The 57,671-nt window shown below is 75.3% G+C and carries 7 protein-coding genes (1 of these 7 cut by a window edge); all 7 read left to right on the top strand.

What is annotated here, in order from left to right:
• Positions 1-10: 10 nt before the first annotated feature.
• A complete protein-coding gene (locus tag ACIQWR_RS20900) occupies positions 11-7,921 on the top strand; it encodes an SDR family NAD(P)-dependent oxidoreductase (RefSeq protein WP_404012022.1) in 7,911 nt (2,636 codons plus the stop codon).
• Positions 7,922-7,936: 15 nt separating this feature from the next.
• A complete protein-coding gene (locus ACIQWR_RS20905) occupies positions 7,937-17,209 on the top strand; it encodes an amino acid adenylation domain-containing protein (protein WP_404011519.1) in 9,273 nt (3,090 codons plus the stop codon).
• A gap of 587 nt (positions 17,210-17,796) precedes the next feature.
• The gene (locus tag ACIQWR_RS20910; protein ID WP_404011522.1) at positions 17,797-32,883 is read left to right on the top strand and encodes an SDR family NAD(P)-dependent oxidoreductase; all 15,087 of its coding nucleotides are present in this window, start codon (positions 17,797-17,799) and stop codon (positions 32,881-32,883) included.
• Positions 32,880-36,416: an amino acid adenylation domain-containing protein gene (locus ACIQWR_RS20915; protein ID WP_404011524.1), complete on the top strand. Its 3,537-nt coding sequence runs from the start codon at positions 32,880-32,882 to the stop codon at positions 36,414-36,416. The genes ACIQWR_RS20910 and ACIQWR_RS20915 overlap by 4 nt, the downstream gene beginning before the upstream one ends.
• Positions 36,417-36,472: 56 nt before the next feature.
• Positions 36,473-37,606 (top strand): OzmP, encoded by a 1,134-nt coding sequence (locus tag ACIQWR_RS20920; protein ID WP_404011527.1) that lies wholly within the window; start codon positions 36,473-36,475, stop codon positions 37,604-37,606.
• Between the two features lie 65 nt (positions 37,607-37,671).
• Positions 37,672-40,317, top strand: a complete 2,646-nt coding sequence (locus tag ACIQWR_RS20925) for a type I polyketide synthase (RefSeq protein WP_404011530.1) — start codon at positions 37,672-37,674, stop codon at positions 40,315-40,317.
• An 82-nt stretch (positions 40,318-40,399) separates the two neighbouring features.
• Positions 40,400-57,671: the 5' portion of an amino acid adenylation domain-containing protein gene (locus ACIQWR_RS20930; RefSeq protein WP_404011532.1), read on the top strand. The gene runs 728 nt beyond the window's last position; the window shows 17,272 of its 18,000 coding nt (coding positions 1-17,272); the start codon lies at positions 40,400-40,402; its stop codon lies off the right edge, out of view.

A 57,671-nucleotide genomic window follows, 5' to 3' on the forward strand; every position in this document is an offset into this window, starting at 1 on the left:
CGACCTGGGTCTGGCGTCGGCCGATCTGTTGGCGTTGGTTGCGCAGTTGGAGGATCGGCTGGGTGTTTCGTTGTCGCCGACGGTGATGTTCGAGTATCGGACGATCACCGAGTTGGCGGCCTGGCTGGAGGAGGAGCACCCGGACCGGGCGCTCTCGCCCGAGCCCAAGCCCGAGCCGGTGTCCGAGCCCGAGCCGGTGTCCGTATCCGTCCCTGTGGTCGTCGCCGATGCCGTTCGTGTGGGTGGCGGTGGTGATTTCGTGTCGGTGTTGCGGGAGTTGGTGGCAGTTCCGTTGGGGCGTGCGGCGGCTGATGTGGAGGTGGATCTGGGGTATTACGACCTGGGTCTGGCGTCGGCCGATCTGTTGGCGTTGGTTGCGCAGTTGGAGGATCGGCTGGGTGTTTCGTTGTCGCCGACGGTGATGTTCGAGTACCGGACGATCACCGAGTTGGCGGCCTGGCTGGAGGAGGAGCACCCCGACACGGTGGCGGCAGCCGAAGCCCCCGCGGTCGTCGAGGCGCTGGTCCCGCTCGACGTCGCCGCAGGCCCGCTGGCCGTCGTCACGGAGGAAGTGGCCGCGCTGCTGAGCGTGACCGCCGTCGAGGTCGACCCCGACGCCGAGCTCGCCGAGTTCGGGCTCGACTGGACCGGCCTCGCCCAGCTCGCGGGAAGGCTGACGGCGCGGTACGGCCGTACCGTCGAGCCCACCGTGTTCTCGCGGCACCGGACGGTACGGGCCGTGGCGGCCCACCTCGACTCCGCCGTCCCCGCGGCCGTCCCCGCGCCCGTGCACCCGATGCTGCACCGGTCCGTCCCGGACACCGCCGGCGCGGGCGAGGGCGCCGGCCGCGTCAGCTCGTACGAGACGCACTTCACGGGCGAGGAGCCCTACCTGAAGGACCACCAGGTGCGCGGCGTCCGCGTGCTGCCCGGCGTGGCCCACCTGGAGATGGCCCGCGCGGCCGTGGCCCGCACCCTGGGCGAAGAGCACGCCGACCGGGTGCACCTGGAAGACGTCGTGTGGGTGTCCCCCGCCATCAGCGGAACGGACGGGCTCGACCTGAGCGTGACCGTACGGGCCCTGCCCGGCGGCGCCGTCCACGCGTACGAGATCCACGCCCTCGGCGCCGACGGCGGACCCACCCTGTGCAGCACGGGCCGGGCGAGCCTGCGCGAGGCCGGCCGGAACCGGACCCTGCCCTCCCTCGCCGAGGTGCGCGCCGCCTGCACGGGCACCCCCCTCTCCGCCGCGGACGTCTACGGCCACTTCGCGGCCATGGGCCTGGAGTACGGCCCCACGCAGCGCACCCTGGTCGCGCTGGCCACGGGTACCGACCCCGCCGGACGCCGCCAGGTCCTGGCCGAACTCCGGCTGGCGCCCACGGCGGACCCGCTGCACGGCGTCCGGCTGCACCCGGCGATCGCCGACGGCGCCCTCCAGGCCACCATGGGCCTGTGGCTGACCGGCGGCCCCGCCGGCGAGGGACGGGCCGCGCTCGCGCTGCCGTTCGCCCTCCAGCAGGCGGCCACCCCCGCCGCCACCCCCGAGCGGGCCTGGGCCTGGGTCCGCCACCAGCCCGACAGCACGGCCGAGGCCGCCGACGGCTCCGTGCGGCTCGACGTCACCCTCTACGACGAGCACGGCCGGGTCTGCGCGGACCTGACCGGCCTGAGCTCGCGCCGCATCCCCGCCGAGTCCGTGACGGCGGCGGCGCCCGCCCCGGCCGCCGAGCCCGCGCGGGTCGAGGCTCCGGTTGCCGCCGAGGCCGCCTCGCCGGCGCCCGCCGCCCAGGCACCCGCCGTCACCGACATCGCGATCGTCGGCGTCAGCGGCCGCTACCCGGAGGCTCCCGACCTCGACGCCTTCTGGGACAACCTCCGCGCCGGCCGCGACAGCGTCCGCGAGGTCCCGGCGGACCGCTGGGACCACCGCCGCTACACCGAGGCGTCCGGACGGACCGCCGGCACGTGGGGCGGCTTCCTGGACGGCATCGACGAGTTCGACCCGCTGTTCTTCCAGATCTCGATGCTGGAGGCCGACTACCTCGACCCGCAGGAGCGCCTGTTCCTCCAGTGCGCCCACCACGCCCTGGAGGACGCCGGATACACCGGCCGGGGCCTGTCCGGCTCGGGCCGGGTCGGGGTCTTCGTCGGGGTGATGTACCAGGAGTACCAGCTCTTCGGCGCGCAGGCGCAGGAGCGCGGCAAGCGGACCGCCCTGTGGGGCAGCGCCTCCACCATCGCCAACCGGGTCTCCTACTTCCACGACTTCCGCGGCCCCAGCCTGGCCGTGGACACCATGTGCTCGTCCTCCCTCACCTCGCTCCACCTGGCCTGCGAGGCCATCAGGTCGGGCCAGTGCGAGGCGGCGATCGCGGGCGGCGTGAACCTCAGCCCCCACCCCAACAAGTTCATGGTGCTCGCCGAGCGCCACTTCCTCTCCAGCGACGGCCGCTGCCGCTCCTTCGGCGAGGGCGGCGACGGCTACGTGCCCGGCGAGGGCGTGGGCGCCGTCGTGCTCAAGCCGCTGGACCGGGCCGTGGCCGACGGTGACCAGATCTACGGCGTGATCAAGGGCACCGCCGTCAACCACGGCGGCCGGACCGGCGGTTACTCCGTACCGACCCCGGTGGCCCAGGGGGAGGTCATCGCCGAGGCGATCGCCGCGTCGGGTGTGGACCCGCGGGCCCTCAGCTACCTGGAGGCGCACGGCACCGGCACCTCCCTCGGCGACCCGATCGAGATCGCCGGACTCCAGAAGGCCCTTCGCCAGGCCGGCGGCGGCCCCGAGCACCTCGCCATCGGTTCGGTGAAGTCGAACATCGGGCACTGCGAGAGCGCGGCCGGCATCGCCGCGGTCACCAAGGTGTTGCTCCAGCTCAAGCACGGGGAGCTGGTGCCGAGCCTGCACTCCCGCGAGCTCAACCCGCACATCGACTTCGACCGCACCCCGCTGCACGTGCAGCAGGAGGTCGAGCCGTGGCGCCGCCCGGTCCTGGAGGTCGACGGGGAGCAGGTCACCTTCCCGCGGATCGCCGGCGTGTCCAGCTTCGGGGGCGGCGGTTCCAACGCCCACGTGGTCATCGCCGAACACCTGCCCACCACCCCCCGACCGGCACGGGCCGCGGCCGACGGCCGGCCGTCCCTGCTGGTGCTCTCGGCCATGAGCGAGGCCCAACTGGTCGAACAGGCCCGGCGGCTGAGCGCCCGCCTGGGCGAGCTGACCGACGCCGACCTGGACGACGTCGCGCGGACCCTGCAGAGCGGTCGGACCGCCCTGGACGAGCGGCTGGCCTTCGCCGCCGCGTCGAGGGCCGAGGCCGTGGCCCTGCTGGAGTCCTTCGCCGACGACCCGGGGCGCCCCGACGCGCCCTGGACGCGCGGCACCGTCCGCGCCGACCGCGACCGTGACGGCCGGGCGCTGGCCGAGGCCGTCGCGCAGTGGTCCGAGTCGGGCACCTACGAGCGGCTGCTGGGCCTGTGGGCCGACGGGGCGGCCGTGGACTGGGAGGCGGCCCACGCCTTCCTGCCGCCCGCCCGCCGGATCAGCCTCCCCGGCTACCCCTTCGCCCGGGACCTGTGCCGACTGGGCGAGGAGATCCTCGGCGTACCGCTGCACCAGCAGCAGCAGCCGCAGCAGCTCGCGCAGCAGTCCGCCGAGCGGCCGCGGCCGCCCGTGGGGACGGCGCGACCCGAGGCGGACGACACGGACGAGGTGCTGCTCCTGCGCCCGGTCTGGACCGACCGCGCCCTCGACCGTACGCCGTCCGGGACCCCGCGGGGGAACCCGGATCCCGCGGTGTTCGCGGCGCGCCACGTCGTGGTGATCGGGCGGCTCGACGCCGCCGACCGCGAGGCGTTCGAGGCCGCCCTGCCGGCGGAGACCGGGTGCCGCTTCCTGGAGCCGGTCGAGGGTTCGCCCGCCCAGCAGTACACCGACCTGGCCGGGCGCCTGTTCGGGGTCGTCCGCGAGCTGCTGGAGCGCGGGGTGCGCAGGCCCGAACTGCTCCAGGTCGTGCTCGTCGGCGACGCCGGTCAGGACGCCGACGGTGACCCGCGGGCCTGCTTCGGCGGGCTCGGCGGGCTGCTGCGGACCGCGCGGCTGGAGAACCCGCGGCTGCGCACCCAGTTCGTGGAGTGCCTCGACGGCGCGGCGCCGGCCGCGGTCGCCGCCCGGCTGATCGCCGAGGCCGTGTCCGACCCCGAGCCCGAGGTGCGCCACCGCGGCGGACGCCGGCTCGTCGCGGAGCTGGCGGAGCTCACCGGGCCCCGGGCCGCCGCCCGGCCGTGGCGCTCGGACGGGGTGTATCTGATCACCGGCGGCGCCGGCGGCCTCGGCCTGATCGTGGCCCGCGAGATCGCCGCGTCCGCCGCCGGCGCCACCGTGGTGCTCACCGGTCGTTCCCCGCTGGACGCGGACCGACGGGAGGCCCTGCGGACCCTGCGCGAGGCCGGACTGACGGTGGACTACCAGCGCGCCGACGTCGCCGACCGCGAAGCGGTGGCCCGCCTGCTCGCCCACGTCGCCGACAACCACGGCCCCCTGACGGGCATCGTGCACAGCGCCGGAGTGGTCGCGGACAACTTCGTGGTCCGCAAGAGCCCCGAGGAGCTGGAGCGCGTCCTGGCGCCCAAGGTCGCCGGACTCGTCCACCTGGACGAGTCGACCCGGGACCAGCCGCTGGAGGCGTTCCTCTGCTTCTCGTCGATCAGCGGCACCTTCGGCAACCCCGGCCAGGCCGACTACGCCGCCGCCAACGGGTTCATGGACGCCTACGCCGCCCACCGCAACCACCTGGTCGGGGCCGGCCTGCGGCGCGGGCACACCGTGTCCGTCGCCTGGCCGCTCTGGGACGAGGGGGGCATGGGGGCCGACGCCGCCGTGCGCGACCACCTGGCCGGTACGGGCCTGACCCCGCTGGACACCCCCCGCGGCCTGGCGGCCCTCCGGGTCGCCCAGGCTCCGGAGGAGAACGGCCTCGACACCGGCCGCCTGCTGGTGGTCTCGGGCCGTCGCGAGCAGCTGCCGGCCGGACTCATCGGCCGTACGGCCCCGACCGCGCCGGCGCCCGCCGCGAGCACGCCCGGTGCGACGGCTCCCGCCGAGGGCGCCCCGGCGCCCGGGACGGACGGCTCCCTGGCGGAGCGGGCGGTCGGGCACCTGCGACGACAGCTCGCCACGGCCCTGGGGCTCCGCCCGGAGCGGCTCGCCGTCGACAAGCCGCTGGAGCGGTACGGGATGGACTCCGTCCTCGCGGTGAACTTCGTCTCCGGCCTGGAGGACTCCTTCGGCCCGCTGCCCCGGACCCTGCTGTTCGAGGTGCAGACGGTCCGCGGACTCGCCCGCCACCTCCTCGGCGAGCACCCGGCGGAGCTGCGCGCGCTGCTGGGCGAGCCCCCGGCCCGGTCCGGCGCGCAGCAGCCGACCCCGGCGGCCGCCCCCGAGCCCGCACCCGCCCCGGCGCCGGTCCCGCAGCAGCAGCAGCAGCAGCCGCAGCAGCCGCACGCCGCGGAGCCCCGTACGACCGAGGCCTGCACCGAGGGCACCCGCACCGGGGCCCGTACCGCGGAGGCCGACCGTGACCTCGGCGGCGACCGTGACCGTGACCGTGACGCCATCGCGATCATCGGCATCACCGGGCGCTACCCGGACGCCCCCGACCTGGACACCTTCTGGGCCAACCTGCGCTCGGGCCGGGACTCCGTCACCGAGGTGCCGGCCGACCGTTGGGACCACGAGCAGTACTCCGGAGCCCCCGACACCCCCGGCACCAGCCGCGGCAAGTGGGGCGGCTTCCTCGACGGGATCGACCGCTTCGACCCCCTGCACTTCGGCATCTCGCCGCGCGAGGCCGCGGTGATGGACCCGCAGCAGCGGCTCTTCCTGGAGACCGTCTGGCACCTGTTCGAGCAGAGCGGAGTGACCCAGGAGGTCATCGAGCGGCGGCACGGACGCCGGGTCGGCGTGTACGTCGGATCCGCCTACCAGATGTACCGGGCCGAGGACACGGAGCCCGCGCTCGCGGCCCTGACCGCCTCGTCCTCGTACAACATGATCGCCAACCGGGTCTCGCACTTCTTCGGCCTCGAAGGCCCGAGCCTGGCCGTCGACAGCATGTGCACGTCCTCGGCGATGGCCGTCCACCTGGCCTGCGCCGACCTGCTGCGCGGGGAGAGCGAACTGGCCGTCGCGGGCGGGGTGAACCTCACGGTCCACCCGGACAAGTACGTCGCCCTGTCCGAGATGCAGTTCCTCGGCAGCCACCCGGGCAGCCGCAGTTTCCGCGACGGGGACGGCTACCTGCCCGCCGAGGGCGTCGGCGCCGTCCTGCTCAAGCCGCTGGCCGCCGCGCGGCGCGACGGGGACACGGTCCTCGCCGTCATCCGCGGCACGGCCTCCCTGCACAGCGGCCGGTCCAACGGCTTCATGACGCCGAGCCACCGCAGCATGGTGAAGGTCATGCGGCAGGCGCTGGACCGCGCCGGAGTCGCCCCCGGCTCCATCGGTTACGTGGAGGCCGCCGCCAACGGCACCACCTTCTCCGACGAGGTCGAGGTGGGCGCCCTGCGCGAGGTGTTCGCCGCGGCCGACGCCCCGGTCGCCGTGGGCACCGTCAAGTCCAACCTCGGGCACCCGGAGGCGGCTTCCGGCATCGCCCAGCTGACCAAGGTCGTCCTGCAGCTGCGCCACCGGGAGCTCGCGCCGCTGGTCGAGGCGGGGGAGCCCAACGCGAACCTGGACCTCGCCGCCGGCCCGCTCGTCCTGTGCGACGCGCTGACCGCCTGGGAGCCCCGGGGCACGGCGGGTGCGCCGGGTACGGCCTCCGGCCGCCCGGAGCCCCTGCTCGCCCTGGTCAACTCGGTCGCCGCGGGCGGCAGTCACGTGAGCCTGGTCGTCGAGGAAGCGCCGCGGCGCGCGTCCGTCGCGTCCCACGCGGGGGACGCGGGGGACGCGCGGGAGGCCGGACCGCAGCTCGTGGTGGTCTCCGCCCGTCACCCCGAGGGGCTGCGCACCGCCGCCCAGCGGCTGCACGACCACCTCGGGACCGGACCGCTGGACCTCGCCGACCTCGCCTGGACCACCCAGGTCGGGCGGGAGGCGCTGCCCGAACGGCTCGCCGTGGTCGCGGGCTCCGCGCAGGAACTCCGGGACGCCCTCGCCCACCACCTGGCCGCCGAAGCCGACGCCGAAGCCGAAGCCGACGCCGAAGCCGACGCCGAAGCCGACGCTCCCGTCGCCCCCGCCGATCTCGCCACGGTCCACCGCGGCAACGCGGACGAGGACGGCGGCCCCTTCGCCGCGGTGATCTCCGGCCCCCGCGGCGAGGCCCTCCTCGCGGGGTTGGCCGCCGACGGGGACCTGGAGCACCTCGCCCAGCTGTGGGTGCACGGCGCCACCGTCGCGTGGCCCGCACTGCACCGCGGCCCCCGCCGACTGGTGCAACTGCCCGCGACCGCCTTCGAGACGGGCCGCTACTGGGTGGGCCGCACGCCCGCCGGAGCGCCGGCACAGGCACCCGCACCCGCATCCGCACCCGCATCGGGTGCGGTACCGGCAGCGGACCAGGGTCGGGCCGACGCCGAGTCCCTGATGGCCTCCGCGTGGGCCGAGCTGCTCCAGATCGAGCCCTCCCGGCTCGGCGGTGCGAGCAACTTCTTCTCCCTCGGCGGCAATTCGCTGCTGGCGACCCGCCTGATCAACCTGATCAAGCAGCGCACCGGGGTCGAACTGCCCGTACAGGCCGTCTTCGACGCGCCGAAGCTGACCGTGATGGCCGCCGAGCTCCGCCGCCGCCTGCCGGCCGCCCGGCCCGCTGCCGCCGCCATCGGCGCCGCGGACGTGCACACGATCCTCGAAGGCCTCAGCCGCATCGAGAACATGACGGACGACGAGCTGGACGCCCTGGGCGTCGGTAACTAGGGCGAGGGGACCACGATGAGCACCACCACGCACTCCACCACGCACTCCACCACGCACTCCACCACGTACTCCACCGCACCGGACCTGCTCCGGACGATCAACTCACTGCCCGCCAAGCGCCGCCGGGCCCTCATCGCGCTCCTGCGTGAACAGGGCGTCGACCTGACCGTCCTCGGCCGGATCGACGACGTCCCGCTGCGGGCCCGTGACGACGACGGGCCCGTGCAGCTCTCGTTCGCGCAGCAGCGGCTGTGGTTCCTGGCCCAGCTGGACGGCAGCAGCGCCGCGTACAACATCCCCGTCGCGACCCGGCTGAGCGGCCCGCTGGACCGCCCCGCCCTGCGGCGCGCCCTGGCCGAGCTGGTCCGCCGCCACGAGGCGCTGCGCACCCGCTTCGCCGACCGCGACGGCGTCCCGCACCAGCTGATCGGCGACGGCTCCGACTTCGCCGTCGCCGAGGCGGACCTCGGAGACCCGGCCGAACTGGCCCGGATCTGCGCGGGTGAGGCGGCCACCGCCTTCGACCTGGAGCACGACCGGCTGATCCGGGTCCGGCTGCTGCGCGAGGCCGAGCAGGAGCACGTGCTGCTGATCACCATGCACCACGCCGTGTCCGACGGCTGGTCGGTCGGCGTCCTCATCCGCGACCTGAGCGCCCTGTACGAGGCGTTCGCCGCCGGACTGCCCTCGCCGCTCGCCCCGCTGCCCGTCCAGTACGCCGACTACGCGCACTGGCAGCGCCAGTGGTTGCAGGGCGCGGAGCGGACCCGGCAGACCGCCTACTGGAAGGAGCAGCTCGCCGGGGTCGACCCGCGGCTGACCCTGCCCGCCGACCGCGAGCGCCCCGCCGTCAAGACGTACCGGGGGGCCCGGATGGGCTTCCTGCTCCCGCCCGACCTGCTGGCGCGGCTGCGCGAGGTCGCCGCGCGCTACGACGCCACCCTCTACATGACGCTGCTGGCGGCGTACTCCGTCGTCCTGAACCGCTACACCGGTCAGAGCGACATCGCCGTCGGCACCGTGGTCGCGGGCCGCAACCGCATCGAGGTGGAGGGGCTCATCGGCTTCTTCGCCAACACGCTCGTCATGCGCGCGGACCTGTCGGACGACCCGGCCTTCCCCGAGCTGCTCGCCCAGGTCAAGCGGACCGCGCTGGCTGCCTACGACCACCAGGACGTGCCCTTCGAGGCGGTGGCCGACGCCCTCCAGCTGGAGCGCAGCCTCAGCCACTCACCGGTCTTCCAGACCATGTTGGTGCTCCAGGAGGCGCAGACCGAGCGCACGGCGCGGCTCGGTGAACTCCTCGTGTCGGCCATCGAGTTCGACCTCGGCGTCACCAAGTTCGACCTCACCCTCGACCTGCGCGAGACCCCGGACGGCCTCGCCGGGACCGTGGAGTACAACACGGACCTCTTCGACCCGGACACGATCCGCCGGTTCACCGGCCACTTCGGCGAGCTCCTCGGCTCCCTCACCGCCGACCCCGGGGCCCGGCTGTCGGGCCTGTCGCTGCTCGACGAGGCCGAGCGGGAGCAGGTCGTCCGGGGATGGAACGACACCGACCGCCCGTTCTCCGCCGACCGCTGCCTGCACGAACTCTTCGAGGCCCGCGCGGCCCGCCACCCCGGTCGGACCGCGCTCGCCGACGCCGACCGCACCTGGACCTACGCCGAGCTCAACGCCTGGGCCAACCGCATCGCCGACGCCCTGCGCCGCAGCGGAGTGGGCCCGGACACCCTGGTCGGCCTCAGCACGGAGCGGTCCGCCGAGATGGTGGCCGGGATCTACGGCATCCTCAAGGCCGGCGGCGCCTACATGCCGATCGAACCGTCCTACCCGGCGGCCCGCATCGAGGACCTCGTCGAGAGCTCCGGCGTCCGCGTGGTCCTCACCCAGCCCCATCTGGACCCGGCCCCGCTGCACGGCGCCGCCGACCTGTTCACCCTCGACCGCGACGGCGCGGTCCGCGACCGGTCCGGCCGCGCGGCCGAGGACCTGTCCGAGGAGGACCTGCCCGCCGCCGCGCTCGGCCTCGGCCCCGGCAACCTGGCGTACGTCATCCACACCTCCGGCTCCACCGGCCGCCCCAAGGGCGTGATGATCGAGCACCGGGCGGCCGTCAACCGCATCGAGTGGATGCAGCACGAGTACCGGCTCGACCAGGACGACGTCGTCCTGCAGAAGACCCCCTACAGCTTCGACGTCTCGGTGTGGGAGTTCTTCTGGCCGCTGCTCTTCGGCGCCCGGCTCGCCGTCGCCGCGCCCGGCGGCCACAAGGACCCGGCCTACCTGGTCTCCGCGGTGCGGGAGTTCGGGGTGACCACCCTGCACTTCGTGCCGTCCATGCTGCGCTCCGTCGTGGCGGAGCCCGACTGGTCCGCCTGCACCTCCGTGCGCCAGGTGTTCTGCAGCGGCGAGGCCCTGCCCCCGGAGCTGTGCGAGCGGCACTACGAGCGCCACACCGCCCCGCTGCACAACCTGTACGGGCCCACCGAGGCCGCCGTCGACGTCAGCCACTGGACCGTGCCCGCCGGGCCGGCCCCGCGCCTGGTCCCCATCGGCCGCCCCATCCAGAACATCCGCCTGTACGTCCTGAACGAGGCCCTGCGCCCCCAGGGCGTCGGCTGTGTCGGCCAGCTGTACATCGCCGGTACGGGCCTGGCCCGCGGCTACCTGCACCAGCCGGAGCTGACCCGCGAGCGGTTCGTACCCGACCCGTTCGCGACGGACCCCGACGCCCGCATGTACCTCACCGGGGACCTGGCCCGCTGGTTGCCCGACGGCACGCTGGAGTACCTCGGCCGCGCCGACGACCAGGTCAAGCTCCGCGGCTTCCGGATCGAGCTGGGCGAGATCGAACACCGGCTGACCGAGCACCCCGCGGTCCGCGCCTGCGCCGTCATCGTCCGCGAGGACCAGCCCGGCAGCCCCCGACTGGTGGCCTACCCCGTCCTCGGCGACGACGTCGCCCCGGCGGCGGACGAGGCCGCCCTGCGCGCCGAGCTCGTCCGGCACCTGGAAGCGACCCTGCCGGAGTACATGGTTCCCGGCGCCTTCGTCGTCCTCGACGACCTGCCCGTCACCGCCCACGGCAAGCTCGACCGCCGGGCCCTGCCCGTCCCCGACATCGAGGCCTTCGCGCAGCGGGAGTACACCGCCCCGGCCACCCCCACCGAGCGGCTGCTCGCCGGACTGTGGGCCGAACTCCTCGGCTTCGACGGGGACCGGATCGGCGCCGGCGACAACTTCTTCGCCCTCGGCGGCCACTCGCTCCTCATCACCGTCCTGGTGGCGCGCCTCGCCGAGCACGGCCTGCGCGCCTCCGTGCGCGCCGTCTTCGGCGCCGCCACCCTCGCTGAGCTGGCCACCGCACTGGACGCGGCCGAGCCCGCCGAGACGTACGAGGTCCCGCCGAACGCGATCCCGGCCGGCTGCGAGCGGATCACCCCGCAGCTGCTGCCGCTGGTCGAGCTCACCCAGGAGCAGATTGACGCCGTCACCGCCACCGTCCCCGGTGGCGCGGCCAACGTCCAGGACATCTACCCCCTGGTCGCCACCCAGGAGGGCATCCTCTTCCACCGCCTGCTGGACCCGGACAACGACCCGTACCTGGTCTCGACCCTCTACGTCGCCGAGGACGAGGCCGCCTGCACCGCCTTCACCCGCGCCCTGCAGGCCGTCGTCGACCGGCACGACGTCATGCGCACCGCCGTCGTCACCGACGGCCTGCCCGCACCCGTCCAGGTCGTCCACCGCTCCGCCACCCTGCCCGTACGGCGCCTGCTCCTGGACCCGGAGCAGGACGCCGAGCAACAGGCCCGCACCCTGCTGGAGCAGCCCGGCAACCTGGAGATCGACCGGGCCCCGCTGCTGCGGCTGACCGTCGCCGAGGACCCCGGATCCGCCCGCCGCTACCTGCTGCTGAGCGCCCACCACCTGATCGAGGACGCCACCTCGCTCCGGCTCACCCTGAACGAGCTCGCCCTGCACATGGCGGACCGCGCGGACCTCCTGGCCCCGCCCGCCCCGTACCGCGACTTCGTCGCCCACACCCGTGGCCGGCAGGCCGAAGCCGACGCGGAGGGCCACTTCCGCCGCATGCTCGGCGACATCACCGAACCGACCACCCCCTTCGGACTGACCGACGTGCACGGGGACACCAGCCGGGTCCGCCGGCTGCGCCGCGCCCTGCCCGACGCCCTCACCCGGGAGATCCGGACCCAGGCCCAGCGGCTGCGGATCGGTCCCGCCAGCCTGTTCCACGCGGCCTGGGCCCGCGTCGTGGCCGCCACCAGCGGACGCGACGACGTCGTCTTCGGCACCATCCTGTCCGGCCGGCTCCAGGGCGTGCCCGGGGTGGAACGGATGCTCGGCAACTTCATCAACACCCTGCCCCTGCGGACCCGGCTGGCCGAGCGCACCGTGCGCGAGCTGATCGCCGACGTCGACACCGGGTTGAAGGACCTGATCGACCACGAGCAGACCCCGCTCGGGCTGGCGCAGCGGTGCAGCGCGCTGGCGGGCGACGCACCGCTCTTCAGCGCGGTCGCGAACTTCCGCCACTTCGAGGCCGGGCACGGGGAGGCCGCCGAGGCCCTCACCGACGGCCGGGGCGTCCGCTTCCTCTCCGCCGCCGACGGCATCAACTACCCCCTCGTGGTCTCCCTGGACGACTTCGGCACCGAGCTCTCGCTGGACGTCCAGGCCGACGAGCAGGTGGCGTGCGAGGCCGTCGCGGACTACCTGGAGAGCGCACTGGCCGGCATCACCGCCGCCCTCGCCGACGGCGACGGCGCCCGGACCGCCGCGCTCGACGTACCGGTCCTGCCCACGGCCGAACTCCGCCGGCTGCTCACCGACTGGGCCGGGCCGAAGGCGCCCGTCACCGACGTCCCGCTGGGGGAGCTGGTCCAGCAGCAGGCGGCCCGCACTCCCGCCGCCCTCGCCGTCAGCGCTCCCGGCGGCGACGAGTTGACGTACGCGCAGCTGAACGAGCGGGCGAACCGCCTGGCCAGGGTCCTCATCGCCCGCGGCGTCGGACCCGGCTCCTTCGCGGGCGTGTCGCTGCCCCGTGGCAGCCTGGCGATCGTCGCCTTCCTCGCCGTCCTCAAATCCGGCGCGGCCTACCTGCCCATCGACCCCGAGTACCCGCAGGACCGGATCGACTTCATCCTCGGCGACACCCGGCCCGCCGTGGTCCTCACCGACCGGGCCACGGCCCCCGCCGTGGCTGGCGCCCCGCTCCTGGTCCTGGACGACCCGGCCACCCGGGCGCTGCTCGCCGACGCCGCGGTCGACGATCCCCGGCCGCGGGAGCGCACCGGCCCGCTGACCCCCGAGACGCCGGCCTACGTCGTCTACACCTCCGGCTCCACCGGAAGGCCCAAGGGCGTGGTCCTGCCCGCCCGGGTGCTGACCAACCTGCTCGCCTGGTCCCGGTCCGTCTTCCCGGCCGAACCGGGCTCGCGGGTGGCGCAGTTCGCCGCGGTCAGCTTCGACATGTCCGAGTACGAGCTGCTGAACGCCCTGCTGCACGGCAAGACCCTGTGCGTGCCCGCCGCGGACGTCCGGGTGGACCCCGCCGAGCTCGCGCGCTGGCTGGACCACGAGCGGATCACGGAGTTCTTCGCCCCCAACGTGGTGATCGCCGCCGTCTACGAGGCCGCCACCGCGCAGGGTCTGGAACTCACCGCCCTGCGCCACGTCCTCCAGGCCGGCGAGGCCCTCCAGCTGACCGCGCAGGTGCGGAAGTTCCACGCCGACCGGCCGTGGCTGCGGCTGCACAACCAGTACGGACCCTCCGAGACCCACGTGGCCACCGCCGCGACCCTGCCCGAGGACGTCGGAGCGTGGCCCGCCGCGGCGCCGCTGGGCCGCCCCGTGGCCAACACCCGCACCTACGTCCTGGACGACCGGCGCCGCCCGGTCCCGGTGGGCGTGGCCGCGGAGCTCTACCTCGCGGGGACCTGCCTGGCCCAGGGGTACCTGGGCCGGCCCGACCTCACCGCGGAGCGCTTCGTCGAGGACCCCTTCGGGGCCCCGGGCGAGCGCATGTACCGCACCGGAGACGTGGCCCGCTGGCTGCCGGACGGCACCCTGGAGTACCTCGGCCGCGCCGACGACCAGGTCAAGGTGCGCGGCTTCCGGATCGAACCCGGCGAGATCGTGAACGCCCTGCACGCGCACCCCGCCGTGCACAGCGCCGTCGTCGTCCCCCGCGCCTCGGGGGAGACCACCACCCTGGTCGCCTACGCCCGCCCCACCCCCCAGTGGCTCGACGGGGCCGCCCGGGAGCAGGACGCCGTCCACCTCGACCGGTGGCGGCGGACCTTCGACGAGCGCTACGCCGGCTCAGCGGCCGTCGACCCCGCGCCGCCCGCGGCCGGCGGGGCGCGGGGCGCGCTCGCCCGCGCCGTCGAGGACCTGAGGCCCAAGCGCCTGCTGGAGATCGGCTGCGGCACCGGCGACCTGCTGCGGCACTACGCCGAGGAGTGCGAGGCGGTGCACGTCGTCGACGTCAGCGCACCGGCCCTCGACGCCGTCCGTCGACTCGTGGAGCGCCGCGGCTGGACCCACGTGTCCCTCGTCCACGGTGACGCCCTGAGCGTCACCGAACCCTTGAACGGCCCGCTCGCCGGGGCCCGGTTCGACACGATCGTCCTCGACTCGGTCGTGCGGTACTTCCCGAACCGCACCTACCTGGAGGAGACGCTCGCCCGCCTGCTGCCGCTGCTGGAGGAGGGCGGCCGCATCCTGATCGGCGGCGTCCGCAACCTCGACCTGTTCCCTGCGCAGCTGTGCGCCGCCGAGCTGGCCGACTCCACCGCGGGCACCACCGCCGGGGCCCTGCGGGCCCGGGTGCAGGAACGTCGCCGGGCGGAGTCCGAACTCCTGCTGAGCCCCAGCTGGTTCGCCGCCCTCACCGAGCGGTTCCCCGAGCTCGGCGCCGTCGACCTGCTGCTGCGGCGCGGCGCGGGCGACGGGGAGGAACTCGCCCACCACTACGACGCGCTGCTCACCAAGGGCGCCACCGCCACCGCCCCGGACCCCGGCCACCCCTGGCTGGAGGCCGACGGCCCGGCCGCGCTGCGCGCGCTGCTCGCCGGCGGCGCGGGCGCGCTCCCCGAGCGGTTCGGGGTCAGCGGCCTGACTAACCCCCGGGTCGCCGACGACGTCCGCCTCCACGAGGACCTGGCCCGCTGGCCCGCCACCCGCGAGGTCCCCCTGCCGCCGCACGGCGCGGGACCGTCCGCGCGGGCCGCCGAAGGGGTGCGGGAGCTCGAAGACGTCCTGCGGTACGCCGAGTCCCTCGGCCACCGGGTGGCCGCCACCTGGTCCCAGGACCGGCCGCAGGGCCTGGACCTGGTGTTCGGCCGGGGCGAGCTGCCCCGGGTGCGGGCGCGTTCCCCCTACCGCGCCGCCCAGCAGGCGAGCTCCCCGCAGCTCGGCCTGCTCGGCCCGGCGATGGCACGGATGCTGAAGGAGCACCTCGCCGGCTCGCTGCCCGAGTACATGGTCCCCAGCGCCTTCGTGATCCTCGAAGAGCTGCCCCTGACCTCCAACGGCAAGGTGGACAAGCGGGCGCTGCCCGCACCCGGCGACGACGACGTGGCCAAGGGCGAGTACGTCGAGCCGCGCACCGACGTCGAACGGACCCTGTGCCGGATCGTCGGCGAGCTGCTCGGGGTCGGCCGCGTGGGCCTGCGGGACAGTTTCTTCGACCTGGGCGGGCACTCCCTGCTGGCCACCCGGCTCACCCTGCGCGTGAAGCAGGAGACCGGCGCCGAACTCCCGCTCAAGCTGGTCTTCACCGGTGCCACGCTGGAGCAACTGGCCGCCGCGGTCGCGCAGTCCGCCACGGACCGGGCCACCGCGGGTGCGGACGGGCCCGGACGGGCGCGGTCCGCGCCCCCGCTGGTCCCGGTGGAAGGCGCCACGGCGGTCGGCGCGCGGGCCCCACTGGCCCTGCAACAGCGGGACCTGTGGTTCCTGAACCGCCCCGGCCACCTCGCCGAGGCCCACGACAACGTGCAGCTGGCCTTCCGGATCGACGGCCCGCTCGACCGCGCTGCCTTCACGAGCGCGGTCCGGGCCCTGGTCGAACGGCACCCGATCCTGCGCACCGGCTACACGGAGCACGAGGGGGTCTGGACCCAGCAGGTCCACGCGGCGGCCGGGTTCACCGTGCCGGTGCTGACGGCCGGGGACGAGGAGGAGGCCGGGACCTGGGCCGCGGCGGAGCGGCTGCGCCCGTTCGCACCCGGCGCCGGAACCGCCCTGAGGGCGCACCTGATCGCGCTGTCGGAGCACGCGCACGTCGCCGTACTCACCCGGCCGTGGGGCGTCTTCGACGGTTGGTCGGTGAATCTGGTCCTGGCCGAGTTGATGGACTCCTACCGGCAATCGATCGGTGGCCGGGAACCGCGGCGGGTCGCCCCGGCGCTGTCGTACGCCGATTTCGCTCACTGGCAGCAGTCGGCCGTTGACGCTCCGGAGTTGGATCGGCAGCGGGAGTACTGGGCCGGGCGCCTGTCCGGACTGCCCGTCGCCACCGCCCTGCGCACCGACTACCCGCGCGGCCCGGTGAAGACGTACCAGGGCTCCTCGGTCCCGGTCCGCGTCCCGGCGGGGACGGCCGACGGGCTGCGGCGGCTGGGCCGCGAGCGCGGCGCCACGCTCTACATGAGCCTGCTGTCGGCGTACGCCGTCCTGCTGGGCGGGCGCACCGAGGAGCGCGAACTGGCCGTCGGAACGGCGGTCGCCAACCGACCCGGGCCCGAGCTGGAGCAGGTCGTCGGCTACTTCACCAACACCTTGGTGATGCGGCTGGACGTGGACCCGCAGCGCTCCTTCACCGAGCTGCTCGCCGACGCGGGGGAGGCCACCGCGGACGCCCACAACCACCTTGACCTGCCCTTTTCTGATCTGGCGCGCTCCCTGATCGCGGAGCCGGACCCGGCGCACTCCCCGTTGTTCCAGGTGATGTTCAACCTGCTGCCCGCCCCCGCCGGGCAGCCAGCCGCCGCCCAGGACGGGCCTGGGGCGGAGCCCGGCGGGCTCGCCATCCGGTACCTGCCGGCCCGGCCGGGCACCACGAAGTTCGACCTCAACCTGGTGCTCCAGGACGCCGACGGCGCCCTGGAGGGCTACCTGGAATACAGCACGGACCTGTTCGCCCGGGGGACCGCGGAGCGGTTGGCCCGGGGGTACGAGCGGCTGCTGGTCGCGATCGGGGCGTCCCCGGACACCGCCCTGGCGCGGCTGCGGGAGGCTGCCGCCCGGTCCTGACGTCCGGCACGTGAGTAGGTTTTCGGCCACCCCCGATGCGGGGGTGGCCGAAAGTCGTGGGGCGAAAGTCGGAAGGATTCGCTCCGGACAAAGCGGTCAGGGGAAGATCATTCTCTGATCGTTTTTCGTTGCACCCCGTCGATCACTCCTCTAGGCTCCAACTAGCCGAGTCCGATGTCGACTCGGTGCGGGTCCACCGACTAGGACCCGAAGCTACGGGGTGACGGAATCGGCATTCATGCCGACGGGCTTTTCGGGGGATCACAGTGAAGCTGTGCGGTATTTCGGCGGGGACAGGCCCCGACTTCTCTCTAGTGGCCTAGCCGCCAGGGACTTCTCCATAGGTGACACCATCGGCACCAGCCGGTAGGTGCTCTATGGTCATGCCTTTTGTCACGCAGGAGTTTCCTCCTGTCCATTGAGTCGGTTTCGCCCTGCCGGGCACCGGCAGAATTCAACGCCCATTGCCGACGCACATTGTCGGACCCACATGAAATGTGTGGGGATCATAGGGCCGTGCCGGAATTCATCATCAGCGGTTCGCCTGCCCCACTCCGGTCAGGCCAGCGAAAGGGAGAGTTGGGTCAGTGAGCAGCCCCGAGGGTCCGATGGTGAACGACACGGATGTCGCGATCATCGGCATGGCCGGGCGTTTCCCCGGCGCCGACGATCTCGATTCCTTCTGGCAACTGCTGAGCGAGGGCCGCGAGGGAGTCACCCGTTTCAGCCGCGAGGAACTCGCCGCCGCCGGAGTGCCCCGCCGCCTGCTGGACGACCCGGACTACGTCCCGGCCCACGGCGTGCTCCCCGACGTCGACCTCTTCGACACCGGCTACTTCGAATTCACCCCGGCGGAAGCCGAGTTCACCGACCCCCAGCACCGGATCCTGCTGACCGCCGGGCACGCCGCGCTGGAGCACGCGGGCTACGACCCCGCCCGCCACGACGGGCTGATCAGCGTCTATGCCGGCGCGGCCATCAACACGTACCTGCAACAGCAGGTCCTGCCCCACGTCGACCAGACCACCACCTCGAACCACTTCGCCGTGATGGTCGGCAACGACAAGGACTTCCTCGCCACCCGGCTGGCGTACAAGCTCGACCTCAAGGGCCCCGCCTACACCGTCCAGACGGCCTGCTCCACCTCTCTCGTCGCCATCCACCTGGCCTGCCAGGGCCTCATCAACGGCGAATGCGACATGGCACTGGCGGGCGGCGTCACCATCAAGCTCCCCCAGGAGAAGGGCTACCTCTACGAAGAGGGCGCGATCCTCTCCCAGGACGGGCACGTGCGCACCTTCGACGCCGACGCCAGCGGCACCGTCCTCGGCAACGGCGTCGGCGTCCTCGTCCTCAAGCTGCTCAGCGACGCCATCGCCGACCGCGACACCATCCACGCCGTCATCAAGGGCACCGCCACCAACAACGACGGCTCCGGCAAGGTCAGTTACGCCGCACCCGGCGCCGCCGGACAGAGCGCCGTCATCCGCGAGGCGCACGCCGTCTCGGGCGTCGACCCGCGGTCCATCAGCCACGTGGAAGCGCACGGCACCGCCACCCGGCTCGGCGACCCGGTCGAGGTCTCCGCCCTGACCAGGGCCTTCCGCGCCGGCACCACCGACACCGGCTTCTGCGCCATCGGCTCGGTCAAGTCCAACCTCGGCCACCTCGACGCGGCCGCCGGCGTCGCCGGCGTGATCAAGACCGCGCTGATGATGCGCCACCGGACCCTGGTGCCCACGCTGAACTACCGCACGCCCAACCCGGCCATCGACTTCGCGTCCGGCCCCTTCACGGTCACCACGGAGACCCGGCCCTGGACCGGCGACGGCCCGCTGCGCGCCGGGGTCAGCTCCTTCGGCATCGGCGGCACCAACGCCCACGCCGTGCTGCAGGAGGCCCCGTCCGTCACCACCGGCGCCCCCTCGCGCCCCGGCCAGGTCCTGGTCCTCTCCGCCCGCACCGCCACCGCGCTGCGCACCGCCGCCGACCGGCTCGCGGACCACCTCGACGGCGCCGGCGACACCGGCACGGACGGCCCCGGCGAGGAGCACACCGCCGCGGCCCTGCTCGCCGACACCGCCTACACCCTGGCCGTGGGCCGCCGCGCCCACGAGTTCCGCCTCGCCGTCCACGGCGCCGACCGCGCCGCCCTGGCCGAGGCCCTGCGCGCCGCCACCGCCCCGACCGGCCACGGCGCCACCGGGATCTCCTTCGCCTTCACCGAGCACGTCCCGGGCGCCGAGGCGCTCGCGGCCGAGTGGGCCGCCGCCGAACCCGCCTTCGCCGCACACCACGCCGCCGCCCTGGCCGCGGGCGCCGCCGAGCAGGGGGAGCGCGGGCAGGCCTTCGCCCTCCAGTACGCGCTCGGCCGGCTCTGGCTCGACTGGGGTGTGCGCCCCGACGCCGTCCACGGCGACGGCCTCGCGGCCCGCGTGGCCGCCTGCGTGACCGGCGCCGTAAACCTGGCCGACGGCGCCGCCCCGCAGGACGGGCCCGCGCCGCAGGCCCGTACCGCCAAGGCGGCGCGCGGCTCCGGCATCGCGCTGCGCAGCGCCCAGGAGGAGGTCCGCGGCCTCGTCCTCGGCGTCTCCGACGGCCCCTGGCAGGGCGTCGCCCGTGCCTGGCAGGCCGGGGCCGACATCGACTGGACGGCCTGGTTCGACGGGGAGGAGCGCGGCCGTGTGCCGCTGCCCACCTACCCCTTCGAGGGCCGCCGCTGCTGGATGACCGCTCCCGCGGTCGCCGCGGGGGCCGTCACGGACCACGAAGGCCGCGGCCCGCACCCGCTGCTGGACGAGAACGTCTCCACCCTGGACACCCTGGCCTGGCGCAGCTCCCGCTCCGGCGAGGAGTTCTACCTCGCGGACCACCGCGTCGCCGGTGCTCCCGTCATGCCGGCCGTGGGCCACCTGGAACTGGCCCGCGCCGCGGGCGAACTGGCCTTCGACGGCCCGGTGCGGCTGCGCGACGTCTCCTTCGAGCAGCTGCTCTCCTACGCCCAGGGCCCGCGGACCGCCCTGGTCTCGCTGTGGCAGGAGCAGGAGCAGGAGCAGGACGCGACGGCGTACGACGCGACGGACGCGGTCGACCCGGTCCGCTTCGAGATCGCCGAGGGCGACCGCGTCCACGCCGCGGGCACCGTCCTGCCCGGCGCGCCCGCCCCGACCGGCCCGTACGACCTCGCCGCGGCGGCGGACCGCTGCCCCGAGGCCGTCGCCCACCACGACTGCTACGCCCTGCTGCGCGAGCGCGGCCTCGACTACGGCCCCCGGATGCGGGCCCTGGCCGAGGTGGCCCTCGGCGACGGCGAGGCCCTCGCCATGCTCGAACTGCCCGAGGGCGCGGCCCTGGACGGCGCGCTCCTGAACCCGGCCCTGTTGGACGGCGCCCTGCACGCCCTCGTCGTGCTGCTCTCCCGTGCCTACGGCGACGCCGCCGACGGCTTCCTGCCGCTCGCCCTCGACGAACTGACCGTCCACGCGCCGGTCGACGGAGCCTGCTGGGCCCACGTCGAAGCGGGCCGCACCGGCGAGCGGTCCGCCGTCGCCGACCTGAGCCTGCTCGACTCCGACGGCCGGGTGCTGGCCCGCCTGGCCGGGCTCACCGTCCGCGTCCTGAAGGACGGCGCGAGCCCCGCCGAGCCCACCGCGGAGCTGCTGGTGCGCCACTGGGTCGACGCCCCCGCCGAACCGGCCGGGCACCGTCCCCGCACGGCCCTCGTCGTGGCCGACGACGAGGCCCGCCGCACCGAACTGGACGCCCTGCTGCGCTCCCTGGGCGCCGAAAGCGTCACCACCGGCGGCGCCCCGGACACGGCCGCGGACACCGCCCCGGACACCGTCGTCGTGGACGAGCCCACCGCCGGCCAGACCCTGGACCTGGTCCGCGAGCTGCTCCGCAGCCGGCCCGCGACCCCGGTCCGGGTCCTGCTGGTGCACCGCCACGAGCAGGCCGGGGCCCGCCCCGAGCGCGCCGCGCTGGCCGCCTTCGCCCGGACCGTGCGGGCCGAGAACCCGCTGCTCGCCGTGCAGGCCGTGGGCCTGGCCGCGGACGCGGACGAGGCCGCGGCGCTCGCCGCCGAACTCGCCGGCCCGGGCCGCGACGCCGAGGTGCTGCACACCGCCGGGGCCCGCCGCGTGCCCGCGTTCCGACCCGCCCCGGCCACCGAGCCGGTCTCCGTCCGTGACGGCGGCCACTACCTGGTCACCGGCGGCGCGGGCGGCCTCGGCCGGATCGTCGCCGACTGGCTGACCGGCAGCGCCGACTGCCGCGTGGTCCTCCTGGGCCGCAGCGAGGAGCCCGCCACCGCACCCGCCGACGAGCGCGTGACGTACCTGCGCGCCGACGTGTCCGACCCCGAGGAGCTCGCCGCCGGGCTGGCCCGGGCCCGTACGCTCCACGGCCCCTTCCACGGCGTCGTGCACGCCGCCGGAATCCTGCGCGACGGCTTCGCCCTCACCAAGTCCGCCGAGGACCTGGAGGCCGTACTGGCCCCCAAGGTGGCCGGGCTGCGCGCCCTGGAGGCCGCCACGGCCGAGGACCCGCTGGACTTCTTCGTCGCCTTCTCCTCCATCGCCGCGCACATCGGCTCCGCCGGACAGAGCGACTACGCCTACGCCAACGCCTACATGGAGGCCCACGCCGAGCGCGACGGCCGGACGACCGCGGTCGCCTGGCCCATGTGGGCCGAGGGCGGCATGCGCCAGAGCGCCGAGGCGGCGGCCGACATCGCCGCCGCCACCGGCTTCGCGGTCCTGCCCACCGCGGCGGGCCTGGACCTGCTGGAGCGGGCCCTCGCCGCCGCGGGCGCGGTGGTCGCCGGCTACGGGGACACCGCGCGGATCACCGCCGTGCTCGGTGCTCCGGCCGCCGCACCCGCCCCCGCCCCCGCCGCCGGAAACGGCGCCGCCGACGCGGAAGTCGACGGCGGCGGGCACGGCGAGGGCCCGGCCCCCCGCGCGGCCGCCCTGGCGATGCTGCGCGAGCTGATCGCGGCCGAGACCGGGCTGGTGGCCACCGAGGTCGCCGAGGACGCACCCTTCGACCGCTACGGCATCGACTCCCTGATGATCACCAAGCTCAACCGCGAGCTGGACCGTCGCATCCAGGGGCTGTCCAAGACCCTGTTCTTCGAGTACGCCACCCTCGGCGAGCTCGCCGACCACTTCGCCGAGCACCACCGGGCCGAACTGCTCGCCGCGCACGCCGGTCAGTCGGCCTCCGCCGCGGCCGTTGCGCCCCTGGCCGCCGCCACCGCGCCCGCCCGTACCCGCCCGGGCCGTACCTCCCGCACCGCCCGCCCGGCCGTCGCCGCGGACCGGCAGCCCACCGACGTGCACGACGCGAACGACGTGAACGACGCCGACGACGAGGCCATCGCCGTCATCGGCCTGGCCGGCCGCTACCCGATGGCGGACGGCCTCGACGAGTTCTGGACCAACCTGCTCGACGGCCGGGACTGCATCACCGAGATCCCCGAGGACCGCTGGGACCGCGACCGCTGGTACCACCCGGACCCGGCCAACCCCGGTACCGCGCACACCCGTTGGGGTGGATTCCTGCGCGACGTGGACCGCTTCGACCCGCTGTTCTTCGGCATCTCCCCGCGCCAGGCGGAGCTGATGGACCCGCAGGAGCGGCTCTTCCTCCAGAACTCCTGGCACGTCCTGGAGGACGCCGGCTACCGCCGCGCCGACCTGTCCGGCGCCCCCGTCGGGGTCTACGTCGGCGTGATGTACGGCGAGTACCAGTTCCACGGCGCCGTGGACGTGCTGCGCGGCGGCCGCCCGCTCACCGGTTCCTCCTTCGCGACCATCGCCAACCGGGTCAGCTACGCCCTGGGCCTCTCCGGCCCGAGCCTGGCGCTCGACACCATGTGCTCCTCCTCGCTCACCGCGATCCACCTGGCCTGCGAGAGCCTGCGCCGCGGCGAGAGCGAGCTGGCGATCGCCGGCGGCGTCAACGTCTCGGTCCACCCGTACAAGTACGCCTTCCTCAGCCAGGGCCGGTTCCCCTCCTCCGACGGCCGCTGCCGCGCCTTCGGCGCGGGCGGCGACGGCTACGTGCCCGGCGAGGGCGTCGGCGCCGTCCTCCTCAAGCCCTACCGCCGGGCCCTGGCCGACGGCGACCGCATCCACGGCGTCATCCTTGGCAGCGCCGTCAACCACGGCGGGAAGACCAACGGCTACACCGTGCCCAACCCCCGCGCCCAGCAGCGCGTCGTCACCGCCGCCCTGGCCCAGGCCGGGGTGGACCCGCGGGAGATCGGCTACGTCGAGGCGCACGGCACCGGAACCGCCCTCGGCGACCCGATCGAGCTGACCGGCCTCACCGCCGCCTACCGCGCGGCCGACGGGAGCGGAGCGGCCCCGGGCCACTGGCCGATCGGCTCGGTTAAGACCAACGTCGGGCACCTGGAGTCCGCCGCCGGCATGGCCGGACTCACCAAGGTGCTGCTCCAGTTCGCCCACGGCACGCGGGTGCCCTCGCTGCACGCCGACGAGCTCAACCCGAACATCGACTTCGACCGCTCCCCGTTCCGGGTCCAGCGCACCGCCGAAGCCTGGCCCGCCGGGGACCGCCCCCGGCTGGCCGGCCTCAGCTCCTTCGGCGCGGGCGGCGCCAACGCGCACCTCGTGCTGCGCGAGGCCCCCGAGCCCGCCCAGGCCGCCGCCGCGCCCGCGGCCGAGCAGAGCGTCGAGGAGCCCGTGCTCTTCCTGCTCTCCGCCCGCGACGAGGAGCGGCTGCGCGCCTACGCCGACACGGCCGCGCGGTTCCTCGAAGCCGAGCGGGTGCCGCTCGCCGACCTCTGCTTCACCACCCAGGTCGGCCGCGAGGCCATGGGGGTCCGCCTCGCGGTGCTCTCCACCGACGGCGCCGACATCGTCGCCGCCCTGCGCCGCTACGCCGCGGGCGGTTCGCTGCCCGAGACCATCGGCGCCACCGGGCCCGAGCAGGACGGCCCGCTCGCCGCGGCGGCCCTGCGCTGGCTCACCGGCGCCGAGGTGGACTGGGCCGCCGAGCACGCCGCACGGCCCGGTCCGGCCCCGCGCCGCACGGGCGCCCCGCTCTACCCCTTCGCCGACGAGCGCTACTGGATCCCGCTCGACCCCGACCAGGGCCAGGACCGGGACGCGCACCAGGCCCCTTCCGCCCTGCACCCGCTGGTCGACGCCAACGAGTCCACCGTGGCCGAGGCCAGGTTCCGCAAGACCCTGCGCGCCGCCGACGCCCTGCTGCGCGACCACGTGATCGAGGGACGCCCGCTCCTCGCGGGCGCCGCGACGCTGGAGTTCGTACGGACCGCCGCCGCGCTCGCCGAACCGGGCGTGCGGCACACCCTGCGCGAGGTCGTGTGGGGCCGGGCCGTCGAACTGCCCGGCGACGCCGCCGAACTGGCCCTGTACGCCGCCTTCCGGGCCGACGGGGACCGGCTGGCCTTCGAGGTCTTCTCCCTTACCGGGGACGCCCGCACCACCCACGTCCAGGGCATCGCCGCCCCCGCGGCCCCCGCCCTGCCCGGCGCCGCCGACCTCGACGCCCTGCGCGGCCGACTGGCCCCGGTGCGCGACCGGGAGGGCGCCTACGCCGACTACGCGGCCGCGGGATTCCACTACGGCCCGTCCTTCCAGGTCATCGACGAGGTCCGCACCGGACCGGGGGAGGCCCTGCTCCGGCTGAGCGCCGACCCCGCCGCGCACGGCACCGAACTGCCCCCGGCCCTGCTCGACGGAGCGCTGCGGGCCTGCCACTGGGCGGGCCGCACCGAGTCCCCGCGTCCCGGCGCCCTGGACGTTCCCTTCAGCCTCGGCGCGCTGGAGGCGCACGCCCCGCTGCCCGCCGTGTGCTTCGCGCACGCCCGCCTCATCGGCGAGAGCGCCGGCATCCGCCGCTTCGAGGTGAGCGTCCACGACGAGCAGGGCCGCGTACTGGCCCACGTACGGGACTTCGCGGGCCGCACCCCGTCGGCGGCGGCCACCTCTGCCGCCACCGCGGTACCGGCGGCCGCCCCCGACGACGACGCCACCGCCACCGCCACGGGCGAAGCCCGGTTCTACGAGCCGTACTGGCGCCCCGCCGCCGAACCCGCGGCGGCGGACCCCGCAGCACTGCCCGGCACCCTCGCCGTGCTGGGCGAGGACGCCGCCCTGGTGGACGCCCTGGCCGCGACCGGTGCCTGGCGCCGGGTGGTCGCGGTCCCCGAGCTCGGGGAGGCTCGTACGGACCGGCTCGCCGGTCTCGCCGACGAGCACGGCCTCGACCTCGCCCTGGTGCGGAACCCGGCCCAGCGGCCCGCGCCCGCCCCGGACTCCGCGGACGGCCCCGGTGCGGCCCCCGACGAGCTGGAAGGGCTCTGCTTCGAGGTGCTCGGCCTGCTGACCGCGACCGCTGCGGGCACGCTGCCCGGCCGCGTCCGCTGCCTGCTGGCCCACCCGCAGGACGCCGGTGCGGACCGCCCCGAACAGGCCGCCCTGGCCGGCTTCGCCCGGTCCACCGGCCCGCTCACCTCCCGCTTCGAACTGCTCACCCTGGGCCTGCCGCACGACCTGGACGCGGCCGGCCGGGCCGCCGCCGTCGCCGTCGAGCTGCGCGCCGCCCCGCGCGCCGCCGGCCTGGAGGTGCGCCGCACCACGACCGGCGGGCGCGAGGTGCGCGCCCTGCGGCAGGCCCCCGCCACCGCGACCACCACGAGCGCCCAGAGCACCGCGACGCCCCTGCGCGAGCACGGCGTCTACGTGATCACCGGCGGCAACGGCGCGATCGGCCGGCTGCTGGCCGAGCACCTCGCCCGTACCTGCCGGGCGAAGCTCGTGCTCGTCGGCCGCTCCGAGCCCGACGCCGGAGCCACCGCCTGGCAGCAGGGCCTCACGGACCTCGGCGCCGAGGTCCTGGCGCTGAGCGCCGACGTGGCCGACGCCGCCGCCCTCGCCGCCGCCCTCGCGACGGCCCGGGAGCGTTTCGGCGCCCCGCACGGGGTGTTCCACCTCGCGGGCGTCGCCGACGACGGCCGGGCCACCGACGGCGACCGCGACCGCTTCGCCCGGGTACTGGCCGCCAAGACCCGCGGCCTGGTCCACCTGGACCGGCTGACCCGGGACGACGCCCTCGACCTGTTCGTGGTCTTCTCCTCCGTCTCCTCCCTGGTCGGCGACTTCGGCGCGGCCAGCTACGCGACGGCGAATCGTTTCGCTGACCTCTACACCGTGCTCCGCGACTCCTGGGCCGCCCGGGGCGCGCGCCACGGCCGGAGCCTGTCCCTGGGCTGGCCGCTGTGGTCGGTCGGTGGGGTCGACGGCCTGGTCAACCCGGCCGAACTGGCCGCGTACACGCGGCGCAGCGGGATGCGGGCGCTCACGGCCGAGCAGGGCCTGGCGGCGTTCACCGGCGCCTTCGCCGTCCCGGCGCCGTGGCTGGTCCCGGCCTGGGGCGAGCCCGCGGTCCTGGACGCGGCCCTGGTGGAACCGGCCGGCGCGACGGGGACGGCCCACCAGCCCGCACCGCACGCCGCACCGCACACCGCCCCGCTGCCCGTCGCCGCGGTCGCCGACGTGCGCGCCCGCCTCGTGGAGCACCTGAGCGAGACCCTGTCCGGGGTGCTGGGGCTGCGTGCGGGCCGGCTCGACAGCCGCGTCCCGCTGGACGACTACGGGCTGGACTCGGTCCTGGTGATGGAGTCGAACAGGCTGCTCGGCAAGGACTTCCCGGGCCTGCGCGGCACGGTGTTCTTCGAGTGCCGCACGGTCGAGGAGCTGGCGGCGCACGTCCTGGCCGAGCACCCGGACGCGGTGGCGCGACTGTTCCCCGCCCCCGCCCCCGCCCCCGCCCCCGCCCCCGCCGTCGCGAATGCCCCGGCCACCGAGGTCGCCCCCGCCCCCGCCCCCGTGCGTTCCGCCGTGGCCCCGGCCCCGGCCCTCGAACCGGCGGCGGACGAGCCCATCGCCGTCATCGGCATCAGCGGGCGCTACCCGCAGGCCCGCGACCTGGACGAGTTCTGGCAGAACCTGGCCGACGGCCGGGACTGCGTGAGCGAGGTCCCCGCCGACCGCTGGGACGCCGACGCCCTCTTCGACGCGGACCCGGCCGCCCCGGGCCGCAGCTACAGCCGGTGGGGCGGCTTCCTGTCCGACGTCGCCTCCTTCGACTCGCTGTTCTTCCAGATCTCGCCGATGCAGGCCCGCACCATGGACCCGCAGGAGCGGCTGTTCCTGGAGACCGCCTGGTCGGCGCTGGAGGACGCGGGCTACCCGCCCGCGCGCCTGCCCGCCCCCCGCTTCGGCGGCCAGGGGCACGACGTCGGCGTGTTCGTCGGCGTGATGTGGAACGACTACGCGGTCCTCGCGGCCGCCGAGTCCGCGCGCGGCAACCACCAGGTGGTGCTGGCCAACCGCTCCTCGATCGCCAACCAGGTCTCCTACTTCGGGGACTTCCGCGGCCCGAGCGTGGTCGTGGACACCGCCTGCTCGGCCTCCCTGGTCGCCGTGCACCAGGCGTGCGAGAGCATCCGCCGGGGCGAAGTCGGCTACGCCGTCGCGGGCGGCGTCAACGTCGCCGTCCACCCGGACAAGTACGTCCACCTCAGCCGCAAGACGATGCTCGCCGCCGACGGCCGCTGCCGCGCCTTCGGCGCCGGGGGCAGCGGATACGTGCCCGGTGAGGGCGTCGGAGCGGTCGTGCTCAAGCGGCTGTCCGACGCGGTCCGCGACGGCGACACGGTGCACGCCGTGATCCGCTCGACCGCGGTCAACCACGGCGGCCGCACCAGCGGCTACACCGTCCCCAACCCGCACGCCCAGCAGGCCCTCGTGGAGCAGGCGCTCGCCGCGGCCGACGTCAGCGCCCGCACCATCGGCGTGCTGGAGGCGCACGGCACCGGCACCGCGCTCGGCGATCCGATCGAGCACACCGCACTGGCCCAGGCCTACGGCAAGCACACCGCCGACACCGGGTTCTGCGCGCTGGGTTCGGTGAAGTCGTCCATCGGCCACCTGGAGGGAGCGGCGGGCATCGCCGGTCTCACCAAGGCGGTGCTCCAGCTGCGCAACGCCACCCTGTTGCCCACGCTGCACGTCGAGGAGACCAACCCGGTGATCGACTTCGCCGGCTCCCCCTTCACCGTCCAGCGCGAGAGCGCCCCCTGGCCGCAGCCGCTGGCCGCGGACGGCAGCCCGCTGCCCCGACGGGCCGCCGTCAGCTCCTTCGGCGCGGGCGGTACCAACGCGCACGTCATCGTCGAGGAGTACCGGGCGCCCGAGCCCGCCCCGCAGGCCGTCGAGACGCCCGAACTGATCGTCCTGTCCGCCCGCGACGCGCAGCGCCTGACCGCCTACGCGGCCGAGCTGGGCAGCGCCCTGACCGCACGGGCCGCCCGCACCGACGGCGCCCCCGTCCGGCTCGCCGACATCGCCTACACCCTGCGGGTCGGCCGCGAACCGATGGCCGAGCGCCTGGCGTTCGTCGCCGCCGACCTCACCGACGCGGCCGAGCGGCTCACCGCCGTCGGACGCGGCGAACAGGGCCAGTGGTTGCACCGGGGACAGGTCCGCCCGCACCCGATGCTGGAGGGCCTGCTGGCGGGCCAGACCGGCGGCGAGGACTTCCTGTCCGCCCAGGTCCGCGCCGGCCAGGACGACATGATCGCCCGGCTGTGGGTGTCCGGCATCACCGTGGACTGGAACCTGGTCCACCGGCTCCGGCCCGCGACCCGGCGCACGGTGTCCCTGCCCACGTACCCCTTCGAGCGGGTACGCCACTGGATCGACCTCACCGGCTCCGCCACCGGCTCCGCCGCGAGCGCCGCCCCGACCGCGTCCGCCACCGCCCCGGCGGCCGCCGGGCCGCTGTGGCGCCGGACCCTGACGGCGGCGGCACCGGTGCTGCGCGACCACGTGGTGGACGGCCGTCCGGTCCTGCCGGGCGTCGGCCACCTCGACCTGGTCGCCGAGGCCGCGGACGGCGCCGTTGTCGGGCGGGCCTTCGCGGACGTCCGCTGGATCGCCCCGCTCGCCGTGACCGGCGACGAGGAGCGGGCCGCCGTCCGCTTCGACGCCGAGGGCTACCAGGTGCTCGGCGGCGACGACGCCCCGCGCTCGCGCGGCCGGCTCACCGAGGCCGCACCCGCCCCGGAGCCCCTGGACACCGAGGAACTGCGGGCCCGCATGGAGAGCGGCCCCGGACAGGACGCGTTCTACGCCCTGCTGCGGGGCCAGGGCCTGCCGTACGGCCCGTTCTACCGCCGCGTGGAGCAGGTGTGGACGGGCGGGGACGAGGTCCTCGGCCGGCTCGGCCGGACCGACGAGGACGGCGCCCACGCGCTGCACCCCGGCGTCCTGGACGCCGCCCTGCACACCTACGCCGCCCTGCTGGCGCGGCGCCGCGGGGCGCGGGCCCGGCCGATGCTGCCCTTCGCGGCCGACCGCGTCGACGTCTTCGGCCCGGTGCCGGACCACGGCTGGTCGTACGTGCGGGAAACCGGCGCCGACCGCTGCGACGTGTGGGTCCTGGACGCGGCGGGCGAGGTCCGGGTGCGCTTCACCGGCCTGACCTACCGCCAGGCGAAGGCGCCGACCGTCGTCGCCCACCGACCCGTCTGGATCCCCCGCGCGGCCGAGGAGGGCGCCGCGCCCGCCCGCAGCGTGCTGCTGGTCGGCAGCGCTCCGCACGCCGAACCGGCGGCCGGGATCGCCCGCGCCCACCAGGGCGCCGAACTGACCCGCCTGGAGATCGGCCCCGGCGGCCTGGCGGAGGCGGAGCTGGACCGGGTCCTGACCGGCCCGGGCGCACCCGACCTGGTCTACTTCCTGGGCACGGACACCGTGCCGGGCGCCCCGTTCGACGCCGCCGCGCTGCGCGACGCCAACGAGCGCGGACCGATCTCGCTGTACCGCCTGGTCCGCGCCCTGGACCGGCACGGTCTGCTCGAAGCCGAGCTCCGACTGAAGGTCGTCACCCACGACGTCCACCCGCTGGAGCCCGGGGACGACTCCGCCCCCTGGTCGGCCGGACTGGCCGGACTGGCGACCGTGGTCGCCAAGGAGTACCCGGCCCTGAAGGTCGCCCTCGTCGACGTCCGCGCCGCCGAGGCCGCCGACTCGGCCGCCCTGGTGGCCGCCGAACCGTTCCCCCCGCGCACCACCGCCGTCTCCCTGCGGGCCGGCGTACGACGGATCCGCGTCCTGGAGCAGGTCGAACTGCCGGCCACCACCGGCCGGTTCCGCACCGGCGGCGTGTACCTCGTCATCGGCGGCCTGGGCGCCGTCGGCCGGGACACCTGCCGGTACCTGGCCACGACCTACCGGGCCAAGCTCGTGGTCGTCGGCCGGTCCCCGCTCGACGCCGCGCGCCAGGAGGTCCTGGCCGGGCTGGAAGCGACCGGGGCCGAGGTCCGCTACCTGCCGCTCGACGCCACCGACCCGGCGGCGCTCGCCGAGGCCGTCGCCCTGGCCAAGCGCGAGTTCGGCGCCCTGCACGGCGTCGTCAACGCGGCGATGGTGCTGGTCAACCAGGTCGTACGGGAACTCCCCGAGGCCGAGCTGCGCGCGGCCCTGACCTCCAAGACCGACACCACCGTCAGCCTGCTGGAAGCGGTCCGCGGGGAGGCCCTGGACTTCGTGCTCTTCTACTCCTCCGGGGTCGCCTTCGAGGGCAACCACGGGCAGGCTGGCTACGCGGCCGGCTGCACCTTCGCCGACGCCTACGCCCTGCACGCCGCCCGCACCCTGCCCTTCCCGGTCCGGGTGCTCAACCTGGGCTACTGGAACGCGGGCGGGGACGCGGAGCGCGAGCGGGTGCTGCGGCGCTTCGAGGCCGCCGGGATCCGGCCGTTCACCGCGGAGCGCGGCATGGCCGTGGTCGAGCGGACCCTGGGCGCCGAACTGCCCCAGCTGCTCGCCCTCGACGCCGACCGGCACATCCTGGACAACCTGGGCGTGGTCGCGGACCGCACGCTGACCGTGCACCCCGCGGGCCCCGGTCCGGCCGCGGCGCCCGAGGTCCGCTTCGCCGCCGACCCCGCGCGCGACGGTGAACTGCGCTCCTACCAGCTCGCGGTGGCCGAGGCGGAGGAGCTCGCGCACCGCCTGCTCGCCGCCGCCCTGGACCGGGCCGGACTGTTCAAGCTCCTGGAGGGCCGGCCCGTACGGGCGTACGGCCCCGCCGAACTCGCCGACCTGCTGGGCGTGGTGCCCGAGCACGCCGACCTGTTCCGGGTCCAGCTCGACATCCTCGCCGCGACCGGATTCCTGTCCGCCACCGGTGACGGGACCGACGGCCCGCGCCCCGGGACCCGTTCGGCGGAGCCCGAGTCCGGCGTGGTCCGGGAACTGGACGCGCTGATCGCCCGGCACCCCGGCATCGCCCCCGTCGCCTCCCTGCTGCGGGACTGCCTCGCCGCGCTGCCCGAGGTCCTGACCGGCCGGCTCGGCGCGATGGAGGTGCTCTTCCCCGACGGATCGGCGGAGCGCGTGGCCGCCGTCTACCGGGGCGACCCGGTCACCGACCGGTGCAACACGGAGGTGGCCCGGCTCGTCGTGGCCCAGGTCGAGGCCCGGCGCGCGGCCGCGCCCGGAGCCACGGTCAGGGTGCTCGAAGTGGGCTCCGGCACCGGCGGCACCAGCGCCGCGGTGCTGGCCGCCCTGGCCCCGTACGCCGACGAGGTCGACTACGTCTTCACCGACGTCTCCCCGGCCTTCGTCCGCAAGGGCCGCACCCGCTTCGCCGCGGCCCACCCCTTCGCCCGGTTCGAGGTGTTGGACATCGAGGCCGGTCCCGGGGCGGGCCCGACCGGAGCGGGCATCGAGGCGGGCGCCTACGACGTGGTCTTCGGCACCAACGTCTTCCACGCCACCCGCGACCTCGCCCACACCCTCGCGCAGACCAAGCGGCTGCTGCGCGGCGGCGGCGTGCTGCTGCTCACCGAAGGCACCCGGCCCCAGCACCAGTTGGCGCTGATCTTCGGCCTGGCCACGGGCTGGTGGCTCTTCACCGACGCGGAGCAGCGGATGCCCGGCTCCCCGCTGGCCGCCGAGCGGCAGTGGCGCGACGTGCTCGGGGCCGGCGGATTCCACGGGATCAGCACGGGCTCGCCCTCGACCAGCGCCGGAACGGCCTTCCAGAGCGTGATCGCGGCGGTCAGCGACGGCCTGGTCCCGGCGCCCCGCCCGGTCGCCCGGCCGACCTCGGCGGCGCCGGCGGCGGCCCCTGCCCCGGCCGTGGTGAGCGCCCACGCCCACACCCCCACCCCGGCCCCGGCCCGTCCGGACGACGCGCTGGAAACGGTCACGGCGGTGTTCGCCCGGGTGCTGGAGATGGCCCCCGAACAGCTTGACCCCGACCTCACCTTCGAGAACTACGGAGTGGACTCACTGGTGGTGCTGGACCTGACCCGGGCCCTGGAGGCAGTCCACGGGCCGCAGCCGGCGACCCTGCTCTTCGAGCGGATCACCATCCGGCAGCTCGCCGAGCACTTCTCGCGCGACGCCGCGCCCGCGGCAGGGCCCGAGCCGGTACGGGCGGCCCCGGCCGCCGCTGCTCCCGCTTCCGTCCCCGTCCCCGCCCCGCCGGGCCCGGCCGACGGCGCCGAGACGCTCGTCGCGGGCCTGTCCGACACGGCCGTCGAAGAACTGCTGGCCGAACTGCTGGGCCGCGACGGCGGCTCCGAAGGAGGAAACCGATGACCGCCGTGCCCTTCAGCTGCGTGGTGGTCGGCGAGGAGGCCCTCCTCGTCGAGTGCACCAAGGTGCTGCTCGCCCGCGGGCACACGGTGGCAGCCGTGGTCAGCCCGTCGGAGCAGCTGCGCGCCTGGGCCGAGGGCGCCGACCTGACCGCCGTGCCGTTCGGCCCGGACCTCGTCGAGCGCCTCGCACCGCTCCGCTTCGACTACCTCTTCAGCATCGCCAACCTGCGGATGCTCCCCGACGAGGTACTGGCGCTGCCCGCCCGACTGCCCGTCAACTTCCACGACGGGCCGCTGCCCCGCCGCGCCGGCCTGTTCGCCACCAGTTGGGCCGTCCTGGAGGGGGACACCGACCACGGCGTCACCTGGCACGTGATGACCCGCGAGGCCGACACCGGCGACCTGCTGGCGCAGCGGGCCGTCCCGGTCGGTCCGCGGGCGACCGCCCACGACCTCGACGTGGCCTGCTACGACGCGGGCATCGAGTCCTTCACCGAGCTCGTCGACGAGCTCGCCGCGGGCACCGCCACCCGTACGCCGCAGGACCTCGCCCTGCGGACCTACCACGGCAAGTACGACGGCCCCCCGGGCGCCGGTGTCCTCGACTGGCGGCGCCCCGCCGCCGAGCTCGACGCGCTCGTCCGCGCCACCGACTTCGGCCGCCGCCCCAACGGTTTCGGCACCGCGCTGCTGGCGCTGGGCGACGACGACTTCGCCGCCGTCCGCACCCTGGAGCCCACCGGGCGGCCGTCCACCGCCGCACCCGGCACCGTCGTCGACTCCGGCCCCGACGGGCTCACCGTGGCCACCGCCGACCACGACGTGCGCCTGGCCGCCCTGACCACGCTCACCGGGGAGCCCGTCGACCCCGCGGCGCTCGCCGACGCGGCGGCCCGCGACCACGGGAGCCGGCTGCCGTTCCTGACATCGCGGCGGACCGCCGAACTGGCGGCGGAAGTCCGCCTCGCGCACCGCCAGGAGGGCCACTGGCTGCGCACCCTGGCCGCGCTCGAACCGCTGCTCGCGCCGCGGTTCGGCCCGCTGCCCGAGCGCCCCCGGTCCGCGGGCCCGGTCGCCCTGCCCCAGGCCCTGGTCTCCGGCGCCGCCCCGGCCCCGGAGCGGCTCGCCCTCGCCGCGGTGCTGGGCTTCCTCGCCCGGCTGGCCCGCGGCGGTGAGCGCGACGTGGCCCTGCCCGTGACGGCCCCCACCGCGCTGCTGGTGGCCGAGGTCCCGCTGCGCGCCCCCGCGGGGCTGCTCGACCGTACGCTGCCCGAACTCGCCGAGCTCGTGGGCGCCGAGGCGGCCGCGCTGGCCGCCCGTTCCCCGTACCGGCGCGACCTGCCGCTGCGCCACCCGGCCACGGCGGCGTCGCTGGGCGGCTTACCCGTCGCGGTCCTGCTCCCGGGCGCGGCCCAGGACGCTCCGGCGCCCGCCGAGCGCGCGCTGACCGTACGCGTCGACGCCGCCGGCACGGTCTCCTTCCACCGCGGCGCCGGGCTCACCGAGGGGCACGAGGGCTGGCTCGCCGAGCACTTCGCGCTCTTCCTGGCCGCCGCCGCCGAGAGCCCGACCCTCCCGCTGGCCGACCTGACGCTGCTCCGCCCCGAGGAGCGCGACCTCGTCCTCGACCAGTGGAACGACACCGCCGAGGAGTACCCGCGCGAGCGCACCCTCACCCGGCTCGTCTCCGACATCGCCTGCGCCGCGCCGGCCGCGCCCGCCGTACGGGACCGGGGCCACGAGCTCGGCTACGGCGAGCTGGAGGCCGCCACCGACGGGCTGGCCCGACGCCTGGCCGAGCTGGGCGCGGGACCGGGCTCCCGGGTCGGCGTCTACCTGGAGCGCGGCGCGCGGCTCCTGGTCTCCCTGCTGGCCGTGCTCAAGACCGGCGCGGCGTACGTACCCATCGACCCGATCTACCCCCCGGCCCGGATCGGCCACATGCTCGGCGACTGCGGGGCCCGGCTGGTCCTGACCGACGAGACCCTCGCCGACACCCTGTCCGGCTTCGAGGTCACCCCGGTCCTGGTCACCGAGCAGGACGCCCGGCCGGACCCGGCGGCGCCCGCCGCCGCGCCGCTGGACCGCTCGGACCCGGACGCGCCCGCCTACGTCATCTACACCTCCGGATCCACCGGGCTGCCCAAGGGCGTCCAGGTGGGCCACCGGGCACTGGTCAACTTCCTCTGGACGATGGCCCGGCGGCCCGGCTTCGGCTCCGGCGACTCGCTGCTCGCGCTCACCACGGTCTGCTTCGACATCGCCGCCCTGGAGCTCTACCTGCCCCTCGTGCGCGGCGGCACCGTGGAGGTGCTGTCCGCCGAGGTCGCCGCCGACGGCTTCGCCCTGCGCGAGCGGATCGAGACCGCCGCGCCCACCGTGCTCCAGGCGACGCCCACCACCTGGCAGATGCTCCTCACCGCCGGCTGGCCCGGCGACCCGGACCTGCGGGCGCTGTGCGGCGGCGAACCGCTGCCCGGCGAGCTGGCCGCCGAACTCGTGGGCCGCGTGGGCGCCCTGTACAACATGTACGGCCCCACCGAGACCACCATCTGGTCCACGGTCGACCGGGTGCTGCCGGGCGACGCCGTCACCATCGGCCGCCCCATCGGCAACACGCGCTGCCACGTGCTCGACGAGCGGGGCGTCCCCGTACCGCCCGGCATCCCCGGTGAGCTGTACCTGTCCGGCGACGGCGTCGCCGACGGCTACCTGGCGCGCCCCGAACTGACCGCCGAACGCTTCGTGGCCGCCCCCTTCGGCGCGGGCCGCGCCTACCGCACCGGCGACCTGGTGCGCCATCTGCCCGACGGGCGGCTGGAGTACCTGGAGCGCATCGACGGGCAGATCAAGCTCAACGGCTACCGGATCGAGCTCGGCGAGGTCGAGTCGGCCCTGCGCCGGATCGACGGGGTCACCGCGGCCGTGGCGCTGGTCCGCGAGGACCGGCCGGGGGAGCGCCGGATCGTGGGCTACGCCACCGGTCGTGCCCTGCCCGGGCCGGACGCGCTGCGCGCGGCCCTGCGCGGCGGCGCCCTGCCCGCCTACATGGTCCCGGCCGCGGTGGTGGTCCTGGAGGCCCTCCCGCTCACCCCGAACGGCAAGATCGACCGCAAGGCACTGCCCGCCCCGACGACCCCCGGCCCGATCGCCGGCGGCGGCGCGGCCGTCCGCAGCGGCCTGGAGGGACGGATCGCCGAGGTCTGGTGCGCGGTGCTGCGCCTGGACCGGGTCGGCGCCGAGGACAACTTCTTCGACCTGGGCGGCGATTCGCTCGGTCTCACCCGGGTGGTGGCCCTGCTCCGCGAGGGTCTGGGCCGGCCGGTCTCGCGCCTGGACATGTTCGGGCACCCGACCGTCCGGGCCATGGCCGCCCACCTCATCGCCGCCGACGCCGCGGCCGACGGCGCCCGCGACCCGGGCCGCGCCGCGGCCGCGCGGCCCGCCGCGACGGGGGCCGCCCCGCCGGCGCGGCGCGGGCGCGACACCGCCGCGCTGGCCGGGCGCCGCAATCGACGCGGAGGCCGGGCATGACCGGCGGCTCCGCACACCACGCACCAACCATCCAGTCAGGTAACCCAGGGGGATCCATGTCCGTGTGCACCGTCTGCTCGCTCAAGGCCGACCATCCCGGAGTCGTCCTCGACGACAAGGGCGTCTGCAACCTGTGCACGATGGACTTCGCCGAGGGCCTGCTGGAGAACTACCGCTACACCAGCAAGGTGTTCACCGAGTTCCAGCAGGCCCCGCAGGCCACCGGCGAGTACGACTGCCTCTTCATGTACAGCGGCGGCAAGGACAGCACGTACATGCTGGACAAGTTCGTCAACGAGTACGGCAAGCGGGTCCTGGCCTTCACCTTCGACGTGCCGTTCGAGAGCGTGCACGCGGCGCAGAACATCGCGCTGGCGAAGGAGAAGATCCCGGCGACCTTCGTGCTCGACGCCGACGACGACAACATCAAGCTGATGATGCGCGAGGTGTTCACCCGCAAGGCGCCCAAGAAGCCCGGCAAGTACCTCGACGAGAAGCTGCCCTGCGTCTCCTGCCGCACCTTCTTCGTGCTGCGGGCGATCCTGATGGCCTACCGGCAGAAGATCCCGTACATCGCGCTGTGCGCCGACCCGCAGCAGATCCTGACCATGGAGTCCAACGTCCGCGAGGTCGTGCGCGACTTCTACAAGACCTTCGGCGAGCGGCTGGCCGACACCCTGTTCGGCGGGGAGCTGGAGGCGCTCCTGTTCGACGAGGACGAGAACCTTCCGAAGATCGTCTTCCCGTTCATCGCGACCCGGCACGAGTACGACCCCGACCGGATCGTCGAGGAGCTCCGCGCGAAGGGCCTCTACCAGTCCTCGCCGCTGGAGACCCACTGCACGCTCTTCCCGCTGCTGAACTACTACTCGTTCAAGAACTTCGACTGCATGTTCTACAAGCTGAACGCGGCCAGTCACGTGCGGTCGGTCCAGCGCAACGCCGACTACGACCGCAACACCTTCAGCATCAAGTTCCCCCGCTCCCTCGACCTGCCCGTGGTGGAGGAACGGCTCGGCAAGGTGGTCCTCGCGATCGCCGCCGGCGAAGGCGTCCGGGAGGACCACGAAGCGGAGCTGGTGGACCTGTTCCAGCGCATGGACGCCACTGAGGACGCCGCCCGCTTCGTGGCGGCCAGCTTCCTGGACATGCGCACGGTCGCCGCCGATCTCGGTATCCCGCTGGGCTGACGCCCGCGGCCCCGGCCCCGGCCGACCTCCACCCAGCTTCGAGAACCCGACGAGGGAGACCCACCATGACCGTTTCCGCATCAGCCTCCGCTTCAGATTCCGCATCGGACTCCGTATCGGACTCCGACATCGCGATCATCGGCATCGCCTGCCGCTTCCCCGGCGCGGACTCCGCCGACAAGTTCTGGGACGTGCTGCGCGAAGGGCGCGAGACGCTCACCCGGTACACCGACGAGGAACTCCTGGCCGCCGGCGTGCCCGCGGACCGCCTCGCCGACCCGCGCTACGTCAAGGCCGCGCAGACCATCCCGGACACGGACCTGTTCGACTCCGAGCTGTTCCAGTTCACCCACGACGAGGCCGAGATCCTCGACCCGCAGCACCGGATCTTCCTGGAGTGCGCCCACGAGGCGCTGGAGCGGGCCGGATACGACCCCCAGCGCACCGACGGCCGCATCGGCGTCTACGGCGGCGCCGGCATGAACACCTACCTGCTGCACAACCTCGGCGAGCGCTACCGCGCGGCCGGCTCGGTCGACCACTACCGGCTGATGCTCGCCAACGACAAGGACTTCCTGGCCACCCGCACCGCGTACAAGCTCGACCTGCGCGGCCCGGCCATCAGCATCAACACCGCCTGCTCCACGGCGCTCGTCGCCGTGCACACCGCCTGCCTCGCGCTGATCGGCGGCGAGTGCGACGTGGCCCTGGCCGGCGCCGTCCACCTCGGCCCGAAGGACCAGGGCTACCAGTACCAGGAGGGAATGATCTTCTCTCCGGACGGGCACTGCCGCGCCTTCGACGCCGAGGCCCAGGGCACCGTCATCGGCAGCGGCGCGGGCATGGTCGTCCTCAAGCGGCTCTCCGACGCGCTCGCCGACGGCGACTGGATCCACGCCGTGGTCAAGGGCTCCGCCGTCAACAACGACGGTTCCAACAAGACCGGTTACACCGCCCCGAGCATCGCCGGACAGGCCGAGGTCATCGCCGACGCCCAGGAGGTCGCGGGCATCGCCCCCGACACCATCGGCTACGTCGAGGCCCACGGCACCGGCACCCCGCTCGGCGACCCCATCGAGGTCGCCGCCCTCACCCGGGCGTTCCGCCAGGGCACCGAGCGGGTCGGCTTCTGCGCCCTCGGCTCGGTCAAGACCAACATCGGCCACCTGGACACCGCCGCCGGCATGGCCGGTCTGATCAAGACCGCGCTGATGCTGGAGAACGCCACCCTGGTGCCCAGCCTGCACTACACCCGGCCGAACCCCGAGATCGACTTCGAGACCGGCCCGTTCTACGTGAACACCGAGACCACCAAGTGGCCGCAGGGCGAGGGCCTGCGCCGGGCCGGGGTCAGCTCCTTCGGCATCGGCGGCACCAACGCGCACGTCATCCTGGAGGAGCCGCCGGCCCGGGCCGCCGCCCCGCGCGGCCGGGACCGCGAACTCCTCGTGCTCTCCGCGCGCTCCGAGGCCGCCCTCCAGCAGTCCGGCGCGGCCCTGGCCCGCCACCTCAAGCAGCGGCCCGACGTCGACATCGCCGCCGTGGCGCAGACCCTCTCGCTGGGCCGCCGCGGCCACGGCCACCGCCTCGCGCTGGTCGCCAAGAGCACCCGCGACGCCGCCATGGCCCTCGCCCTCGGCGACGCGGACCGCCTGCACCAGGGCGCGCCGAACGGTGAACCGACCGCCCCCGTCCTGGTCCTGGACGGCTCCGGCGCCGACGCCGCCGACCGCGCCGAACTGTACGACGCGGTGCCCGCCTACCAGGACGCCGTGGACGCCTGCACCCGCGCCGGAGCGGGCGAGGCCCACCAGGACTTCGTCCACGGCTACGCCCTCGCCTCCACCCTGCTGGCCTGGGGCATCGAGCCGGCCGGTCTGGCGGTCACCGGCGCGGGGGCCGCCGTAGCCGCGGCCCTGGCCGGCGCCCTCCCGCTCGAAGCGGCCCTGGCCCTGGCCGAGGGCCGCACACCGGGGGAGTGGCGGGCGCCGGGCCTGCCCGTGCTCTCCCCGCGCACCGGCGCCTGGATGACCGAGGAGGACAGCCGCACCGCGCACACTTGGACCGGCGCCGGCGACCTGTCCGGCCTCGACGCCCAGCTCACCGGCACCGGGCGCTGCGCCTTCCCGCTGGCACCGCAGGACGACGAGCCCGCGGGCCTGGCCCACCTCCTGGGCCTGGCCGCCCGCCTGTGGACGCTCGGCGCCGATCTCGACTTCGACGCCGTCAACGGCGGCGCCGACACCCGCCGGGTGCCGCTGCCCACCCACCGCTTCGAGCGGCGCCGGCACTGGGCCGTGCCCGGCGCCCACGCGGCCACCGCCGCCGAGCCGCAGGACACCGACCGCCTGATCGGCCGGTTCGACGCCCAGGACCCGGAGCACAACCGCCACCTGGTCACCGACTACCTGGTCGAGGAGATCGGCAAGGTGCTCGGCGGTCGCCACCTCGCCGCCCTGGACACCAGCCTCTTCGACCTCGGCCTCGACTCCCTGGTGCTGATCGAGATCGTCGCCAAGCTCACCGAGGAGCTGGACTTCGCGGTCCCCGCCACCTCCTTCGTCGAGTTCCCGACCATCCGCGCCTTCGTCGACAACCTGGCCGAGCTGATGGGCTTCGGCGCGGCGCCGAGCGCCGCCGCGCCCGCCGGTGACGGCCGCACCTCGCGGCGCGCCCAGCGCGCCGCGGCCGCCCAGGGCCCCGCCGCCTGACCCGCCGCGTGCCCGTGGCCCCACCCGCCGGACCGCCCGCCCCCGCGACCGGCACCCCAGACCTTGTGAGAAGAGAGAGACTGTGAACGACAAGCGCAAGCTGCTGCTGAGCCTGCTGAAGCAGGCTTCCGCCCCGGCGGCGCCGAGCGAGGGCGTGGCGATCATCGGTGTCGCCGGCCGCTACCCGCTGGCCGAGACGGCCGGTGAGCTGTGGGACAACCTGGCCTCGGGCAAGCACTGCATCCGAGAGGTGCCGGCGGACCGTTGGGACGCCGACGCGCACTACGACCCCGCCGGCACCCGCGCCGGATACAGCAAGTGGGCCGGATTCATCGACGACGTCGACAAGTTCGACCCGCTGTTCTTCCAGATCTCCCCCGCGGACGCGGAGGCGATGGACCCCCAGGAACGACTGTTCCTGCAGACCGCCGCGGCCACGCTGGACGACGCCGGCTACCCGGCCGCGCGGCTCGCGGCCCAGGGCCGGGTCGGCGTGTTCGTCGGCGTCATGAACAACAACTACGAGTGGATGGGCGGCGAGGCCACCGCGCTCGGCGTGCAGACCGACGCCCACTCCAACCACTGGTCCATCGCCAACCGGGTCTCCTACACCTTCGACTTCACCGGGCCCAGCCTCGCGGTGGACACCGCCTGCTCCGCCTCGCTCACCGCCGTCCACCTGGCCTGCGAGAGCCTGCGCAGCGGCGAGTGCGCCTCCGCCGTCGCGGGCGGCGTCAACCTCGTCCTGCACCCCATGCACCTGCGCACCCTGGCGCAGCGCGGCATGATCTCGCACGACGACCGGCTCAAGAGCTTCGGCGAGGGCGCCGACGGGTTCGTCGACGGCGAGGGCGTCGGCGCGGTCCTGCTCAAGCCGCTGTCCGCGGCGATCGCCGACGGGGACCGGATCCTCGGCGTGATCACCGGCTCCAGCATCAACGCGGGTGGCAAGACCGGCGGTTACACCGTGCCCAGCTCCGCCGCCCAGAGCGAGGTGATCCGCTCCGCCCTGGGCCGCGCCGGAGCCGCCCCCGAGAGCATCGGGTACGTCGAGGCCCACGGCACCGGCACCCCGCTCGGCGACCCCATCGAGATCGCCGGCCTGACCGAGGCGTTCGGCGGCCGCATCACCCCCGCACAGCGCGCCGAGCGGCCCACCGTCGCGGTCGGCTCGATCAAGTCCAACATCGGCCACCTGGAATCGGCGGCCGGCATCGCGGGCCTGACCAAGGTGCTCCTCCAGCTCCGCCACCGCGCGCTCGTGCCCTCGCTGAACTCGGCCCGCCTCAACCCCGAGATCGACTTCACCACCACCCCCTTCGAGGTGCAGCAGACCCTGCGCCCGTGGACCCGACAGCCCACCGACGACGCGGCCGACGCGGCCGACACGGCCGCCGGCGCGCCGCTGCGCGCCCTCGTCAGCTCCTTCGGCGGCGGCGGCGCCAACGCCTGCGTGGTCGTGGAGGAGTACCGGTCCGCGGTGGAGCCGTCCGCGGCCCACGAGGGCGACACCGAGCAGCTGTTGGTGCTCTCCGCCAAGAGCGAGGACCGGCTGCGCGCGGCCGCCACGGACCTCGCCGTCTTCCTGCGCCGCGGCCGGGGCGAGGATTCCCGGAACCAGCGGCCGGAGCCGGACACCCTGGCCGCGGCCCAGCGCCTGAGCCTGGAACTGGCCGCCGAGACCCTCGGCGTGGACGCCGACTACCTGGACCTGGCGACCGAACTCACCGAGTGCGGCTTCGGCGTGGCCGAACGCGCCCGCTACCAGGCGCTGCTGGCCGACGCGGCCACCGCCGCGCTGCCCGCGGACACCACCGCCGCGGACACCATCGGAGCCGTCGCCCGGACCGTCGCCGCGGCCCTGGCCGCCGCCCGCCCCCGCCCGCTGGACGGCGCCGCCCTCCGGCTCGCCGACGTCGCCCACACCCTGCAGTCCGGGCGCACCGCCCACGAGTTCCGACTCGCCCTGCCCGCCGCGTCCCCGGCCGACGCGGCCCGCCTGCTGGAGGCCTGGGTCGCGGGGGAGGACGAGGCCCGGACCGTCACCGGTCGCGCCGCCCGCGCCCGGGTGGAGCTCACCGCCGACGCTGCCGCCGACCTCGAAGGGGCCCTGGAGCGCCGCGACCTGTCCGGCGTCGCCGCCGCCTGGGTCACCGGAGCCCTGGTCGACTGGACGCGGACCACCCCGTCCGCCGCCCGCCGCATCGAGCTGCCGACGTACCCCTTCGCCCGCCGCCGCTACTGGATCCCGCGGCCCCCGGCCCCCGTGGCCGTCGCCGCGCCCGCCGAGCGCCAGGACACCGGCGAAGCAGCGGTCACCGACGGCGCGCCGGAGTTCTTCCGCCCCCTGTGGGTCCGCACCCAGGCGCCCACCGAAGGCGCCGCCCCCGCGCCGCGGCGCATCACCGCCCTGGTCACCGAGGCCTCCCGCTGGCTGGGCGAGGCCCTCGCCGCCCGCCACACCGGCTCCGTGGACCTCGTACGCATCGACGAGCACCCCCGGCACGCGGCCGCCCCGTGGCTCGCCCGCACCGCCGACGCCGACCTGGTCGTCCACCTCGGCGCCGTCGGCACCCGGATCGCCGACGGTACGGGCGCCCCCGCGCTCGCCGCCGAACAGCTCCGGGACGGTTCGCTGTCCCTGTTCCACCTGCTGCGCTCCACCGCCGCGGACCGCGTCCTCGTCGTCACCAGCGACGTCCACGCGGTGGCCGGCAGCGCCTCGGAGAACCCCTTCGCCGCCGGGCTGCACGGCCTGCTCCAGGTCGCCCCCAAGGAACGGCCCGAACTCCGCGCGGCGGCCGTCGACTTCGCCACCGGCGACTTCACCGGCGAGGCCGGCGCGCGCGCCCTGGCCGACCTCCTCCTCGCCGAGCCCCTCGACACCACCGGGCGCACCACCGTCCTGCGCGCGGGCATCCGCTACGAACGCCGCCTGGGCCGCGTCGCCCTGCCCGCCACCGTGACCGACGACCGACCCGTCTACCGCGACGGCGGCGTCTACCTGCTGATCGGCGGCACCGGCGGCATCGCCCGCGAGCTCAGCGTCGACCTGGCCCGACGCCACCGCGCCCGTCTGGTCTGGTTCAGCCGCGGCGAGCTCGGAGCCGAGCAGCGGGCCGCGGTCGAGGAGATCCGCGCCCACGGCGGCGACGTGGCCCACGTACGCGGCGACGCCTGCTCCACCGAGGACCTGGCCGCCGCCGTGGCCGAGGCCCACCGCCTCTTCGGCGCCCTGAACGGCGTCTTCCACGCGGCGATGGTCTTCGACAACCACCTCCTGGCCGACCTCGACGAGGCCGCCTTCACCGCGGCCACCCGGGTCAAGACCGAGGGCGCGGCCGCCCTCGCCGAGGTCGTCGCGGGCGAGCGGCTCGACTTCCTCGCCTACTTCTCCTCCGCCGGCTCCTTCGGTCGGTTCGCCGGCAACGGCGCCTACATCTGCGCCTCCGCCACCGAGGACGCCTACGCCCTCTTCCTCCGCGCCCGCCTGGACTTCCCGGTCACCGTCGTCAACCAGGGCTACTGGCACCAGGTCGGCTCCGGGGCCCAGCCCGGCCTCGCCGAGATCTTCCAGGGCCTGGGCATCAGCGGCTTCACCGCCGCCGAAGGCATCACCGCCGTCGAGCGGATCCTGGCCTCCGGCCTGCCCCAGGCCATGCCGATCCGCGCCAACCGCCGCGCCCTGGAAGCCATGGGGCACGACCCGGCCCTCGACGGCGACGCCCTGCCCGGCGGCTACCCGGCCGCCCTCGCGGACCAGGCGTCCCGCCTCGCCGGGGCGGCCGCCACGGACCCCGCCGCCACCCGGGTCCTCGACGGCTACCAGGAGCTGGAGGCGGTCTCCGCCCCCGTGCTGCTCGGCGTCTACCAGCGGATGGGCGTCTTCCACCGCTCCGGCGAACGCCACAGCGCCCTGGAGCTGCGCACCACCCTGCGCATCCAGGACCGGTTCCAGCGGCTGCACGAGGCCCTGCTCAACATCCTCACCGGCGCGGGCCTGCTCACCCGCGACGGCGACCGGGTCACCACCACGGCCGCCGCCGACTCCGTGGACCACGCGGCGCAGGCCCAGAGCTGGGAAGCGGAGTTCGACCGCATCGCCACCGCCTACCCGGACATCGAGCCGACGGTCACCCTCAACCGGCTCTTCCTCCAGGCGTACCCGCAGATCCTGCGCGGCGAGGTCGGCGCCACCGAGATCATGTTCCCCGGCTCCTCCATGCAGCTGGTGCAGAACTTCTACAAGGGCAACCCGCTCACCGACCACTTCAACCTGCTGGTCCGCGAGACCGTCCGGCGCGCCCTGGAGCTGCGGCTGGAGCAGCTCCCGGACGGCGCCTCCTTCGAGGTGGTCGAGCTCGGCGCCGGCACCGGCGCCACCAGCGAACGGGTCCTGCCCGCGCTGGAGGGCCACTCCGGCCGGGTCGGCTACACCTTCACCGACATCTCCCCGAGGTTCCTGGACTACGGCCGGGAGCGCTTCGCCGAGCGCTACCCCTTCGCCCGGTTCCAGATCCTCAACCTGGAGCGCGGGCTGGCCGAGCAGGGCTTCACGCCCGCCGCCGCCGACCTGGTCCTCGCCACCAACGTGGTGCACGCCACCAGCGACCTGCGCTCCACCCTGCGCAAGGCCAAGGCCCTGCTGCGCCCCGGTGGCTGGCTGGTGCTCAACGAGCTGACCTCCGTGCGGCCGCTGCTGACCATCGGCGGCGGCGTCCTGGAGGGCTGGTGGGCCTTCGACGACGGCGAACTGCGCATGCCCGACTCGCCGTTGGCCTCGCCCGAGGGCTGGACCCGGATCCTCCGCGAAGAGGGCTACACCGAGGTCCGCGCGCTCGGCGCCGAGGGAGCCGACCTCGGTCAGACCGTCCTCGTCGCCGAGAGTGACGGCGTCGTCCTCGGCGCGAACCCGGCGCCGCGGGCCGCTCCCGCGGCCACCGACGCGGCAGCCGACGAGGCCGCCTCGGTCCGGGCCGCGGCCGCCAACGCCGCCGACGCCGTCGGCGAGCGCCTGCGCGAACTGGTCGAGCGGGTGCTCAAGCTGGACGAGCGGGTCGACCCCGACCGCCCCCTCGCCGACTACGGCTTCGACTCGCTCAGCGGGATGAAGATCGTCTCCGCGGTGGACGACACCTTCGGCGTCACCGTGCCGCTCGGCGACTTCTTCGAACGCCCGACCCTGCGCGAGCTCGCCGCGCACCTCGCCTCCGGCTGGCTCGCGGACGTCGTCGCCCCGGCCGCCCCGGCCGCCACGCCCGCCCCGGCCCGGTCCGCGCCCGTGGCCCCGCAGGCCCCCGCCGCGCCCGCCGCCCCCGCGCGGCCCGCGGCCGCCCCGGCCGCCGAGCTCGTGCTGCGCCCCCGTACCGACGCCGAGGCGTCCGTCCACCCGCTGTCCGAGGGCCAGCGCGCCCTCTGGGTCATCGAGCGGATCGCCCCCGGCACCTACGCGTACAACCTGCCCCTCGCCCTCTGGCTCGACCGCGACACCGACCTCCTCGCCCTGCGCGTGGCCCTCCAGGACCTCCTGGACCGCCACGAGGAACTGCGCGCCACCGTCCGCGAGGGCGCCGACGGCCCGGCGGCCCACATCGCCACCGAGCCCGAACTCCCCTTCCAGCAGGTGTTCCTCACCACCGTGCACGAGGAAGACCTGCGCGGGCGCATGCGGGCGGAGCTGCGCCGCCCCTTCGACCTCGCCGGGGGCCCGCTGCTGCGCGCCACCCTCTACACCCTCGGGGACGGCCGCCACGCCCTCCTGCTGACCTTCCACCACCTGGTCTTCGACGGGGTCTCCATCGCGCTGCTCCTCGCCGAACTGGAGCGCGGCTACCGCGCCGTGGCCGACGGCGGCCTGCCGCCCACCGACCGCCCCGCCCGCAGCTACGCCGACTTCACCACCTGGCAGCGCGACCTGCTCGCCGGCCCCGAGGGCCGTCGGCTGCGCGACTACTGGACGCAGCGCCTCAGCGGCCGCCAGACCACCGTGCCGCTGCCGCTGGACCGCCCCCGCCCCGCCGTACCCGGCTACCGCGGCGCCAGCATCGACGGCGCCGTCCCCGGCCCGGTCACGGAGCGGGCCCGCGCCCTGGCCTCCGCCGAAGGCACCTCGCTGTTCGGCGTCATGCTCTCCGGCTGGTTCGCCCTGCTGCACCGCTACGCCGACCAGGCGGACATCGCGGTGGGCACCCCCACCGCCGGCCGCCCGGCCAGCGGCTACGACGACGTGTTCGGCTACTTCATGAACATGGTCGTCCTCGCCGAACGGGTCGACGGCCAGGAGGCGTTCCGCGCCCTGGTCCGCCGCACCCACGCCACCGTCCTGGGCGCCCTGGAGCACAGCGCCTACCCGCTGCTCACCCTCGCCGAGGACCTGCGCCGCCTGGACCCGGCCGCACCCTCCGCCCCCTTCAACACCGCCTTCTACTTCCAGAACTGGGCGCGCGCCGCCCGCCACGACGGCCTCGTCCTCGGCCCCGTCGAAGGAGTCCACCAGGAAGGCGAGTTCGACCTCACCCTGGAGCTCGTCGAGCAGGCCGAAGGCTGCCGCTGGACCCTCAAGTACGACCCCGACCTCTTCGACGCGGACACCGTGGAGCGCCTCGGCGCCCACTTCACCACCCTCCTCGCCGCGGCCGTCGGGGCCCCCGACACCGCCGTCGGCGCGCTCGACCTGCTCACCGGCGAGGAGCGGACCCGGCTGGCCCCGCCGGCCGCCGCCGAGTACCCGGCCGACACCCTCGTGTGGGAGCTCGTACGCCGGCAGGCCGAAGCCCGCCCGCAGACCGTGGCCGTCCGCCACCGGGGCACCGAGCTGACCTACCGCGAGCTCGCCGAACGCGTCGAGACCCTCGCCGCCCGGCTGCGCGCCGCCGGCGTCGGCCGCGGCCGCACCGTCGGCGTGCTGCTGCCGCGCGACGCGGACCTGCCCGTCGCCCTGCTCGCCGTCCAGGCCGCGGGCGGCAGCTACGTACCGCTCGACCCCGGCTACCCGCGCCAGCGCCTGGCCTACATGGCCGAGGACGCCGGACTCTTCCTGATGCTCACGCACTCCGCGCACCAGGACGCCTACACCGCCGTGCCCCGCCTGCTCACCGACGGCGGCCAGGAGCCGCCCGCCGCCCCCTCGCCCGGCCCCGCCGGACCCGGGGACACCGCGTACGTCATCTACACCTCCGGCTCCACCGGCCGGCCCAAGGGCGTCGCCGTGGCGCACCGCGCCCTGACCAACTTCCTGTGGTCGATGGCCCGCGAACCCGGATTCGGCCCCGGCGACACCCTGCTCGCGCTGACCACCGTCTGCTTCGACATCTCCGGCCTGGAGCTCTACCTGCCCCTGGTCACCGGCGGCACGGTCGAGATCCTCCCCACCGAGGATGCCCGCGACGGACTGCGGCTGCGCCGCGCCGTCGAGACGAGCAGGGCCACCGTCATCCAGGCCACCCCGGCCACCTGGAGCATGCTGCTGGCCGCCGGCTGGCAGGGCAAGCCCGGCCTGACCGTCCTGTGCGGCGGCGAGGCACTGCCCGCCGACACCGCCCGGGCCCTGCTCGCCGGGAACCACGCGGTGTGGAACCTCTACGGGCCCACCGAGACCACCATCTGGTCCGCGGCGAGCCGCCTCGCCCCCGGCGAGAAGGTCACCATCGGCACCCCGATCGCCAACACCGCCCTGTACGTCCTCGACAGCACCCGCCGCCCCGTCCCCGCGGGCGTGCCCGGCGAGCTGTACATCGGCGGCCACGGCGTGGCCCAGGGCTACCTGGGGCGCCCCGAGCTGACCGCCGAACGCTTCCTGGCCGACCCGTTCGCCACCGCTGCCGACGCCCGCATGTACCGCACCGGCGACCTCGTCCGCCGCCTCCCCGACGGCCGGATCGACTACCTCGGCCGGATCGACTCCCAGATCAAGATCCGCGGATTCCGCGTGGAGCTGGAGGAGATCGAGACCACCCTGCGCGGCCTGCACGGCGTGCGCGAGGCCGTGGTCGTCGCCCGCGGGGAGGGCACCCGGCAGTCGCTGCTGGCCGCCTACGTCCTCGCGGACGGCGCCACCGAACCCACCCGGGAGCGGCTCGCGGCCTGGCTGCCGGACCACATGGTCCCGGACGCGCTGGTCCGGGTCACCGGCTTCCCCCGCACCCTCAACGAGAAGATCGACCGGACCACCCTGGCCGCCCTGCCCGTGGCCGAACTCCGGGCCCGCTTCGGCGCCGCCGGAGCCACGGCCGCCACCGCACCCGAGCGGGAGCGCACCGACGCCGGCGCGCGGCTCCGTACCGAGGCGCTCGTCGCCGAACTGACCACCATGGTCGCGACCCTGGCCGGCCAGCGTCCCGAGGACATCGGCGCGCGGACCCCGCTCGGCGACCTCGGCATGAACTCGGTGAGCTTCACCGCGCTCAGCACCGAACTGCGCAAGGCCTACGACATCGAGGTCTACCCCACGCTGTTCTACCGCCGCGGCACCCTGGTCGCGCTCGCCGACCACCTGTGGGAGCACCACGGCAGGGAACTCACCGCCCACTTCGGCCCGGCCGTGACCGCGCTCCCCGCGGACCGCGACCAGCGCCCCGAGAACGAGGAGGACGCGGAGGACGCCGACGCCCCGGCGACGCGGGGGCAACGCCCCAGCGGCGACATCGCCGTCATCGGCATGGCCGGACGCCTGCCCGGCTCCACCGACCTCAAGGAGTACTGGGACCACCTCGCCGCCGGCGACGACCTGGTGACGGAGATCCCCGCCGACCGCTGGGACTGGCGCGAGCAGCCCCGCTCCCGCTCCCGCTGGGGCGGCTTCGCCCCCGACGTCGACCGCTTCGACGCCGCCTTCTTCGGGATCTCCCCGCGCGAGGCGGAGCTGATGGACCCCCAGCAGCGCCTGATGCTGGAAGTGGTCTGGTCGGCCATCGAGGACGCCGGCTACCGACCCTCCGAGCTGGCCGGACGGCGCGTCGGAGTGTTCGTCGCGGTCACCAACTCCGACTACCTCGACGTGCAGCGCGCCGCCGGACGCGGCACCGAGGGCCACACCCTCACCGGCGCCGCCCTGTCCGTCATCCCCAACCGCGTCTCGTACGTCCTGGACCTGCGCGGCCCGTCCGTCGCCGTGGACAGCGCCTGCTCCGGCTCGCTGACCGCCGTCCACCAGGCGAGCGCCGCGCTCCGCGACGGCAGCTGCGACCTGGCCATCGCGGGCGGCGTCAGCCTGATCCTCTCCCCGTCGGTCTACGAGGCGCTCAGCCAGGGCGAGATGCTCAGCCCCGACGGCCGTTGCAAGGCCTTCGACAGCCGCGCCGACGGCTACGTACGGGGCGAGGGCGCCGGCGTCGTGCTGCTCAAGCCGAACGACCGCGCCGAACGCGACGGCGACGCCGTCCACGCCGTCATCAAGGCGGTCGCCGTCAACCACGGCGGCCGGACCACCTCGCTGACCGCCCCCAACCCCGACGCCCAGGCCGACCTGCTGGTCGAGGCCTACCGGGCGGCCGCGGTCGCCCCGGAGACCGTCGGCTACATCGAGGCCCACGGCACCGGCACCGCGCTCGGCGACCCCATCGAGACCGCCGGCCTGTCCACGGCCTTCCGCCGGCTGCGCGCGGAGAACGGCTCCGCCGCCCCGCGGACGCCGATCGCCATCGGCTCGGTGAAGACCAACATCGGCCACCTGGAGGCCGCCGCCGGCATCGCCGGCCTGTTCAAGGTCGCGCTCGGCATGCGGCACGCCACCATCCCCGCCAGCCTGCACTTCCGCGAGCAGAACCCCTACCTGGAACTCGACGGCGGACCCTTCGAGGTCGCCGCCACCGCCCGACCCTGGCCGCGTCACCGCGACGCCGCCGGCGCGCAGCACCCGCGCCGCGGCGGCGTCAGCTCCTTCGGCTTCGGCGGAGCGAACGCGCACATCGTGCTGGAGGAACCGACCATGCCCGACACCCGCGACGAGCAGACCGCCGAGCAGCTGTTCGTGCTGTCCGCCCGGGACGAGCAGGCACTGCGCACCACCGCGCGGCGGCTCGTCGACCACCTCGACGCGCAGGACGTCCCCCCGGGCGACCTGGCCCACACCCTGCAGATCGGCCGCGAGCCGATGGCCCACCGCCTCGCCGTGGTCGCCGTAGGCGCCGCGGGGCTGCGCGCCGAACTCGCCGCCCACCTCGCGGGCCGCCCCTCGGCGGTGCGCACCGGACGGCCCGCGCGCGGCCTGGCGCCGCGCCCGGCAGCCGCCACCACGGACCTCGACACCCTCGCCGGCCACTGGCTGGACGGCGCCGAGGTCGACTGGGCCGCCCTGCACCGGGGCGCCCCGCGCCGCCGCGTGCACCTGCCCGCCTACCCCTTCGCCCGGACCCGGCACTGGGTCACCCCGGCGGCCCCCGCGCCCGTCGCCCCCGCCGCAGCGGCCCCACTTCACCCCGCGCTCCTCGACGCCGAACTCCCCGCACCCGACGGCGCCGGCCGCGTCTTCGCCAAGCACCTCACCGGCCGGGAGTTCTTCCTGCGCGACCACATCGTCGCCGGCGACCCGGTGCTGCCCGGCGTCGCCCATCTGGAGATCGCCCGGCTGGCCGGCGAACTCGCCGCCGACGGCGTCCCGGTGACCGGCATCGACGGCCTGGTGTGGGCCGCCCCCGTCCGGCTGCCCGCCGGCCACGGCGGCCACCGCCTCAGCGTCCGCCTCACCGGCGCCGCCGACCGACCGGCCTCCTTCGAGGTCGCCGGCGAGGGCGACGGCGCCCCCGTCCACGCCGCCGGAACCCTGCGGTTCGGCGACCCCGGCGAGCGCCCCGCCCCCGTCGACCCGGCGGCCGTCCGCGCCCGCTGCCCGCGCGTCCACACCGCCGCCGACTGCTACGAGGGCTTCTCCCGGCTCGGCTTCGACTACGGCCCGGCCTTCCAGGTGATCGAGGAGATCGCCGAGGGCGACGGCGAGGCCCTGGCCGCGCTGCGGCTGCCCGCCGACCGCCACACCGGCCCCGGCGCCTACGCCTTCCACCCGTCGCTGCTCGACGCGGCCCTGCAGACCGCGGGGCGGCTCGCGCCCGGCGCCGCCGACCCCGCGAACCAGGTCCCGTACCTGCCGTTCTCGCTCGGCTCGGTCCGCCGCTACGCCGACCTGCCGGAGCGGGTGTACGCCCACGCCACGGTCTCGGCCCGCCCGGCCCGCCCCGGCACGCTGTGCTTCGACGTCGCCCTGCGGGACGCCGAGGGCCGGGTGGTCGTCGCGATCGACGCCTTCACCCTGCGGGCCGTTCCCGCCGCGGCCCGCCCGGCCGCCTCGACCGCCGCGCCCGGGGCGCTCCCCGGCTCCGACGAGGTCTTCGCCTTCGCCCCCGGCTGGCAGCCCGTCGCCGCCGAAGCCGGCCCGCTCGACACGGCCGTACTGGTCCTCGGCCCCACCGCCGGGTCCGCGGCGATCACCGCGGCCCTCACCGCCGCCGGCGCGAGCACGGTCGTCCACACCGCCGAGGCCCCCGACGCCTCCGAGGCCGCCTTCGACGCCGAGGCGGCGGTCGCGTCCGTCGCGTCCGGATCCGCCACCGTGGTGCACCTGTCCGGCCCCGACACCGACACCGCGGCGGCCGTCGAGCACGGTTTCCACACCGCCGGCGCCTTCCTGCGGGCCTGGCAGCGGGCCCGCCGCGGAGCCCTGCGCTACCTGTACGTCCACTCCGAGCCCGCTGCCTCCCCGGCCCACCCGGCCATGGCCGCCTTCGCCCGCTCGGTGCGCCTGGAACACCCCGCCGTCGACTTCACCGTGCTCGCCGTCGCCGCGGACCGCACCCTCGCCGACGCCGTCACCGCCGAACTCGCCGGATCCGGCGGGGTCGAGACCCGCGCCGACCGCACCGGCCGCTCCCGCCGCAGCTGGCACCGCGCGATCCTGCCCGCCACCGCCCCGTCGCCCTTCACCGGCCCCGGCGCGCACATCGTGACCGGCGGTACGGGCGCCCTCGGCCTGCTCCTCGCCGAGCACATCGCCGCCGCCCGCACGCAGGCCGGGACCCGCGCCGGAGGCATCGTGCTCGCCTCCCGCACGGCCCCCGGCCCCGAGGCCCTCGCCCGGATCGACGCCATCGGCGCCCGCGTGGTGCGGGCCGACGTGTCCGACCCGGACGGTGTGCGGCTGCTCATCGAGGAGGCCCGCCGCGCCCACGGTTCGATCGCCGGCGTCCTGCATGCCGCCGGCGTCCTGCGCGACGGCCTGCTCGCCCGCAAGGAGCGGGCCGACGCCGAGGCCGTCCTCGCCGCCAAGGTGCACGGCACCGTCCTGCTCGACGAGGCCACCCGTGAGGACCGCCTCGACTACTTCGTGACGTTCTCCTCGGCCGCCGCCGCCTTCGGCAACACCGGCCAGACCGACTACGCCTTCGCCAACGCCTTCCTCGACCACTTCGCCGAGGAGCGCGAGCACCGGCGCCTGGCCGGCGCCCGGCACGGCCGCACCCTCGCCGCCGCCTGGCCGGTGTGGGCCGACGGCGGCATGCGGATCGACGCCGCCGCCGAGGAGTTCATGGACCGGGTCCTCGGCATGCGCCCGCTGCGCACCGGCGCCGCCCTCGACGCCCTGGACCGCGCCCTGGCCACCACCGCACCCCGGCTGCTCCTCGCCCCCGGCGACCCCGACCGCATCCTGGCCGCCCTCGACGGCGGGCGCGCCCCCGCGGCCCCGGTGACCGCGTCGGCCACCGCGACCGCCCCGGCGGCCGACGCGGACGTGCAGGGCCGCGCCGAGGCGCTGGTCCTGCGGTTGCTCGCCGAGGAGGTCAAGCTCCCCGAGAGCGAGATCTCCCTCACCGAGTCCTTCGACCAGTACGGGCTGGACTCCCTCATCTCCATGAGCATGGTCCGCCGGCTGGAGGAGCTCTTCGGCCCGCTGCCCAAGACCCTGCTCTTCGAGCACGTGACGGTCCGCGAACTGGCCGGGTACCTGAGCGCCGAACACCCGGACGCGCTGACCGGTCTCGCGACCGCGACGGTGACCGAGACCGTCCCGGCCCCGCCGGCCCCCGCACCGACCCCCGAGGTCGTCCCCGTGACCACCGCTTCCGTGACCGCCGCCCCCGACCGCGCCCCCACCCACGGCGAAGACATCGAGATCGCCGTCATCGGCGTCGCGGGCCGGTACCCGCAGGCCGACGACGTGGACGAGTTCTGGCGCAACCTGCGGGCCGCCCGGGACAGCGTCGAGGAGGTACCCGCCGACCGCTGGGACCACGACACCTTCTACAACGCCGACAAGTCCGCCCCCGGCAAGACCTACGGGAAGTGGGGCGGCTTCGTCCGCGACGCCGACCGCTTCGACCCGTTGTTCTTCCGCATGTCCCAGATCGAGGCCGAGCACACCGACCCCCAGGAGCGCGTCTTCCTGGAGACCGTCTGGCACCTCATGGAGGACGCCGGCTACACCCGCGCGCAGCTCCGCGGCGCCCGTACCGGCGTGTTCGTCGGCATGATGTACGGTCACTACCAGCTGTACGGCGTCCAGGAAGCCCTGGAGGGCAAGGGCTTCGCCCCCTCCTCCTCCTACGCCTCGGTCGCCAACCGGGTCTCGTACTTCTTCGACTTCACCGGACCCAGCGTCGCCCTGGACACGATGTGCTCCTCCTCGCTGGTCACCATCCACCAGGCCTGCCTGGCCATCCGCAACGGTGACTGCGACGTCGCCGTCGCCGGCGGCGTCAACATCTCCAGCCACCCCGTGAAGTTCCTCCAGCTCGCCCAGCGCAGCTTCCTCGCCGCGGACGGCCGCTGCCGCAGCTTCGGCGAAGGCGGCACCGGCTACGTGCCCGCCGAGGGCTCCGGCGCCGTCCTGCTCAAGCGACTGGACGCCGCCCTCGCCGACGGCGACCGCATCCTCGCGGTCGTCAAGTCGTCCGCCGTCAACCACGGCGGCGCCGGCTCCGGCTACAGCGTCCCCAACCCCAAGGCCCAGGGCGACCTGGTCCGCCGCGCCCTGGAGCGGGCCGGGCTGCGCCCCGCCGACCTCGACTACCTGGAGGCCCACGGCACCGGCACCGCCCTCGGCGACCCGGTGGAGGTCACCGGCATGCTCCGCGCCTTCCAGGGCGACACGCCCGAGCGGCTGCCGATCGGTTCCGTGAAGTCGAACATCGGGCACGCCGAGTCCGCCGCCGGCATCGCCGCCATCACCAAGGTGCTGCTCCAGATGCGGCACGGCGAACTCGCCGCCTCGCTGCACGCCGACCGCCTCAACCCCAACATCGACTTCTCCGCCGGCCCGTTCGAGGTCCAGCGGGAACGCGCCCCCTGGCCGCGCCGCGTCCTCGACGACGGCACCGTCAAGCCGCGCACCGCCGGCGTGAGCTCCTTCGGCGCGGGCGGCACCAACGCGCACATCATCCTCCAGGAGTACGTCGGCGACCCGGCGGCGCCGACCCGCACCCCGGCGGTCGGACCGCAGCTGGCCGTGCTGTCCGCCCGCGACGCCGACCGGCTCACCGCCCAGGCCCGCCGACTGGCCGCGCACCTGCGCGACGAGGCCGTGGACGCGACCCCCGACGAGATCGCCTGGACCCTGCAGTCCGGACGCGAGGCCATGGAACACCGGCTCGCCGTCCTCTTCCACGCCCCGGCCGAACTCGCCGCCCGCCTGGAGGAACTGGCCGCCGGCCACGCCCCGGCCGGTACCTGGCGCGCGGTCGTCAACCTGCGCAAGCCCGTAGCGGGCGGCCCGGTCGACGACAGCCCCGCGGCCCTCGCCGAGGCGTGGACCGCCGGCCGCCAGGTCGACTTCGCCGTCCTGCACCCGGCGGGCCGGCCCGCCCGCACGGCCCTGCCCGGCTACCCCTTCGGCGGGGACCGGGTCCGGCTCGCCGCCGCGGACGCCCAACTCGCCGCCCTGAACCGGGCGGCCGCCCCCGCCGGCGAACTGCTCACCCGGCACTGGGTCCCGGCCGGGGCGGTCGTACGCGGCGCCCTGCCCGCCCGTACCGCCGTACTGGCCGCACCGGGCACCGAGGCCCTCGCCGCCCGGCTGGCCGCGCACCTGCCCGCCGCCGAGGTACTGGACGCGGAGCGGATCGCCGCCGACCTCGCGGACCCCACCACCGCGTGGAACCGCTACGACGCCGTGGTCGACCTCGCGGGCTGCGCCGACCCGGCCCGCCCCGCGGCGCACCACCTGCTGGCCGGCTGGCTGCACTGGATGCGACAGCTCGTCGACAGCCGCCACGAACTGACCGCCCTGCTGATCACCCGCGACGGCGCTGCGGGCGGCGCAGCCCGCACCGGGCTCTACCGGATGCTCCAGAGCGAGTACCGCCACCTGCGCTCGCGCCACGTCGACGCCGGCCACGGCGTCCTCGACGACCAGCTGTGCCTGCGCGTCGCCGACGAACTCGCCGCGGGCGACGACCCGTACGAGATCGCCTACCGCGACGGCGCGCGCCACCGGGCGGAGCTGCGCGCCCTGCCGCAGGCCCCGACCGGCCGCACCGCCTTCCCGGCCGACCACGTCCTGTGGGTCACCGGAGGCACCCGCGGCCTCGGCCTGCTGAGCGCCCGCCACTTCGTCGAGCGCCACGGCGTGCGCAAGCTGGTCCTCACCGGCCGCGAGGAACTCCCGCCGCGCACCGCATGGGCCGCGCACATCGCCGCCGGCACCGCCCTGGGCGAGAAGCTGCGCCCGCTCGCCGAACTGGTCGCGCGCGGTGTCGAGCTGGAGGTCCTCGCCGTACCGCTGGAGGAGACGGAGGCCCTGGCCAAGAGCCTCGCCGACATCCGGCTCCGGATGGGACCGGCCGGCGGAGTGATCCACAGCGCGGGCTTCACCGACTTCGAGAACCCCGCCTTCGTCCGCAAGACGCAGGCGGGCATCGACCGGGTCGTCAGCCCGAAGGTCTTCGGCCTCGACTCGCTGATCACCTGCTTCCGCGACGAGCCCCTGAGCCTGTTCGTGCTGTACTCCTCGGTCGCCGCCTCCGTCCCCGCCCTCGCCGTTGGCCAGAGCGACTACGCCCTGGCCAACGCCTACCTGGACGCGGTCGCCGAGGCCCGTCCGTACGGGCTCCCGCTGGTCAGCGTCCAGTGGCCGAGCTGGAAGGACACGGGGATGGGGGAGGCGCGCAGCGCCGCCTACCAGGCCTCCGGGCTGTCCTCGCTGACGGACGAGCAGGGCCTCGCCCTGCTGGACCGGGCCCTGGCGAGCGGTGCCCGGGTGGTCCTGCCCGCGCTGCCGCGCCCGGACGCCGAGTGGCGCCCCGAGCTCCTCACCTCCCGCCGCCTGTCCCCGGCCACGACCCCGGGCGCCCCGGCCGTCCCCGCCGCTCCGGCGGCCGACGACGCGGTGCGGGGCGCGGTCGACGCGGCCTCCTCCTGGCTGCTGGATCGGCTCGCCGCCGAACTCCGCTTCGAGCGGAGCCGGTTGACGGGCGACACCCCCATCCACGACTACGGCACCGACTCGATCATGGTGTCCCAGCTGGTGCAGACCGCCGCCAAGCGACTGGACGTCTCCATCGACCCCTCGGCGCTGCTGGAGCACCCCACTGCCGACGGCTTCGCCGCGTACCTCGCCGACGAGCACCGGGACGCCCTCCTCGCGGCCTTCGCCGCACCCGCCGCGGCCGTCCCCGCCGCCGTCCCGGCATCCACGGCCCGCACGGCAACGGCCTCCGCGCCGACCACACCGACCACGCCGGCCGGCCCGGTCGCCGCGGCCGTCGCACCCGTCACCACCGACATCGCCGTGATCGGCCTCTCCTGCCGCTTCCCCGACGCCCCGTCGGCCGGCGCGTACTGGGACCTGCTGCGCCAGGGCCGCTCGGCCCTGCACCCGATCCCGGACAGCCGGTTCGGCCGTCCCGTCGGCTACCACGCGGGTCTGCTCGACGACGTCCTGCGCTTCGACCCGGAGTCCTTCCTCCTCGCCGAGGCCGACGTCGCGGCCATGGACCCGCAGGCCCTGCTCCTCCTCGAAGAGGTCGACAACGCCCTGCACCACGCCGGCTACCGGCCGGCCGAGCTCAAGGGCCGTCGCATCGGCGTCTACGTCGGCGGCCGCGCCACCCACACTCCCGACACCGAGAGCCTGGCCGGGGCGAAGAACCCGGTCGTGGTCACCGGCCAGAACTACCTGTCCGCGAACGTCTCGCAGTTCTTCGACTTCCGCGGCCCCAGCCTGGTCGTCGACACCGCGTGCTCCTCCGCCCTGGTCGCCATGGACATGGCCGTCCAGGCCCTGCGCTCGGGCGACATCGAGTCCGCCGTGATCGCGGGCGTCAGCCTGCTGGCGGACGACCGGGCCCACCAGGTCTTCGGACAGCGCGGACTGCTCAACCCGGGTTCCGCGTTCCACGTGTTCGACCGCCGGGCCGCGGGCCTGGTCCTCG

Source organism: Streptomyces sp. NPDC098789, from assembly GCF_044759975.1.
GTDB lineage: Bacteria > Actinomycetota > Actinomycetes > Streptomycetales > Streptomycetaceae > Streptomyces.

Bases quoted from the DNA above. Each gene is read 5' to 3' on its own strand.
- ACIQWR_RS20915 (WP_404011524.1), top strand. From the start codon at position 32,880: ATGACCGCCGTGCCCTTCAGCTGCGTGGTGGTCGGCGAGGAGGCCCTC.
- ACIQWR_RS20920 (WP_404011527.1), top strand. From the start codon at position 36,473: ATGTCCGTGTGCACCGTCTGCTCGCTCAAGGCCGACCATCCCGGAGTC.
- ACIQWR_RS20905 (WP_404011519.1), top strand. From the start codon at position 7,937: ATGAGCACCACCACGCACTCCACCACGCACTCCACCACGCACTCCACC.
- ACIQWR_RS20925 (WP_404011530.1), top strand. From the start codon at position 37,672: ATGACCGTTTCCGCATCAGCCTCCGCTTCAGATTCCGCATCGGACTCC.